Origin of the sequence: Nocardiopsis sp. NPDC006198 (genome assembly GCF_040613895.1) — a bacterium.
Classification (GTDB): Bacteria; Actinomycetota; Actinomycetes; order Streptosporangiales; family Streptosporangiaceae; genus Nocardiopsis; species Nocardiopsis tropica.
Map to the genome: position 1 here is coordinate 1 of NZ_JBEXSY010000025.1, position 55222 is coordinate 55222.

The following is a 55222-nucleotide window of genomic DNA, read 5'->3' on the forward strand; positions in this document are numbered from 1 at the left end:
GGCCGGGTGTGGAAGCCCTGTGAGGGGTGGAGCTGACCGGTACTAATAGGCCGAGGGCTTGTCCGCTGCAGATAATTGGATGTTCGCGCACACTTGTTCACACGGTTTTCCGCTGTGGGATTCTCCTTGCTGTTGTGGTGGGTTGAGGGTTTTGTGGTGGTGTTGGTTTCCGTGGTGGTTATTGCTGGAGGGTCACACCCGGTCTCTTTCCGAACCCGGTCGTTAAGTCTCCTTGCGCTGATGGTACTGCCCTGTGGTGGGGTGGGAGAGTAGGTCGCTGCCACGGTTTTTTGTGAGGGAGGGGGTTGCCTTGTGGGCGGCCCCCTCCTTTTTTGTGTGGGGGTGGGGTGGTTTTTTGGGGGCTTTTTTGGCCCTCTTTTTTGTGCCTGTGTTTGTGCGTTTGTGAAACGGGTGGTGTGCGGGGTGGTGGGGGGTGGGGTGGTCCCCCTGTTTCCAGGAAAGCGGAGTGGGGGTGTGCCGCGCCAGGGGAGGATGCCTGCCTGTGGACGAGCTGCCGCCTGTGGACGACACGGGGCCCGCAGGCACTCACGGCCTCCAGGAGGCGGGTGAGGGCTTTCCGCGCGCGTCGCCGGGGCCGCACAACCGACGACCCCGGCCGTGCCCCTCGGGGGGACGTGAGCCTTCGGGGGGCAGGGCGCGCCACCGGCCCTCCTCCGCGTCCCGCGGGCGGTCCCGGAGCGGTGCCGGGCCGACCTCGGCCGGCGGGAGTGCCGCACGGGGTGACCCGTGCCTGCCGTGCTCGGGATCTCGGCACGGGCACCACAGGAAGCGCCTCATCCCCGGACCCGGCCGCGGGCACCGGGAGGAGGCGCCCGTCGCAGCGGGACCGGATGCACCAGGGGGCGGGGTCCCGCACAGACAGCGCCTGGGTGGGGCGCTCGGAAGTACGCGGGGGAGGCGGCCGGAATTGGGGAGCCGCTTTTTCTCAGTCCTCGTCGGCTTCGGGGGAGTCGATGAGCTGCCGCAGCAGCGCAACGAAGTCTTCTTCGCTCATCGCCGACCAGTCCACGTGCTCGTTCATGCTCTGCGGTTTTCCCAGCCTGCGGACCAATAAGCCTGCGGTGGCCGAATTGCTTTGAGAAGACTGGGTTAACACCGCGTTGGCGCAGGTGGAGGAACCGTGGACAAGCGGGGCTGAGCCCCTCGCGGACCTTTTCCGGGTTCCTCCCCCGCCACGTCTCAGACGCGCTGCTGGAGGGCGCTCCGGCACTCGGGGCAGCGGCACCGCTTGTTGTACCCGGTGACGGTGCCGTGCGGCAGGGAGGGGTCCCGCTGCTCGGTGAGCGTGAAGTCGAGCTGGTCGCCGAAGGCCGTGAGGACCCGCGCGGTCGAGAAGACCTGCTTCGGGGTGATGCCCAGTTCGGTCGCCGCTTCGTCGATGTGCCTCCCCATGCGGAGTTTCGCGATGAGACGGGACCGGGTACTCGGCGGCATCTGGGCCTCCGCGTTCGCGATCAGCTGCTCGGCGTCGTCAATGGGGTAGCTCATGGGTTTCCTCTATGTGTGCGGGTACGCCTGCCGCAGCAGGCACCTCAAGCATCGTACGCGGTTTCGTCCCGCTGGTATCGGGGTGAGACATAGGTGACAGGCGATGCCGAACCCCGTCTTCGCCCGGGTCTCCCTCCAGCGGTCTCCCGTCCCTTCGTGCCGGTGTTCTCCTCGGCTGCCTCCGTCGGTCCGTGTTGTTCGACCCTGAGTGGTCCATGTTGTCACTGTGACTGAGGAGAAGGACAAAACCTGGAGTGTTCGATGGTGAACATGCGCCTCCCAGTTCCTCAACCTGGCTACTTAATGTGACAAAAGGCAGGTTTGCCGCCCATGAGGGTGGAAGGAGGGAACCTGTAATGCATCGAATCTGCTGCTCTTTTCTAGAAACGCATTGCTAGATGCTAGGCGCCGTGTTTCGCTGGTGTCCTACCATCTTCGCTCTGCGTCATTGGATGAGCCTCATGACCAGCCCCACGGTTCGTCGTCGGCGACTGTCCGCCGAACTCCGCCGCCGCCGAGTCCAGGCCGGCCTGACCCTCAGCGATGTCGCAGAGGAGCTGGAGTGGTCCCCGGCCAAGCTCGGACACATCGAGACGGGTATCCGCAAGTGGCCCTCCGTCATGGAGATCGCGGCCCTCCTCCGCCTGTACGGGGTGACCGGAGGCCAGCGCGAGGCCATCCTGACCCTGGTCCGGGAGTCCCGGCTCCGACCCTGGTGGACCGAGTACGAGGACGTCCTCTCCTCCGCCTACGTCGGCAACGAGGCCGGGGCCGTGTCCGTCCAGACGTACGCGGGCATCCTCGTCCCCGACCTCCTCCAGGTGCCCGACTACACCGCCTCGGTGGCCCGCGCCCTGGGGCACGGGGACCGGGGGGCCGACCGCATGGTCGCGGCCTACCTCAAGCGCCAGGAGGTCCTCGACCACGGCGGACTCGAGCGCTACCACGCCGTCCTCGAGGAGGACGCCCTCCACAGGATCGGTTCCGACCTGGAGCTGTTGCGGGCGCAGACCTCCCGGATCGTCGAGCTGGCGACCGGGTCCGACCGGGTGACGGTGCAGCTGCTGCCCACCTCGGCCGGGCCCCACCGCGGGGTGGCGGGCCCCTTCTCCGTCCTGGAGTTCGACGAGGACGAGTCGGCGCTCGCCTACGTCGACGCGACCCAGGGAGGGTCGATCGTGGAGTCGGACGAATCCGTCCGCGCCTGCAAACAGGTATGGTCCGAACTCACCGGCACAGCGGCGTCTCCGCAGGCCACCATCGGGATCCTGCGGAGGATGGCGCTGCTGACCTGACCCCGCCGGCGCCCCGGCAGGGGGATCGACGCCAGAAGTTGGTGCGAATCGGTCCACCGTGGCAGGGACCGCCCCCGATGGCTTGCTAGTCTGCTAGGTGACAACCTCATAAAGTTCTCCACGGAGCCCCCGTCCCCTGACGGGAGCCCGTGTGCACGCACCGGATCAACGAAAGGGTCCAGACAGTGAAGAAGATCATCGTTCTGGCGCTGGTGGCCCTCGGGGCTTTCGCCGTCTACCGCAAGATCCAGGCGGACCGCGCCGAGCTCGACCTGTGGACCGAGGCCACGGCGGCCAGCGAGAGCTGACCACCGGGCCGCCCGGCAGCCGCGAGCGGCCGGGTGGGCGCCATCGGGCGAACCGGGGGTGGGCGCGGCGCGCGCCGTCCCGGATCCCGCTCATCAGTGACACGAAGACGTGGGTGGGCCGACAATCCTGTGGCGCGACCCACGGCTTTGTGCTGTCACGGGTCCTCCCCGGCGACCGCATGATCGCAGACGCCTCCGAGGACGGTATGCTCTGCATAGCGGCCCGGGCCTGAGCCCGGGTTCCGCGGGGCCATAGCTCAGCTGGCAGAGCGCCGGTTTTGCATACCGGAGGTCAGGGGTTCGACTCCCCTTGGCTCCACAGCGAGAACGCGCAGACCAGACGTTGTGACGGGGACTCCCTACCGGGGGTCCCCGTTCTCTGTTTCCGGGGCCTGGACCGGACGGGTACGGACGGCATCGGTCATGCCGCGTGCGCGAGGGCGGCGGCACGCTCGGCCGCCATGCGGTCGGCCACCTCGTCGGAGCGGTCCGGGAACAGGTGCCCGCAGTGGTTGAGGGCCATGGTCGCCGTCGTGCGCCCCAGTATCGTCTGTACGACCTTCACGTCCGCGCCCGACGCGATCGCGAGAGACGCCGCGGTGTGCCGCAGCTTGTGCGTGGTGATGCCGAGGTCGGCAAGACCGGCGGCGACCACGGCACGGTCGAACACCCGGCGCCGGAAGTTGTCGTACCGGAGCATGCCGCCTTGGGGGCGGTGAACACCGGGTCGGCCGGGACCTTGCCGCCGACCGCCTCGCGCAGCTCCTCGACGAGGAACGGCGGTACGGGGACGGATCGCTGCTCGTGCGTCTTCGGGGTGTCCACGTACACCTCGCCGCCGTCCCTGCCGAACGCCTCGACGACGCGGATCCGGCGCCGGTCCAGGTCGGTGTTGCGCACCCGCACCGCGGCCGCCTCACCGTAGCGCAGGCCCGTGTAGGCGAGTACCAAGAGGAAGGTCCGGAACTCCCCCGCCGCCGAGGCAAGGTCCTCAACCTGCCGATGGTCGAGGTAGACGTGCTCGGAGGCGGGCAGTCGAGGGAGCTTGGCGTCCGTCGCCACGTTTACGGCGACCCTTGACGACGCCACCGCCGAGTCGAGGATCATCGACAGCACGCCGTAGATCTTCCGCACCGACGACGTGCTGAGCTTGTCACCGCGGACCCCGGAGGAATTCACGAGGCCGGCAACCCAGGACACCACGTCGTCGCGCCGGATGTCCGCCACGGCCACGTCTCCCCAGTGGGAGAGGACGTACGGGTCGAGGTGGTCTCGGTAGCCCGTCTTCGTCGACCGCTTCAAGTCGTGCTGCGCGGCGAACCACGTTTCGGCGACCTCGCGCAGCTTCTTGCGTTCCTCTCTGGGGTCCCGGTACGTGCCCGCAGCCAAGTGGCTTTCGAGCTCGGTTCGCCGGGCCTGCGTCTGGGGCTCCTTATGGAAGGTCTCGGCGAGCTCCTTGCCGCGCAGGTCGTAGTAGCGCACCTTGCACCGGCAGGGCGGGGCGCGCTTGGCCTTCCGGGCCGCTGCCACGCGGTTCGCGGTAGCTGGTACGCCTGGCCATGTCCTCGATCCACACACGGGTCACGTGTCCTCGCCGCCCTGGTCCTCGTGGCGGAGGTCCGTACTCTCCTGGTGGGCTCGGGCTCGGTCAGCCATCCGGCGCTTCTGATCCACGCCCTTCTCGAAGCCCCGTAGTCCTCGCGGAAGTCGTACTGGGGCACGCTTCCACCACGGCCGCACGGTGTCCTCGAAGTCCTCTGAGTCGCCGTCCTCGGAAGGTCCTCTGCTGGGTAGGGGCGAGTCGCCGTCCAGCCAATCCCAGGCGTCAGCAGCGGCGAGCTCCCCGTGCCCGGTGACTGCTATCGGTAGCTCTCGGTCGACTTCCACGGGAAGGAGCAGCGCGTTCGGGGTCGCGTCGAGTAGCACTGCGAAGGCGACCAGCTCATCCACCGTGACGCGCCGCTGACCCTTTTCGATGCGCGTAATGGCGCTGGCCTGCAGCGGGACGCCTCGATCGGTTAGTTCGTTCGCCAGGGCTTCTGTGGTCTTTCCTCGTTTGGTCCGCAAGACACGGATGTTCCTCGCGACGTAGGACCCGTTCGGCCCGACTCCCCCATGGGTACGTGAGTTCCTGTTTTCTGTCACGCAAGCAGTTTACATGCTCGTTGACAGGAATCAATGAGAACGCCTAGGATCACCTCTAGATTGTCTGACTGGTAAGCAACTTGCTGCTTAAAACGCAGGAGGGGGATGGGATGGAATCACGACACCTCACGCCCGAGGAGTTGGCGGAGCGTTGGCGGAGCAAGGTTCAGACCCTGGCGAACATGCGCTACCGCGGTGACGGTCCGCGCTGGATCAAGTGCGGACGTCTCGTGCGGTACCGCCTCGCTGACGTCAAGGCATACGAGGAGTCCAAGGCCCAGGGTGGCGCTGCCGCATGAGCACCGGTACCAGCACGAGCGACCCCCGGCCGGGCCTGGCCGAGGGTCGCGAACAAGCTCATGTGAACCGAGCTGGGCCCATCGTAGCTGACCTCCACTTCGACGACCTGTGCACCTTGTGCACCGTCGCCGCTCTCCGGCTGGCGAAGACCGTGGAGGTCCTGGCCGCCGGGGACGTCGCCCTCGCCATCCGGTGCGACCACGGGGCGGAGCCGCCCCGGTGACCGAATACTCCGAGACCACCCGGACGGGGGTGACGGCATGACACCCGCGTTCGACGGAACCGACCAGCTCCATGCCGCTCTGTGGGCGGTCCGGCGCGGGTGGCACGTCTTCCCCACCGACCACCCCGCTCTCCCCCGCTGCGTGGGCGTCGGCGCCCACCACGACCCCCGCGCCTGCGACCTCGGCAACGGCAAGAAGCGCGGTAAGCACCCCGCGTTGGCTTGGGGGCGCATGGCCGCCCAGTACGGCGACGACCTCGACGAGGTCACCCGGTGGTTCACCACCGACCCCCGCAATGTCGCCATCGCGTGCAAGCCGTCCGGGCTCCTGGTCGTCGACGAGGACACCCCCGGGGCGTTCGCGCGGTTCGCTGCGGCCAAGGGTGTGACCGTCCCAGAGACGTTCACCGTCTCCACCGGGCGCGGTCGGCACTACTACTTCACCAACCCCGCCAACCTCGGTAATGCACCCAAGGAGTTCAAGGGCCACGGCATCGACATCCGAGGCGGCGGAGGCCGTGACGGCGGGTACGTGATCGGGCCTGGTTCGCTTCACTCCACCGGCGTCATCTACACCCCCGACCACACGGACGCGCAGGTCGCCGAGTGCCCCGACTGGCTCATCGACGCCTTGGGCGGACACCGCGCCGAGGTGCCGGCACCCGTACCGGGCACCCCGGCCGCTCGCCTGGACTTCCCGGTGCTCGACCAGCCACGCACCCGCAACCACACGCGGCCGGTCCCGGCCGGAGAGCGCTACCAGACCCTGTTGTCCTACGCCGGGCGTCTACGGCGCAGCGGCCTCGACTACGAGGAAGCCGAAGCTCTCTTCCGCGCCCGCTGGGAGCGGTGCGAGCAGCCTCCCGGGGACGAACGCACCTGGGCGGAGTCGGTCGCCACGCTCAAGGACGTGTTCGACCGTTACGACGCCGGAACCGACCTCGCCCAGAAGCACGGCCAAGAGGTGACCGGCGAACCGGTCGCCGACCGGTTGTCCGTGCTGCGTTCCCTGCTGGTCGACTCCACCGGCCTCGACTCGATCCCCGACCCCGAACCGATCATCGACAGCGTCCTGTTCCGGGACAGCCTCGCCTGGCTCCACGGCAAGCCGGGACACGGCAAGAGCTTCGTCGCCCTGGACTGGGCGGGATCGGTCGCCACCGGCCGCACCTGGCACGGCAACGCCATCACCCGCCCCGGGGGAGTCGTCTACCTCGTCGCCGAAGGAGTCACCGGGGTCCGACAGCGGGTGCGCGCGTGGGAGGACGCCGCCGGCGCACCCATGGCGGGTGTGCGCTTCCTGCCCGTCGCCGTCCAACTGCTCTCCCCCACCGACCGGGACGCCTTCGTCGCCCTGGTCGCCGAGTTGACCCCTGCCCTGGTCGTCATCGACACCCAGGCCCGGGTCACGGTCGGCGCCGACGAGAACAGCGCCCAGGACATGGGGCGCCTCGTCGCCGCCGCCGACGCCATCCGGGACGCGACCAGCGCGTGTGTGCTCCTGGTCCACCACGAGGCGCGCTCCGGCGACACTCTCCGGGGCTCCACCGCGCTGGAGGGTGCGGCGACCACACTGATCCGGGTCACCAAGGACGGGGCCGCGGTGCGCATCGACTGCACCAAGCAGAAGGACGCGGAGCCGTTCCCACCCCTGCTGCTGCGACTGGTCCCCCGGGGCGCGGGTGCCGTTCTGGAGTCCCATTCGGGCGTGGGACCAGGGGGAGAACTCGCCCCCAGCGACGACAAGCTCCTGTCCGCCATGCGGGACTCCTTTGGGACCACCGGCGCCACCAGCGCACAGCTCAAGGACGCTGCCGCCGTGGCCAAGTCCAGCTTCTACCGCTCGTTGAACGTGCTGGTCACCAGGGGTCTTCTGATCAACACCGGTACCAACAAACGCCCGTTCTACACGCTCGCGGGAAGCACCGGACCAACCGCAGTCCCAACCGGTTCCAACCAGTCCCACGGGAGTACCGGAGACCGGTCCCAAGTCCCCCACCTCTCTAGGGGTGTGGCTGACGGGACTGGTTCCCCCCGGGGAAACGACAAGACCCCCTGCCGAGAGTGTGGCAAGCCCCAGCGCAATGCCGAGGGCTCCCCCTGCTGCTTCGACTGCCGGCCCCACCACGGCGCCGCATGACCCCCGGGCGCCCGCACCCGGCGGGCGCCCCGACCCGAGGAGGACACGATGGCCACCCGATTCAAGCGTGACAAGCCCGAGCAGTACGGGTCCGCCGACATCGCGCAGATGACTCCCCACGAGATCGTCGACGCCAAGCACGCCGGCCACCTCGCCGACATGCTGGCCGGCAGCGGCCCCGACGCCCAGGTCGACCACGCCCCCACGTGCGAGAGCCCGGCGGTCGCCCGGCTCCCCCGCAGGGGGGCCGTCCGCCAGGGAGACCCGGTCGTCTACCAGTGCCGATCCTGCGACGCCACCAAGGAGGCGTGACCATGACCCGGGACCCGATCACCTACCTGCCCGACAACGCCTACCTGCCCGACAACGTCCACCAGCTCGCCGACAAGTGGCGCGAGGCCGTGCGGCGCGTGGCTGACCTGGAACGCCGCCAGGCAGAGGGCAGGAAGGCTGTGTGGACCGCCGAGCACGCCTACGCGACCGCCCTCAGGTCCGCTGCTGTGGCGGACGGCCCCCTCCCGGGGGGCGAGTCCGTCGAGGACGCCAAGGCCGACCTGGCCGACATCACACCGCGCATCCCCCACGCGCGCGCTGAACAGACCCGGCTTGCCCGGGAACTCGTCGTGCAGCTCCGCACCGACACCTCCCGCGCCTACGTCGCCGAGCGCGTCGCCGCGTCCCTGCGCCCCGCCCTGGAGGTCTACCGGCAGGTTCTGGTCGACGCCGAGGAAACCGTCGGTCGCGCGGCGGCGGCGCTCACGCCTCACCTGTCCCTGTTCGGCATCGTCGAGGCACTGGACACCGGAAAGCCGGTGTTCCGCCACGACGTCCACCCCGTCGCGCCGTCCTTCCTGCACGCCCGCCGGGGCGTGAGCGACATCGCCCAGCGGCTGGCGGGACTCTCTGAGAGGACGCGTCCCCAGCAGCGCCGGGTCAGGCGAGTCAGCGATGGCCGCGTGATGACGGTGACTCATCAGATGGCCGCTGACATGGTGCGCGACCTGGGCACAGACGGTGTTCAGTTCATGGACGGGTGGCCTGCCGAGCGGCCGTCGCACCCGATCCCGCACCTGTGACTCGGCAATGCTCTGACCTGGGGGTGGACCCCCTGGAGGGGTAGGGCGGGGGAACGCTGGGGAGGGCCGGAAAAGTCCGTCAGGCTCAAAGGTCCGACCCGGGTCACGGATCGTGACGAAATGGTGGAGGGGGTACCGGCCTCGAACCGGTGCTCCCTCCGTTCTGGAAGTCAGCGCCCACGGTGTCCGTCCCGCGGTGAGGTGGGGAGCCCTCTCTCGGGATGGCGCCCGGGGACGTGTTCCCGGCGTGCCCCGCGTGCCCCGCGTGCGCGGTGGTAGCCGTGGACAGGCACCGCCGGAACGGGGGCCAAGCGCTTTGGGGCGGGGATTTCGTCATGCCCTCGGAGAGGACCCCGGGTCAGCTGGTGCGCCCCTCGGCGATCTGCTGGGCGCGTCCCTTGCTCACGCCGAGAGCCGCGCCGACGTCGGCGTGGCTGGCCCCTGCGGCGCGCATCTCCAGGACGGCCGCCTGGCGTGCTTCGCGGAGTGCGCGTTGCAGGGCGGGCACCCCCTTGAGCATCTCGCCCACGGCACGGGCACGGTCCTCGGGGGGGTCGATGCTGGTCAGGGCGTTGATGATCTGCTGCGTCTGGTCGTCTGCGAAACTCATGAAAAAAGTATAGCGGTTACCCTTTATGGTCATAGCGGGTAGCCGCTATGAAGAAACAACAAAATGAAGAGGAGGTGAGGGAGTGATCATTTTCTCGGTGATCACGACGATCTTCGCAGTCGCCGGTTTCACGCTCGCGGTTGTCCGCTGCATCCAGGACAACCCGAAGGTGGGCAAGGGACGACACGCGATCGGCCACCGCCGCAAGCGCCGTAACAAGCGCTGACGGGAGGGCCCGGGGTAGGAAAAGTACCCCGGGCCCGCCACCTCTCAGGATCGCACACACCACCCCCGAAGAAGGCAGACCATGAGCACGAAGACCGCCGTCCGCATCGCCTACGCAACCCTCACCCTCGCCCTGGTCACCGCCGTCATCGGCACCCTTTCCCAGGGCACCCCCTGGTGGATCTGGGCCGTCCTGGCCCTGGTCGCCGTCGGCGTCGTCACCGTCCACATCCTGGCCCGCCGCGCCGACCTCATGTAGACGCGAACGTCGGCGTCCCGCCCGGCGCAGAGGCTGCCTGTCTGCTCCCGCCGGCCGGGTTGCCCGGGGTTCTTCCGGCCGCGCGGGGGTCACGTGCGGTGCCCCTGCGAGGGCGCCTGTACCTCGGCCTCACGGAATTGGCGGTGGCCGCCCGGGGGCATGAGGCTGCCGATCCGCCCGGCGAGCGCCCACCTGGTGACCGTCTCGGGATCCACCCGGAACAGGCGGGCGGCCTCCGCCGGGGTGAGCAGGGGGCCGAGGACGGGTATCCGGTCGGTCGTCACCGGTTCCCCCTGTCCGTCCTGTCGGTGCATGTGGTCGCCCTGGTGTTCGACGGCTTCCCCTCCCTGGTCGGTGAGCGGTGCTTCGTCAGGGTCGGGGCTGGTCACGGTGCTCACCTCGTGGTGCGTGAACGGACGGCGCGGTGCGGGCGCGCTTGCGGGGAAGGCGCCCGCCGGACCGGCCGACCAGCCGCCGGTTCCGTCGACCGGTGTTCGCCCTATGAGTGCTATACGGAGAAAAACCCGAATGGGGACATGTGCCCGTATTCAATGGGACCTTGGGTTCGAAAGTAGGAATTGTGTTCGGTTACCAATGAGTAGCGTAAAGTTCGGCCGTTCGTGATGTGAAAAGGGGGGCCCTGGGGAGGCGGCCCGCGTGCGACCCCGGAGTGCCTATAGTCCGTTCGGGTGAGAAGGATGACGGAGAGTCCACTTCGGCCGTGCGCGTCCGGGTGGGGCCAGTCGCTCATGGGATGGCATGAAGTCGCAGGTCATAGGGCTTGTCGGTGAATGGTCTGCCCATGACCTTTCATTCCGGTTACGTGGACCCGCCCGTACCACATGCGGTGACTCTGCGTGTGTGTATGATGACACTCCCTCTCAGTGCAATGGTCCTACTGGGCCATATGAGAAATAGGCCTCTTGGGGTCTGTTGGTGAACTGGGACGATCCGTAGTTTCGACACCAGCGACAACGAGGAAGACACCGCGCCGAAACGATCGACCGCCGAAGACGACCCGTACGGCCCCCCGTACGTGCTCCGGCCCCGTCATCGGATCGGTCCGCTTCTCCTCACCGCCGACGGTCGCGCCGGTCGGCGGATTTCCGATCACCACACATGCTGATCTTGGGAGTGGGGCAACATGTGGAATGAGAAGATGGCAGCCCGTGCCAAATGCCGGGAGATCGATCCTGACGCCCTGTTCGTGCAGGGTGCGGCGCAGAACCGCGCCAAGCTGATCTGCCGGGGATGCCCGGTGCGTACCCAGTGCCTGGCGGAGGCGCTGGACAGCCGTATCGAGTTCGGTGTCTGGGGAGGCATGACCGAACGCGAGCGCCGTGCCCTCCTGCGTCGCCGCAAGGACGTGGTCAACTGGTACGAGCTGCTGACCAGTGCCGAACGCCGCTACGAGGCGGAGCAGGCCCGGCAGGACGACCTCCGCTCGGGGGCCGTCGCGCCGGTCGGCACCGCCGCGGAGACCCCTGCCGCGGAGGCCGAGACCGCCCCCGTGGCCGTTCCGGTCCACGTGGCGGAGGCGGCTCCGGTCCCGGTCGTGGTGCGGGCCTGATCCGCGGCGCGGGCCGCTGAGCCGGACCGGCCTCCGGGGAAGGGGCGTCCCCGGGCCCGGTCGGGCAGACGAAAGTCGTGGTCCGCCTCCACCCCAGGGGGGAGGGCAGGATCAGGGGAGGATCAGGGACGGCCCCGATGGCGGTGGCCGAACCTGTGACGCATGATGGTGGGAGTACGGCTGAACTGGGCCGTGCTCCCGTCGTCGTTGGGAGTGGGAGTGGCTGTGCAGGACCCTCAGTATCCGGCGAGACGCCCCTGGGAACCGCAGGCCCAGCCGCAGATTCGCCTCACCGACGCGCAACGCGACTCCGTCATCCAGGTGTTGCAGGAGGCCTTCAGCCAGGGCCAGCTCGACGAGGAGGAACTCGACGAGCGGACCGGCAAGGCCATGAAGGCCAAGTTCGGCGCCGACCTGGCCCCTCTGACCGAGGACCTCGGAGTGGCGCCTCAGGGCTCCACCGCCGGATCGGGGGCGTCCCCGTTCGGTTCGCCCGGCGGAGGCGGCGGGCAGAGGCCCGGACCCAGGGAGCCCCTGCCCAGTACCCCCGTCGAACGCGTGGTGGCCGCGGTCGGGCACGGCGGCAACTACCTCTTCCCCGTGGTGGCGCCCCTGGTGCTGTTCCTGGCCAGCGACAAGATCTCGCCGTACGTCCGGCGCCAGGCCATGGAGTCCCTCAACTTCCAGCTCTTCTGCCTCGTCGGAGGCATCGCGAGCCTCCTGCTCGCCTGGCTGGTCCTGCCGATCGTCGTGGTCGTCGCCATTGCCCTGGGCTGGGCCGTCCTGCCGGTCATCGCGTCCGTGGCCAGCCTCACGGGGCGGAACTGGCGCTACCCGACGCCCTACCGCTTCCTCAAGGACGACTGAGCCGGCCCACGTCCCCGGTCCCGGCACGACGGGGCCGGGGCGGGAGGACCCGCCCCGGCCGGAGGGGATGAAACCGCCGCGTCGGCGGGGGCCGGTCGCCCTCGCCGCCGGACGCGGTGGTCCGTCTGTCGTCGTGTCGTCGTCCTGCCGGGCACCCGTCGGTCGGCCTCTACCGGCCGGGGCGCCCGTTCTCCTTGGCGCGGTTGTCGCCCGAGGCGGCGCGGACGGTCTCCTTGGCCTTGCCCTTGGCGGCCTTGGCGGTCTCCGTGGCCTTGTCGGCCGCGTCGGAGGCCTTCTCCTCCAGGTTCTCGCGGGTCTCGCGGACCTGGTCGCGGGCCTGGTCCAGGTGCTCCTGCCACTCCGCGTCCTGCGACGCCTGCCGCAGGCGGATCAGCGAGTACACCACCACGCCGCCGACCACGGCGGCGCCGCCGATCAGGAGCCCGCGGGGGATCCGGCGGCCTCCGCGGCTCAGCAGCCGCAGCCCTCTGCGACCCGGGTTCGGGTCGACGCGTTGCGCCGCGGCGCTGAGGAGCCCGGCCACACGGGGCGCCACGGTGTCCTCCACGCGCAGCGCGGCGGTCTCCAGTCGGGGGGCGGTCCAGCCACGCGCCTGGAGGAGCCTCAGGGAAGCCTGGTCCCGTGCCTGGTCGGCATACGGGCCGAGCCGGTCGGCCTGCTCCTTGGCAAGGTCCTGCAGACGGGCGAGGGTCGCCTCGGCCTCCTTGCGACGCTTGGCAGTGTTAGGCACGTCGTCAGCTCCTTCGATCGTTCACCGGTTCCTACGGTCCCCACCCGGCGTGGCCGACGCGTCGAGCCACGATGGGCGGCTCCTCGTCGTCCTTCCCCGTTATCCGGGTGTTATCTCAACATACGTCCTCTCCGTCGGCGATCGGAGTTTCGACACCAACGGACGGATTCTTCTCCGTCCCCTCCTTCCCACGTATCGCCGTCCCTCACACCACACCGGCATGCTCCGCCCCACACTGCCCGGCTCCGGGACGGTCCGCCGGGTTTCGGACGAGCCCGGGAAGCGGACGGGTAACGTGAGCACGTAAACGAAGTCGACCGAAAGGCACGTAGGTGTCGGACTCCAACGGTCAGCCCACTGCGCGGCTGAACACCTCCAAGGGAACCATCGTCGTCAAGCTGTTCGAGGAGGAGGCTCCGGAGACGGTCGCCAACTTCATCGGCCTGGCTGAGGGCACCAAGCAGTGGATGGACCCCACCACGGGCAAGCCGTCCAACAGCAGCCTGTACAACGGCACGATCTTCCACCGCGTCATCGACGGCTTCATGATCCAGGGCGGGGACCCGCTCGGCACCGGCCGCGGCGGCCCCGGCTACACCTTCAAGGACGAGATCCACCCGAAGCTGCGCTTCGACCGCCCGTTCCTGCTGGCCATGGCCAACGCCGGCCCCGGCACGAACGGCTCGCAGTTCTTCGTCACCGTGGAGAAGCCGTACTGGCTCGACGGCCGCCACACCATCTTCGGTGAGGTCGTCGAGGGGGACGACGTGGTCACCGCGATCTCCAAGGTCGACACCGACTCCCAGGACCGTCCCCGCGAGGACGTGGTGATCAACAGCATCGAGATCACCCGCTAGCCGACCGACGAGCAGGCCAGGACACCGAGGAGTGAGAGACAGACCATGACCGCGCCCCCGCCTCCGTCCGGTGCGGCACCGGAACCGGGGCCGACGGCCCCGCGCACCTGTTACCGGCACCCCGACAGGGAGACCGGGGTCAGCTGCACCAGGTGCGAACGGCCCATCTGCCCGGACTGCATGGTGGAGGCGTCGGTGGGCTTCCAGTGCCCCCGGTGCGTCGCGGAGGGGAACCGGGGCGTGCGCCGGGCCCGGACGCCCTTCGGGGGCCGGACCGTCGCCAAGCCCTACGTGACCTGGACGCTCCTGGGCCTGATGGCGGCCGGGTTCATCGCCCAGCTGGGCACGTCCGACCCCATCGGTCAGGCGGGTTACTCCGGGCTGATCCGGGAGTTCGCCATGCTCGGCTTCGGCCGGTGGGAGGACGGGACGCTCCGCGGTGTGATGACGGGCGAGTGGTACCGGCTGATCACCGCGGCGTTCCTGCACGGCAGCATCTTCCACCTGCTGTTCAACGGGTACGCCCTGTACGTCCTCGGGACGCAGTTGGAACGCTGGCTGGGCCACGGGCGGTTCCTCGCCCTGTGGGTGGTCGGCGCGCTCTCCGGTTCGGTGCTGAGCCTCCTGGCGGCGCCCACGCAGCTGTCCGTCGGCGCCTCCGGCGCGATCTTCGCCCTCTTCGGCGCGGTGCTCGTGATCGGCAAGAGGCTCGGCCTGGACCTGCGGATGGTGCTCGTGCTGATGGGGGTCAACCTCGTGTTGACCTTCGTGGTCCCGAACATCTCCTGGACCGCGCACATCGGAGGGCTGGTGGCCGGGCTCGCCGTCGGCGCCGTGTTCGCCTACCTGCCGGGCCGGCAGGCCAAGGCGTCGTCCCGGACGCTGACGCACGCCCTCCTGGTCGCCGCGCTCGTCGCCCTGCTCGCGGTCCTGGTGGCCGCTGCGCCGGTGATCGTCCTCGGCTGAGGGCCGGTGCCTCGTCGGCCCCGGGGGTTCTCCTCCGGGGCCGACGTCGTTCCGCGGGCCCACCCCGGTGCGGGCATGGCGAACAGAGCTACCCACAGCCTGTGGATAACCCTGTGGAAAACATGGATATGGGCTGTTCAGGCCCTATAAGGGGCGCGGCTCGCGCGACCGTTGACGGCTGCGTTCCGCGCACGTCCGAGACACCGCTCGCCCCGGGGGGCGTCGGGTCGGTCGGGCGTTCGCTCGGCGGGGGTCAGTGCCAGCGCGTGGAGAGGACGACGGCCACGATGATCCCGCTGAAGCCGATCAGCAGGTTCCAGTTGTGCCAGTCCTGCATGTACGGGACGTGGTCGCCCGCGATGTAGTAGACCGCGATCCAGAGAATGCCGAGGGCGAAGAAGCCCAGCATCGTCGGCACGAGCCAACGCGGACTGACCTTCGGCTTCTCTTTGGAAGGAGGCGGAGTGTAGACAGCCTTCTTCTTGCGATCGTTGCGGGACTTGGGCACGGTCGCTGCTCCAGTACGGTGGGGCGGTTCGGAACGAGAACACAGTCTACGCCCAGGGGGGAGCCCCCGTCACCGGTGGGACGCCCGGGATCCGGGGCGCGGCCGCCGGCCCCGGAACGCCCCAGGCCACACGGGTCCGGAACGGCGGACGGGCCGCACCCCTCGGGGTGCGGCCCGCCGTCCCGCTCTGCGGAGCCCCTACTGCCAGGCCGGGTGCCACTCCTGCGGACGGAAGTCCTGCGGGCGGAAGACGAAGCCGTCCGGCCCCTCCTGCCCCGGCGGCGTCCCCCCCTGGCCCGGAGGGGTCTCCTCCCCCTGGCCCGGCGGGGGCTCCTCGGATTCCGTCGGCGGCTCCTCCTCCGCCGGGGCCGTCGCGATCGTGACGGTCACCGTGGTGTTCGGCGCGACCATCTGCGCCGCCTCGGGCGACTGCGAGATGACCGTGCCCTCCGGCTGGTCCGACGTCTCCTGCTCCTGGAAGGAGGCGCTCAGGCCCACCTGGCCCAGGGCGGACTCGGCTCCCCCGCGGGTCATGCCGCGGAGGTCGGGCACCGCCACCTGGTCGGGTCCGGAGGAGATGTACAGGGTGATCGCCGTGTCCGGGGAGGCGTCGTCGCCCGCGGGCGGGTCGGTGCCGATGGCGCTGCCCTCGGCGACGCTGTCGTCCGACCTCTGCTCCGGGGTGACGTTCTCGAAGCCCGCCTCGTTCAGGGTGCTGACGGCGTCGGCCTCGCTCTGGCCCTCCACGGAGGGGATTGCCACGTCGCCCGGCCCGGAGGAGACGAAGAGGACGATCTCCTCCGTCACCGCGGTCTCGCTCTCGGCGGGCGGGTCGGTCTCGATGACCGTGCCCTCCTCGACCTCGTCGTCGGCCCGGGGCTCGGAGGTGACGTCCTCGAAGCCCGCCTCGGTGAGGGTCGCCCGGGCCTCCTCCTCGGTGGATCCGGCGACCGACGGCACCGGCACCGTCTCCGGTTCGGCGGGACCCCGGTTGAACAGGACGAACACCAGGATCAGGGAGGCGATCACGCCGACGGCGAGGAGGACCCAGAGGGCGGCCTTGCCGGCGCCGCCCTTCTTCCGCTCGTCGTCGTACCGATCGTCGTCGTAGCGGTCGTCCTCGTACCGGTCGTCGTAGTCGTCGTACCGGTCGTTCGCGGGGGGCATCGCCGTCGTCGCCCCGGCGGTGGCCATCGCCATGGTGCCCGCCTGGGTGGGCATCCCCGCCAGGCCGCGCTGGATGTCCGCCCGCATCTCGGCGGCGTTCTGGTAGCGCTCCTCGCGGTCCTTGGTCATGGCCCGGAGGGTGATGTCCTCCAGCCAGTCGGGGATCTGCGGGTCCACCTCGGTCGGCGGCACCGGGTCCTCGCGCACGTGCTGGTAGGCGATCGACACGGGGGAGTCGCCGGTGAACGGCGGCCGGCTCGTGAGGAGCTCGTAGAGCACGCAGCCCGTCGAGTAGATGTCGCTGCGGGGGTCCACCCGCTCGCCGCGCGCCTGCTCGGGCGACAGGTACTGGGCGGTGCCGATGACCTGCGAGGCCTGGGTCATGGTCGCCTGGTCGTCGTTCATCGACCGGGCGATGCCGAAGTCCATCACCTTGACCTCGGCGTTGCGGGTCAGCATCACGTTCGCGGGCTTGATGTCGCGGTGGACGATCCCGTTGTCGTGGCTGTACTCCAGCGCCTTGAGGATGCCGTCGACCAGTTCGGCGGAGCGTTCCGGCAGGAGTCTGCGGTCGTCGTCCAGGAGCTCCTTGAGGGTGCGCCCGTCCACGTACTCCATGACGATGTAGGGGATGGACACCCCCTCGACCATGTCCTCGCCGGTGTCGTAGACGGCGATGATGGCCGGGTGGTTCAGCGAGGCGGCCGACTGGGCCTCACGCCGGAACCTCGCCTGGAACACGTGGTCGCGTGCCAGGTCGTGTCGGAGGGTCTTGATGGCGACGAGCCGGTCGAGCCGCAGGTCGCGCGCGCGGTAGACCTCGGCCATGCCACCGCGCCCGACGACGACGTCGAGCTCGTAGCGTCCGCCAAGGAGCCGGGGCTGGGACATGTCGTGCACTGATCCTTGTGTCTTCCGGAAGCCGCCCGTGGGCCGCCGCCTACCCTGAGCGTCTCTCGCTCATTGCCTCGGTATCGAGATGCTGTCGGGGGGAGGTCCTCCGCCGTTGTCCTCGCCACCCGGGTCCGGGGGCGGGGGTTCCTCCTCGCCCGGTGTCTCCTCCTCCGACCCGTCGTCCTCGCCGTCCTCGGGAGGACTGCTCTCCTCTTCGTCCTCCTCCGGGAGGGGTGACTCCGCCGTCGGGGACGACTCGGTCTCCGGCGACCAGTCCGGCTGGTTGTCCGGCACGACGGGGACGTCCACCGGGGCGGACTCCTCCGGCTCCTCCGAAGGTGAGGAGGACGGCGAAGGACTCGTGGCCGGCGGCTCCACCGCGTCACGCATGGGGTCCACCTCGCGGTTGCCCCCGTAGAGGAAGCCGGCCACCACCGCGGCGACGATCAGGACCGTCGCCGCGACCGCGGCGAGCACCACGGAGGCGCTGATCCGGCGTTCGGAGGACCCTGCAAGCCTAGCGGAGTCCTCTTCCCCCACCGGGGTCACAGCCGCCTGACCGGCGGTTCGCCGGGACACCGGCCCCGTCCCGGGGTCGGGGACCGCGCCCACCACCATGGTCTGGGCCATGCCGTTGAACCCCGCGGAGGGGGTCGGCGGCCCGGTGCCCGCGTTGGAGCGGATGACCGCGGCCAGGTGGGCGACCTCGCTCGCCGAGGCCGGCCGCTCCTCGGGCTCCTTGAGGAGCAGGGAGGTCACCAGGTCGTCGATGTCGGCCGGGATGTCGTCGGGTAGTTCCGGCGGTTCGTCGCGGGTGTGGGCGAGCGCCAGCGCGACCGGGCTGTCGCCGGTGAACGGCGGGGTCCCGGCCAGGCACTCGTAGGCCACCACGCCGAGCGCGTACAGGTCCGACGAGGAGGTCGCCGGGCGGCCCGACGCCTGCTCGGGCGAGATGTACTGGGCGGTTCCCATGACCATGCCGGTCTGGGTGAGGGTCACCGACATGTCGCCGCGGGCGATGCCGAAGTCGGTCAGCTTGAGCTGCCCGTCCGGGGTGACCAGCAGGTTGCCCGGCTTGATGTCGCGGTGCACCACACCGCGTGCGTGCGCCGCCGCGAGCGCCTTGGCCGCCTGGCAGACGAAGTCGAGGGTCTGGTCCGGGCTGAGGTGGCCCTGTTCGCGCAGGACCTGGGAGAGGGGGTTGCCGACCACCAGCTCCATGATCAGGAAGGCGCGGCCGTCCTCCTCGCCGTAGTCGAAGACCTGCGCGATCCCGGGGTGCGAGAGGCCGGCGGTGATCCGGCCCTCGGTGCGGAACCGCTCCCGCGCGGTGGGCTCGGCCATCTGCGAGGGGTGGAGGAGTTTCACGGCGACGGGCCGGTTGAGCAGGGTGTCGGTGGCCTTCCAGACCGTACCCATGCCTCCCGAACCCACCTGTTCCTCCAGGCGGTAACGGTCGCTCAGAACGGTCCCGGTGAGATCACCGGGACCGTTCCGGGAAGACGGCTCGTAGGCACTCACTACTGAACCACTGCCTCCATCATCTGACGGGCGATCGGAGCGGCGAGCTCGTTTCCGCTGCCGCCGCCGAACTCGACGACGACCGCGACGGCGACCTGCGGGTCGTCGGCGGGGGCGAAACCGATGAACCAGTTGTGTGTGCTCTCCGTGCCCGTCTCGGCGGTGCCGGTCTTGCCGGCCACCTGGACGTTGGGGATCGCCGCGTTGGTACCCGAACCGCCCTCGCCCGTGACCAGGACCATCATCTCGGTCAGGTCCTGGGCGGTACTGGCGCTGACGGCCTGGGAGTAGCTCTCCGGACTGGTCTGCGTGATCACGGACAGGTCCGAGTCGCGTACCGAGTCCACCACGTAGGGTCGCATGACCTCGCCGTCGTTGGCCACACCCGCGGCCACCATCGCCATCTGGAGCGGGGTCGCCTCGACGTTGGACTGGCCGATGCCGGCGCGGCCGAGGATGTTGCGGTCCTCCTCCGGGGGCGCGAAGCTCGGGGTCACGCCGAGGGGGATCTCGAGCTCCTCCCCCTCCGGCGGGTTGAACCCGAACTTGGTGGCCTGCTCCGAGAGGGCGGTGCCACCCATCTCGATCGCCCAGTTGGCCATCGAGGTGTTGCACGAGATCTGGATGGAGTGGGCCAGGGTGTCGGGCTGGCCGCCGTTGCAGGTCCCGCCGGGGGTGGCGTTGGGCAGGTCGTGCCCCAGCGACAGCCGGTCGGGCGCGTCCATGGTGCTGTCCGGGCCCGCGTCGAGGGTCTCGATGGCCGCCGCGGCGGTCACCACCTTGAACGTCGACCCCGGGGGGTAGCGCTCGTTGAGGGCCCGGTTGAGCAGCGGCTTGGCCGGGTCGTTCTCCAGCGCCACGTAGTTGTTGGTGGCGTCCTCGAGGTCGGTGATGCTGACGACCTCGTTGGCGTCGTAGGACGGGTAGGACACCGCGCCCAGGACCGCCCCGGTGTTGGGGTCGATCGCGACGGCCGCGCCGTTCTTGCCGCCCAGGCCCGCGAAGGCCTCGTAGCCGGCCTCCTGCACCTCGGGGTCGAGGGTCAGCTGGACCTGCGCCCCCTCGGGCTCGCGGCCGGTGATGATGTCGCGGAAGTTGCGCACGGCCAGGCGGTCGTCGGACCCGTCGAGCAGGGTGTTCTCGGTGTCCTCGACACCGGAGGCTCCGTACGTGCGGAAGGAGCCGACGATCGGCGTGTACAGGCCGCCGCCGGTGTACTCGCGCTGGTAGCGGGCGGGCTCGCCCTCCGGGGAGACGTTCTCCGAGAAGGCGACGTTCTCCCCCGCGACCTGGATGGGACCGCGCGGTTCGCTGAGGCGCTCGCTGTACGTGCGCCGGTTGAGCGGGTCGGCGCGGATGGAGTCCGCCTGGAAGCCCTGGATCCAGGTGATGTTGAGCATCAGGATCCCGATGAGGATCAGGGCGAAGACGCTCAGCCTGCGGATGGGTGTGTTCATCGTCGGATCACCTGGGTCGCTCCCTCGTCCTGGATCGACTGCGGTGCCGGGCGGCGCGCGTTGTCACTGATGCGGAGCAGGATGCCCATCATGATCCAGCTCGCCATCAGCGCCGAACCGCCGGCGGCCATGAACGGCGTGGTGGAACCGGTGAGCGGGATGACGCGGGAGATGCCGCCGAGCACGATGAACACCTGGTATGCGAGGACGAACGCGATGCCGCTCGTCAGAAGCTTGTTGAACGGTCCGGTCGCCGCGAGCGCGATGCGCATGCCGCGCTCCACCAGGAGGCCGAGGACCATGAGCACGGCGAGCAGGCCGGTCAGACCGAGCTCCTCCCCGATGGACGCGAGGATGAAGTCGCTGTCCGCGGCGAAGGTGTTGTGGGCCTGGCCGCCGCCGATGCCCGTGCCGAAGAGCCCGCCGTAGGCCATGCCGACCAGGCCCTCCACGAGCTGCTGGCTGCCGCCGACCGCCTCGTAGACCTCCTGGTCGAACGTGTTGATCCAGATGTTGACGCGGGCCCGGACGTGCCAGAAGAGGAAGTAGGCGAGCGTCGCGCCGCCGGCGAACATGACCAGGCCGATGGTCACCCACGAGGAGCGCTGCGTGGCCACGTACAGCATCGCCAGGAACGTGCCGAAGAGCAGCAGGGAGGTGCCCAGGTCGCGCAGGACCACCAGCATGCCGATCGCCAGCAGCCAGCCGACCAGGATCGGGGCCAGGTCGCGGGCGCGGGGCAGCTCGATGAGGGTGAAGCGGCCGACCTTGATCGGCTTGCCGACGATCTGCAGCACCTGGCGCTTGCTCATCAGGTAGGACGCCAGGAAGATCACCAGGGCGATCTTGGCGAACTCCGACGGCTGCATGGTGAACGGGCCGATCTTGATCCACAGCTGGGCGCCGTAGACGGCGTGGCCCAGGCCCGGGATGATCGGGAGCATCAGGAGCACGATCGCGACCAGGGCGCTGATGTAGGTGTAGCGCTGAAGGATCCGGGGGTCCTTCAGGAAGACGATGATCAGGAAGCAGCAGATCAGGCCGACCGCGGTCCAGACAAGCTGCATGCCGACGCCGGCGCCCTCGATGTTCTCCTCGTGGGAGGCGTTCAGGCGCCAGATCATCGCCACGCCGATCCCGTTCAGGAACAGGGCGCACGGCATGATCAGCGGGTCCGCGTAGGGGGCGAGGAAGCGCATCGCCACGTGGGCGACGGCGGAGAGGGCGCCGAAGGTCAGGCCCACGGTCCACATCGCGGAGGGGACCTGGCCGTTGAGGTTGAGTCCGGCGATCGCGATGCCCGCCATCGTGATGAGGATCGCGATGACGGTGAGGACCAGTTCGGCGTTGCGCCGTTTGACCGGGGGCAGCGCGGTCGGCGCCTCCGGTGCTGACGTGCTGCTCAAGCCGGACTCACCCGGTCCCTTCCTCGGAGCCGGTCCCCCGGTCGCCGCCGGCGGGGCCCGAGCCCTGGTTCAGCCTCTCGACGCTCTCCCGCGCGGCCTCGAGGCTCTCAGCGGGGATCGTGTTCTCCACGGCGTCGCGGTCCGCGTCCGCCAGGGAGTCGAGGGCGATCTCGGTGTCCTCCAGCTCGTCCGACAGGCTGAAGCCGGCGATGTCGGTGTTGATGCCCTGGTAGATCGCGACGTTGCCGTTGGAGGACGGGCCGACGTAGTACTGGCTGTCCACGTACTGGCGGCCGAAGTAGTAGGTGGCCCCGGCGACGACCGCGACCACGACCACGAACACCAGCACCATCGGCCACCAGCGCCTGGTGCGGTACTCGGCGTCGGGCTCGGAGCGGCCCCGCCGGTCGGCCGGCGGGGCCTCGTAGTCGTCGTAGCCGCCGTACTGCTCCTGGAAGGCGGGCTCGCCCGGGGCGTCGTCCCGCACGGGGTCCATCTCGGCGGTGTCCCCGCCTGTGCCGCGCAGTTCCTGCGCCCGTCTCGCGGGCGAGTCGTTGCCCTGCTCCGCGGCGTCGGGCTGCTGGTCGGCGGCGCCGACGACCTGGGCGGCGGGCGTGGGGCCCTCGCGGTCGGTGTCGGTCTCGATGACGTCGGCGACGACCACGGTGATGTTGTCCGGGCCGCCCCCGCGGATGGCCAGCTCGATGAGCTTCTTGGACGCCCCGCGCGGGTCGGACTCGGTCGCGAGGGTCTCGTGGATGGTCTTCTTGCTGACCACCCCGGAGAGCCCGTCGGAGCAGAGCATGTAGCGGTCGCCGACCTTGGCGTCGTTGATGGAGATGTCGGGGTCGACCGGGCTCTTGCCGTCCAGGGCGCGCAGGATGAGGGACCGCTGCGGGTGCGTGGCGACCTCCTCCTCGGTGATCTTGCCCTCGTCCACCAGGGTCTGCACCAGGGTGTGGTCGTGGGTGATCTGCTCGAAGCGGGGGCCGCGCAGCAGGTAGGCGCGCGAGTCGCCGATGTGGATGAGCGCGACGCGGGAGCCGGACCACAGCATGGCCGTCAGGGTGGTGCCCATGTTCTCCAGCTGCGGCTCCTCCATGATCCGGCGGGAGAGGGAGGCGTTCGCCTGCTCGACGGCGCGCTGGAGGACCTCGGGCATCTCGTCCGACGTGTGGGTCTCGGAGTCGAGGCGGCGGATCGAGGAGATCGCGATGGAGCTGGCCACCTCACCGCCCGCGTAACCGCCCATGCCGTCGGCCACAGCGAGGAGGTGCTGGCCGGCGTAGCCGGAGTCTTCGTTGCCTTCGCGGAGGCATCCAACATCGGAGTACGCCGCGTATCGGAGAGCGATTGTCATTTGCGCAGTTCCAGGACGGTTTTGCCGATACGGATGGGCTGACCCACCGTGATGGGCTGGGGGCGGTTCAGCTTCTGCTGGCCGAGGTAGGTGCCGTTGGTCGAGTTGAGGTCTTCGACGAACCAGCGGCCGTTCTCGGAGTAGACGCGCGCGTGCCGGCCCGAGGCGTAGTCGTCGGTGATGACGAGCGTCGAGTCGGGGGCGCGTCCGATGGTGATGGGTTGGGACCCCAGGTCGACGGTGGTGCCGGAGAGGGACCCCTGGGTCACGGCCAGCACGGTCGGCTCGTTGCGGCGCTTGCGCTGCGGCCGGGCCTGGGAGTGGGAGGGGGCGGGCGCCTCCCTGCGCTGGGCGGGGCGCGGGCCGGGCCGGGGCTTCTTCCGCGGTTTCTTCTTGGACGGGCCGAAGAGGTCCGTGCGAATGACGCCGACCGCCGTGAGGACGAACAGCCAAAGCACCGCGAGATACGCGATCTTGATCAATATGAGGGTCAAGTTGGACATCGAACTGCTCTTCAGCCCCTGTCGTGCTTCGGCCGGGGTAGCGGTCATCGGCGCCGCCACCGTGTCTTCCCCACCTTCGGGTCGGTGAGTGTCGAGGTCGCTGGTCGCGGCCTGCGGCCGCGGTCCGTGTGCCCGATCGGTCAGGTCTTCGCGGAGACTACCTTCCCGACCGGATATCCGACAGCAGGTCCGTATTCGACCCGCCCCGGGTACGACCTGTCAGACGCCGACGGAACGGTGTTGGTTGCGGTTCGCGCCGGGCCTGATCGGTCGATTGTGGCGGGGTTCTCAGTCGCGTCGGAACGTCATGGTGGTGCGGCCGAGGCTGATCCTGCTGCCGTCCACCAGACGGGCCTGCCTGACCTGCTGGCCGTTGACGAAGGTCCCGTTCGTGGACCCCTTGTCCACGAGGACGGCCTCGTCCCCGTCCAGGCGGATCTCGACGTGGTGACGGGAGACACCGTTGTCGACCAGTCGGAGGTCGCAGTCGGTGCCGCGGCCCAGAAGGGTCACCGGGGTCGTCAGCTCGAAGGACTGCTGCATGCCGTGGCTGGCGATGCTGCCCTCCGCGGTGGCGCCGCCCGGGGAGATCAGCAGGCGCGGACGCCCGCTCTGCTGCTGGCCGGCGGGCTGGCCGGGGTCGCCGACGGGCTGTCGGACCTCTCCCTCCGGACCGACCATGGTGCCGCGCACGACGCCGGAGCGGATGCGGAAGCGGCCGGTCTTGAGGCCCTCGTCGGACCTGAAGTGGACCCGGACCGGACCGACGAAGGAGTAGCCCTGCTCCGTCGCGTAGTCACGGGCGAGCTTGGACAGTTCCTGGCCGAGGCTGTCGGCGTAGACTTCGAGCCGTTCCTTGTCGCTGGCCGCGAGCTCGACGATGAAGTCGTTCGGGACCAGGGTGCGGCCCTGGGCGACGATGGCTGCCCGCTCGTCCATCTCACGCTGGACGGCGCTCGCCACCTCGACCGGCTGGAGCTCGGACTTGAAGGCCATCGCGAAGGTGCCTTCGATCATGCCCTCAAGCCTGCGCTCGAAGCGTTGGAGCACTCCCACGAGGTACCTCCCTTTTGTACTCCACTTCGTATGTGTAGACGATCGTAACCGGGCCCGGGTGTCCCTGGTTTCAGGCGCACCCCCGGGAGGGGGTCCGGGAAGGCCCTGGAGGAGGGGCCGAAATCGGTGTGCGACCCACGTTCAGACCGTGCTAGCCTTATCCATGTCGCCAGGGGAAACGGACGAAAAGCCCGGATCACCTGGCCACACAACTGAATGCGAGTCATCCGGGCGGGTGGCGGAACGGTAGACGCGCACGGTTCAGGTCCGTGTGTCCGAAAGGATGTGAGGGTTCAAATCCCTCCTCGCCCACTTTATCCGAAGCGGCCCTGGCCACCAGTAGACCTGGTGACCAGGGCCGCTTCGCCGTCGGCGTGCCTTCCGTCCCCGGCGCAGCTCCGCCGGGGCCGCGGTCCCGGGCGGGGAGATCGTGAACCGATCGTCACCGGGAGTCCGATCGGACGGTGTGGCGCCGGGGACGCCGGGGACGGCCGCCGCACGGACGGATACGCCCGGATGGGACACTTCGGGCGTGGGAATCACCGAACGACTTCACGAGATCGGGCGACCGCTGGTCGCCGAGCAGCTGGCGCACCCGACCGTCGCGGGCATCTCCCGGGGGGACCTCGACGACCGCGCCTTCCGCTACTGGCTGGAGCAGGACCACCTCTACCTGCTCGACTACGCGCGCGCCTTCTCCCGCCTGGCCTGGCAGGCGCCCGACGGCCACCTCGCCGACCTGGTCGGCATCGCGCACAGCACCCTCAACGAGGAGCTGGAGCTGCACCGCTCCCTCTCCGGGGAGTTCGGCGCGGACCTGACCGTGAAGGACAAGGGCCCGGCCTGCGCCGCGTACACGTCGTGGCTCCTCGACGCCGCCGCCGACTACCGGGACGGCCTCGCCGCCGTCTACCCCTGCATGTGGGGCTACAACCAGCTGGGGCTGGCGCTCGCCGGGAACCGCCCGGAGGAGCCGCGCTACCGGCGGTGGGTCGACACCTACGCCGATCCCGGCTTCACGCGGCTGACGGAGCGGTACGGGCGCATGCTGGAGGAGGCCCGCCCCGACCCGGAGCGCGCGGAGCGCTTCTTCCTGGAGGGCATGCGCCACGAGGTCGCCTTCTGGGCCACCCCGTGGACACCCTGACGGCGCGCGGGAGCCGGGGCCCCGCGCGCCGGCGCCCCGGTCAGGGGTTGAGGACCGTGTCCACGGACTCGAAACGGTCGACCTCGCAGCCGCCGACCTTGTTGAACTCGGTGTCGACCTCGGTGTCCTCGACGTGCCCGGTGACGCGGACGACCTCGGGGCCGCCCATGATCATCGTGCACATCATGTCGCTGGTGTCGAGGACGAACGGCTCCGCGCCGACCTCGTCGATCCGGGCGCACGCCGCCTCGGGGTCGGGGTGGTCGCCGCCGACCGGCGCACAGGTGAGGGTCCAGGTCCCCTCCTCGTAGCCGGACTCGGGCGACAGCGACTCCTCGTCGTTCAGGGAGCGCTCGATCGTCAGCTCGACCTCGGCGTCGCCGCCGGTCGCGCCGTCGTCTCCCTGTTCCTCCCCGTCGCCGGGGGAGGAGGGTTCGGTGGTCTGGTCGGACTCGGGTGCCGGAGCGTTCACCTCTGCGGGATCGTTGCCGCAGGCCGTGATAAGCAGGCCGAGGGCTGCGAGAGCGGCGAGGCGGGTCGGCAGAGCCGTCGCGAGGGTGTGCAGTGACATACCGCTTCGACGTGGCGCGCCCGTGCCGGGTTCCCCGGTTCCTCACATTTTTCGCATCATCACGACACAGGGGGTCACAATGTTCGGGAACGGTGTTCCGGAGACCGGCGCCACCGAGGTGCCCGAGGGCGCCTACCTGCTCGACGTCCGCGAGGACGACGAGTGGAACGCGGGCCGCGCGCCCGGGGCCGTCCACATCCCGCTCGGGGAGCTGGGGCAGCGGGCCTCCGAGGTCCCGCAGGACAGGAGGGTCTACGTGGTCTGCCGTGTCGGCGGCCGCTCCGCCCAGGCCGTTGCGGCGCTGAACCAGGCCGGCTGGGACTCGGTCAACGTGTCCGGCGGGATGCGGGCCTGGGAGCACGCCGGGCGCGCCATGGAGGCGGGCTCCGGCGAGGAGCCGAGGGTCCTGTGAGTCTCCTTCGGGGCGGAATTTGATCGGATTGTGCAAAGCCCTGCCACTCGGCGGCTTTCGGGTGGCACTATGACGTCGTGAGTTCCGAGCGCGCGCCCCTCAGCGCCGAAGCCGTGCTGGCCTCGTCAGCGGACGCGGTGGTCGGTCTCGACAGCGAGCTCCGGGTCACCGTGTGGAATCCGGCCGCCGAGCGCATGTTCGGCTGGAGCGCGGACGAGGTGCTCGGCGGCGAGCTGCCGATCGTCCCCGCCGAGCTGAAGGGCGAGCACGGCGCGGTGCTCGAACAGGTGCGCGCCGGGAACCCGCTGGCGGTGTACACGCGCCGGGTGCGCAGGGACGGCACGGTCCTCGACGTCCGGATCGGCGCCAACCGGGTGGCCGGGGCCGACGGCCGGTTCCTCGGCTGGGTGCTCAACCTCCACCCCTCCGACAACGACGTGCAGGCGCAGCGCTCGGCCATGGAGCGGGCCAGGCTGGTGCGCCGGCTCACCGACGTGGTCGTGGACATCAACGCGGACCTCAGCCTCAAGTCGGTGCTCGACCGGATCTCCCGGGGCATCACCGAGCTGACCGGCGCGGACGCGGGAGGGTTCGTCCTCCTCGACGAGGACCGCGTGGAGCTGGTGAGCATCTCGGCCCTGTCCGACGAGCTCCAGGGGTTCACCGCCCCGCTGGAGGACAGCCTGTTCGGGGAGCTGCTGCGCAGCGGCAAGTCCGTCCTGCTGGCCAACGAGGACACCCGCGGCCTCCAGGACCTGGTCTGGGCCGACCTCCCCGGCCTCCACACCATCGCCCTGTGCGTGACCAACGTGCACGGCCGCCCGTACGGCGCCCTCTACGCGCTCTACAGCCAGCGCAAGGTGGGACACATCGAGCTGGAACTGCTCGAACTCCTCGCCGCGCACGCCGGGGTGGCGATCGGCAACGCCCTGGCCTACGAGGAGCTCAACCTCCAGCGCGTCCACGAACAGGCCGTGGCCGACTCCAGCGCCGACGGGATCGCCGTGCTGGACTTCGGCGGCCGGGTGCGCAAGTGGAACCGCTCGGCGGTGGAGCTGACCGGCTACCCGTTGGAGGCGGTCGAGGGCCGGCACCCGCCCTTCCCCCTGCCCGCGTGCCACGGCCAGCCCGTCAAGCACAAGCTCAAGGACGGCCGCTGGCTGGAGATCCTCATGGCGAGGATCCCCCGCACCCACGAGTGGGTGGTGGACTTCCGCGACATCACCGCGCAGAAGGCCATGGAGGAGGAGCGCGAGGACTTCCTGGCCACCAGCGGCCACGAGCTGCGGACCCCCATCACGGTGATCCACGGCTACGCGACCACCCTCATGCGCAAGTGGGCGCGGCTCACCCCGGACTCCCAGTACGAGGCGGTCGGCACCATCGCGGACCGGTCCTCGGCACTGGTGACCCTCGTGGACCGGCTCCAGCTGGGATCGGACGTCTCGCGCGGGGAGATCCGGGTCAGCCGGGACAGGTTCGACCTGCTCGACGTGCTGAGGCAGGCGGTCAGCGCGTTCCGGCCGCTCTCGGACCGGCACGAGGTCTCCCTGGACGGGCCCGACGAGCTCCCCGCGACGGCGGGGGACTCCCTGGCCACGGGCATGATCATGGACCAGCTGCTGGACAACGCCCTCAAGTTCTCGCCGGAGGGCGGCCACGTGCACGTGACCGCCAGGGCGGAGGAGGAGGCCGTCGCGGTCACCGTGGACGACGAGGGCGTGGGGCTGCGCCCGGGGGACGAGGAGCGGATCTTCGACCGCTTCGTGCAGGCGGGGGCGCGCGGGGACGGGGAGACCGGTTTCGGCGGGCTGGGGCTGGGTCTGTACATCGTGCGGCAGCTGGCCCGCGACCAGGGCGGGGACGTGACCGCCCAGCGGTTGGAGCGGGGGACCAGGATGCGCTTCACGGTGCCGCTGCACCGTGGCGAGGCGCCGGATCCCGAGAAGGGAGAGGACGCCGGGGCGGAGGAGTCCCCTGTGGCGGCCGCGGTGCGCACGGGCGTCACTGGTGGGGCGCGAGTGACAGACATCTCCCACCAGCCACCTGCGTCCCAAAAAACTACAAAAACCTCTTCAACCCCCGAATCCCTGTCACGACAGCGATCCGTGCGCCGGAGCGCCAGCCCCACCCCGTGATTCATCTCGACGTGGGTTTCCTTCCGAGGTGATCGGGGCATTTCCACCCCTGGTGGAATTCGCTGCCACACTTCGGGCGGGTTCCGGTCCGCCCGAGAGAGCACGAACGCGCAGGGACAGAACGTGTCAGGTGACAGCACCCCAGGTGATTCCGGGGACCGCCCGCAGAAGGTCGAGCGGAGCGTCGTACTCCCCTACGACCCCGCGAGCGTGGCGGGAGCCCGGCAGCGGCTGTGCGGGGACCTGCACGCGATGGAACTCGGTGAGGACCGCGTCGACGACGCCGCCCTCGTTCTGAGCGAACTCGTCAGCAACGCCCTCCGCCACGCCAGCCCCCTGCCCACACCGGGCAACCCCGAGAACTCCGTCGGCGTGTCCTGGAGGGTCGAGGTGGACCGCGGTCCGCGCCCCGGGGGCTGGGTGGAGATCTCGGTGCGCGACGGCGGGTCCAGCACGATGCCCCGGGTGGCGATGCCCTCCGTGTCCGGGCTGGGCGGCCGGGGCCTGGGCATCGTCCAGACCCTGTCGGGCCGCTGGGGCACCGAGATGGACGCGACGACCACCACGGTGTGGGCGGTCCTGGAGCTCTCCGCGGACGACGTCGGCCGCGCAGAGCGGGGGACGGACACGGACCGCGGCTGCGGTGTCGTCGACCAGCTCGTGGACCGGAGGGCCGCCGACGTCGTCGAGCTGCGCCTCCACCTCCGTGACGACCAGCGGGCCCGGAGCGCGCTGCTCTGAGGCACCCCGCGAGGGGACTCCGGCGTCGGCACCCGGAGGAACGTGACCGATGTAGCGAAACACCGTCAACACACCGTCACCGAAGTGGCCCGGGGGTGGACGGGGCGCTACAGTCACGTCCGTGGAGTTGAAGATATCAAGCCGATCTCAAGAAGACGTCGCGGTGGTAACCGTGGGCGGTGAGATCGACCTGTACACGGCGCCCCAGCTGCGCAGCGAGCTCGTCGGAGCCCTGGAGGACGGGGCGCGGCGGCTGGTCATCGACATGTCGCGGACGGAGTTCTGCGACTCGACGGGCATCAGCGTGCTGCTCTCCGCCATGAAGCGCGCTCGTGACAAGGGCGGTGAACTGGAGCTCGTGGCGCCCAAACCGGCCGTCATGAAGGTCCTGGAGGTCACCGGACTGGTCGAGGTGTTCGTCATCCACGCCGATCTCGACGCGTTGCCGGTGGCCGCGGGGACCGGCAAGGCCCAGTAGACGGGGCGAGGTGCGCGAGGGGGAGGCCGGCGGCCCGGAGGAGACCGGGGTCGCCGTGGTGATCGCCGCCAAGGACGAGGCCGAACGGGTCGGCTGCACCGTGCGCGCCGCCCGCGACCTGCCCGGTGTCGACCTGGTCGTCGTGGTCGACGACGGTTCCGCGGACACGACGTCGGACGTCGCGCTCCGGGCCGGAGCGCGCGTGTTCAGGCACAGCCGCAACCGGGGCAAGGGAGCGGCGATGGAGACGGGCGCCGAGGGCGTCCGGCTCATCGAGGAGGACGAGGCGGAAGCCGGTACGCGCCGCCCGCCCCGGCACCTGCTGTTCCTCGACGCCGACCTGGAGGGCACGGCCTCGGGGGCCGCCCCGCTGATCGAACCGGTCGGCACGGGGAAGGCCGACATGACCATCGCGCTCTTCCCCGCCACCCGCATGCGCCTGGGCGGCCACGGTTTCGTGGTGCGCCTCGCCCGGGGCGGGGTCAGCCGGGCCACGGGCTGGGAGCCGGAGCAGCCGCTCAACGGCCAGCGCTGCCTGACGCGCGCGGCCTTCGAGGCGGCCAGGCCGCTGGCGCCCGGTTTCGGGGTGGAGACCGGCCTCACCATCGACGTGCTCCGGGCGGGGTTCCGCGTGGAGGAGGTGGAGGTGCCGCTGGAGCACCGGGCCACCGGCACCGACCTCAGGGCGCAGATGCACCGCGCGCACCAGTTCACGGACGTGGCGAGGGCCCTGATGGCCAGGGGGTTCCGGCCCGCGGTCCGGCGCGGATGGGACAGGGCCCTGGGGCGCACGACGTTCACGCGACGGCAAATGTCGCGAAAATTCGGGCACAGGGATCGGGGAAATAGCCAGGAGTGACACCATAGGTGCTTTGCGTAGCGATACGCTCGCGCTGTGTTCACTACGCTCATTGCCTCGCTGGGTCTGATCGCCGGCCTGGGCGGACTCGCCCTCGGCGGATACGCCCTGAACAGGGCCCGCGCGCTCGGCGACGAAACCCAGGTCCTGGCCACCCGCACGGCCGCGGTGGGCGCCTCGGGCGTCGACCCGTTCGCCGTCCGTGACGTGGCCGTACTGCACTACGACGCCCTGGAGGAGATGTCGGGCGCCCGCTCCTTCTCCCTCGCACTGCTCAACGGCCAGGGCGACGGGGTCGTCCTCACCTCCATCAACGGCCGCACCGAGGCGCGCACCTACGCCAAGGCCGTCGTGCGCGGCGAGGGCCGCGTCCTGCTCAGCCCGGAGGAGGACCGCGTGGTCCGGTCGGCCCGGCTGGGCAACGGCGTCGGCGCCCTCGTGCCCGCGCCCTCGGCCCCGGTGGACCCGGTCGGGACCGCGGCTGCCGGGGCCGCGGTGGCCGGCTCCGACGGCAGCGGCGCGGAGCCCGCGGCGGACTCCCTGGTCACGGTGCTGTCATCCGTGGAGGACATGGACGACACGGACCACATGGACGACGCGGAGGGCTGCGACGCGGACGACCGCTCCGGGGACGGGGAGGGCTCCGGACAGGAGGACGGAGCCGGGATCCGCGCCTCGGTCGGGGACGCGGAGGACGGCGTCCCGGAGGTCGCGGCGCGCGCCGGCCGCACGTCCGGGGGCGCGGGCTCCCTGAAGGAGAAGGTGGACGGGAGCACCTCCGCCCGCGGGTGACCCGCCGCCCGGCCGACGTGCGTGTCCCCAGGGGCCACGCGCCGTCCACCGGTCCGTATAGCCTGGCACCATGCCCAACCGCTACGCCTACCTCGGCCCCGAGGGCACCTTCACCGAGGCCGCGCTGCGCGCGCTGCGCCCCGAGGCGCCCGACGGGGCGCGCGTTCCGTGCGACGGCGTCGCCGCGGTCTTCGACGCCGTCCGGACCGGCACGGTGGACGGCGGCGTCGTCCCGCTGGAGAACTCGGTGGAGGGCGGCGTCACCGCCACCATCGCCGAGCTCGTCAACGGGGAGCCGCTCCTCATCACCGGTGAGACGGCGATCCCGGTCGAGTTCGCGCTGTTCGCCCGGCCCGGCACCGTCCTGGAGGACGTCAAGCGGGTGGCCACCCACCCCCACGCCCTCGCCCAGTGCCGAGGCTGGCTCGCCCGGCGGCTGCCCGACGCGGAAACGCACACGGTCTCCTCCACCGCCGCCGCCGCCCGCACGGTCTCCGAACCCGGCGCGCCCTACGACGCGGCGATCTGCGCGGTGATCGCGGGCGAGCGGTACGGGCTGCACGCGCTCGCCGTCGGGATCGGCGACCGGGGCGGGGCCGCCACCCGGTTCATCTACCTGTCCAGGCCCGGCGCGGTCTCCGCGCCCACCGGGGCCGACCGGACCTCGCTGGTCGCCTTCATCTCCGACGACCACCCCGGCGCCCTGATCGAGGTGCTCAGCCAGTTCTCCGTCCGCGGGGTCAACCTCACCCGGCTGGAGTCGCGCCCCACCGGGGACAAGCTCGGCAGCTACTGCTTCTGCATCGACGCGGAGGGCCACGTGGCCGAGGCCCGCGTCGGCGAGGCCCTCATGGGCATCCGGAGGGTCTGCCGGGACGTGCGCTTCCTCGGCAGCTACCCGCGGGGCGGCGAGGCCGTCGAGACCGACCCCCCGCTCCGGCCCCGTCCGGCCACCGACGCGGAGTTCGCGGAGGCGGAGCAGTGGCTGGCGCGCATCCGTGCCGGACACGTCGACTGACGACCGCGCCGGCCGTCCCGGCCGGCGGCCCCGCGACGGCCTCCTCCACAGCGGTCCCCCCGCACGCTGGCGGGGAGGCCGGGCGATGTTCCCCACCAGGATGCCGAAGAACGAGGTCCCCCCGCACGCGGGCGGGGAGGCCGCCGCCGTGCGTCGGCGGCGCGGTCCGGGGAAACGATGTGACCGCCGCCGAGCCCGGGCGGTAACCTGCAAGACGTGATCGACCTTCGCGCTCTTCGAGAAGACCCCGAACGACTCCGCGCCTCGCAGCGCGCCCGCGGGGAGGACCCCTCCGTCGCGGACCGGCTGCTCGAACTCGACTCCGGCCGCCGCGCCGCGCTGACCCGGTTCGAGACGCTGCGCGCCGAGCAGAAGAGTGTGGGCAAGTCCGTCTCCAAGGCCTCCGCGGAGGACCGCGAGGAGCTCCTGACCAAGGCCAAGTCGCTCGCGGCCGAGGTCAAGGAGGCCGAGGCCGAGGCAGGCCGCCTCGCCGAGGAGCTGGCCGCCGTCCTGGCCCGCGTCCCCAACATCGTGGAGGCGGACGCGCCCGAGGGCGGCGTGGACGACTTCCGGGTCCTGGAGACCGTCGGGACGCCGCGCGAGTTCGACTTCACCCCGCGCGACCACCTGGAGCTGGGCGAGATGCTCGGCGCCATCGACATGGAGCGCGGCGCCAAGGTCTCGGGATCCCGCTTCTACTTCCTCACCGGCGTGGGCGCCCAGCTGGAGCTGGCACTGCTCAACATGGCGATGAACCAGGCCGTGGCCGCGGGCTTCACCGCGATGATTCCGCCGGTCCTGGTCAAGCCCGAGACCATGGAGGGCACCGGCTTCCTCGGCGAGCACGCCGACGAGGTGTACCGGCTGGCCGCGGACGACCTGTACCTCGTGGGCACCTCCGAGGTGCCGCTGGCCGGGTACCACGCCGGGGAGATCCTGGCCTCCGACGACCTGCCCAACCGGTACGTGGGCTGGTCGACGTGCTTCCGCCGCGAGGCCGGCTCCTACGGCAAGGACACCAGGGGCATCATCCGGGTCCACCAGTTCAACAAGGTGGAGATGTTCGTGTACGCCCACCCGGACCGGGCGCACGAGGAGCACGAGCGGCTCCTCGCCTGGGAGCGGGAGATGCTCGACAAGCTGGAGCTGCCCTACCGCGTGGTGGACATCGCCGGGGGCGACCTGGGCACCAGCGCCGCCCGCAAGTTCGACTGCGAGGCGTGGGTCCCCACCCAGGAGACCTACCGCGAGCTGACCTCCACCTCGAACTGCACCGACTTCCAGACCCGGCGCCTCAACGTGCGGTTCCGGGGGGAGGACGGCAAGCCCCGCTTCGCCGCCACCCTGAACGGGACGCTGGCCACCACACGGTGGATCGTCGCCATCCTGGAGAACCACCAGCGCGCGGACGGATCCGTGGTCGTCCCCGAGGCGCTGCGCCCCTTCCTGGGCCTCGACGTCCTGGAGCCGGTGAACGCCAAGTAGCGCCCGTGCACGCGAGGAGCCCCCGCCCACAAAGGGCGGGGGCTCCTCGCGTTCGGGACCCTGGCTACAGGTAGGGGCCGGATCCGTGCGGCTCGTCGCCGGCCACGGACGGGCCGTCCTGGGCCTGGAGGCCGGAGAGGCCGGGCGGCAGCGCCTTGCGCATGTTCTCCAGCTGGGCCCTGGCCGCCATCTGCTGGGCGAACAGGGTCGTCTGGATGCCGTGGAACAGGCCCTCGAGCCAGCCCACCAGCTGCGCCTGGGCGATGCGCAGCTCCGCGTCGCTGGGCGCCGACCCGTCCGCGAACGGCAGGGTCAACCGGTCCAGCTCCTCGATGAGCTCGGGGGCGAGGCCGTCCTCGAGCTCCTTGATCGAGGAGGTGTGGATCTCCTTGAGGCGGGTGCGGCTGGCCTCGTCCAGCGGAGCGGCCTTCACCTCGTCCAGGAGCTGGCGGATCATGCTGCCGATCCGCATCACCTTGGCGGGCTGCTCCACCATGTCGGCGAGGGAGCGGGGCTCCTCCGCGCCGTCGTCGTCGGCCCCGTCGTGCTGGTCGACCCCCATGACCAGTACCTGGGGCTCGTCCTTCTGGTCGTCTGCGCTGCTCATCAGTTCCCTTACGTGGATGTACCGGCACGCCGTCAGAGGGTGAGGAGAATCTTTCCGGTGTGCGCGCTCGATTCCATGACGCGATGCGCCTCCGCCGCGTTCCGCATCGGTACAGAACGGTCCACGACGGGGCGGATGGCTCCTTGTTCTACCAACGGCCACACCTGCTCCAGTACTCCCGCGACGATGGCCGCCTTCTCGTCCAGGGGACGGGAGCGGAGCGTCGTCGCGTGTACGGAGAGCCTTTTCGCGAGCATACGCCCCAGATCGGCCTCGGCGCGTCGGCCTCCCATCAGGGCGATCATCGTGATGCGGCCGTTCGTCGCCAGCGAACGCAGGTTCGCGTCGAGGTAGGAGCCGCCCATGATGTCGAGGATGAGGTCGGCGCCGCCCTCCTCGCGCATGCGCTCGGCGAAGTCCTCGGTCCGGTAGTTGACGGTGATCTCGGCGCCCAGCTCGCGGCAGCGGGCCAGCTTCTCCTCGCTGCCCGCGGTGACCGCCACGCGGGCGCCCAGGGCCCGGGCGAACTGGATGGCGAAGGTGCCGATACCGCTGCCCCCGCCGTGCACGAGGACGGTCTCCCCCGCGCGCAGCCCGCCGACCATCACGAGGTTGGACCACACCGTGGCGGCCACCTCGGGCAGGGCGGCGGCCTCGGCCAGGCCGACGCCCTCGGGCACGGGGAGCAGCTGCCCCACGGGGACGGCCACCTTCTCCGCGTAGCCGCCCCCGGACAGGAGGGCGCACACGGGGTCGCCCACGGACCATCCGGAGTCCTCGGTGCCGGGGCCGAGCGCGGCCACGGTGCCCGAGCACTCCAGGCCCGGGTACTCGGAGGCGCCGGGTGGGGGCGGGTAGGTGCCCTGCCGTTGCGCGACGTCGGCGCGGTTGACCGCGCCGGCGGCCACGTCCACCAGGACCTCCCCCTCTCCTGCGACGGGGTCGGGAACCTCTGACCAGGCGAGGACCTCGGGTCCTCCTGGTGCGGTGATACGGATCGCGTGCATGAGCCAGACAGTACCCGGGGAGGTTCAGGGACGGTGCTACGGATTGCCCTGTCCACCGACCCCCGGGGGATGCTTCCCTGGGGTGGGGCGGGTATGAGTGACACCAGGAAGCGGATCCCGCCTCTCCCTTGTGGAGTGTCCCTTCCTCCACAGCACACCCCCTTCAAGCAGGAGAACTCCGGTGGCACACCAGGAACAGCATGGGACGGGTCGCAGCTCCGATGCGGGCACGGGTTCGGAGGCCGAGGAGAGGCCCGAGTCCCTCTGGGAGGGTACGGACGGGGGCGCCGAGGGGACCGGCGAACCGTCCGCCGAGGCCGCTCCGGAGCCGCCCGCGCCCACGCCGCGGGAGCAGTGGTTCGGCGGGTTCGAGGGGGCGGCCCCGCCCCCGCCCCCCTACGCCCGGCTGCCCGAGGGCGCTCCTCCCCCGCTGCCGGGGACCGGCTACCAGGCGCCGCCGCCGGACGAGGACGACGGTCCGGACGGGCCCGGGGCCCCGGAACGCCCCGAGGCCCCGGAGGACACCGCGGACTCCGACGAAGAGACGCGGAGCTCCACGGTCCGGCTCCTGCCGGGCGCGGTCCGGCGGCCGCAGCGCCCCCAACGGCCCCAGCGACCCCAGAGGCCCGCCCGACCGGGCGGAGGGGGGCCGGACCCCCTCGCACCGCGCAGGCTCCGGGGCGACTCCGACGTCCCCGAGCCCGAGCAGCTACCGCCGCTCGACACCGAACGCCCGGACCCCTCCGGGGCGGACGGCACGGAAACCGGTGCGGGCCCGGTCCCGGGGGCGGACGGGACCCCGGGACCGGACTCCGCACCGGACGCGCGACCGGCGCCGGGCCACGGGGCCGACGGGTTCGGAGCCGGGTCGGGGCCGACGCGGGCCCCCGAACCCGGGCCGGTGGCGGGCCCGTGGGCGGACGACGAGCGCACCGACCCCCTCCGTCCCGCGGGGGCGGGGCCCTCCGACCCCGGCCCGGTGCGGTCCGAGCCGCTGCCGCGCCGCGGCCCCGAACCCCCGCCCACCCTCACCGGCCCGCGGGCCGGACTCGCGCCCGCGCCCGCGCGCCCCTCCGGGCAGCAGGCCCAGAGGCGCCCCGACCAGGAGGGGGAGACCGCCGACGCCCTCAACGCGGCCACGCTGGTGCGCAACCGGCGCCAGGGGCCGAGCGGCGGCTGGCGCCGCGCCGTGCACTCCGCCACCCTCGGCCTCGTCAACCCGGGGGAGTCCGCCAAGGTCCTGCGCCGGCGCGAACTGGTGGCCCGCGCCTGCACCCCCGTCGCGACCGGGCACCACCGGGTGGCGGTGCTCAGCCTCAAGGGAGGGGTGGGCAAGACCACCACCACGGTCGCGCTGGGCGCGACCCTGGCCTCGCTGCGCGGCGACCGGGTCCTCGCCGTGGACGCCAACCCCGACCGCGGCACGCTGTCGGACAAGGTGCGGCTGGAGACCGCCGCGACCATCCGCGACCTGCTCAACGAGCGCCACCTCGTGTCGCGCTACGCCGACATCCGCGGGTTCACGTCCCAGTCGCCCAGCCGCCTGGAGATCCTCGCCTCCGACCGCGACCCCGCCGTCTCCGAGGCGTTCAGCGACGGCGACTACCGCGAGGTGGCCCGGATAGTCGAGCACTTCTACTCCATCTGCATCACCGACTGCGGCACCGGCCTCCTGCACTCGGCGATGCGCGGGGTACTCGGGCTCGCCGACCAGGTGGTCCTGGTCAGCTCCGCCTCCGTGGACGGGGCCCGCAGCGCCAGCGCCACCCTGGACTGGCTGGAGGCGCACGGCCACGGGCCGCTCGTGCGCGGCGCCGTCGTGGTGCTGTCGATGGTGCGGTCCAACAGCAAGAGCAGCGTCGACCTCAACCGGCTGGAGGGCCATTTCGCGAGCAGGTGCCGCGACGTGGTCCGGGTGCCCTGGGACGGCCACCTCGAGGAGGGCGCCGAGGTCGACCTCGACCAGCTCGCCCCGGGGACGCGGGACGCCTACCTCCAGTTGGCGGCGTCGGTCGGGGAGGCGTTCGCCTGGCGCGGGTGAGGACGGTCGGGACGGGACACAACGCGCGGAGGGCGCCTCTCCGGTTTACGGGACCCGCTTCCGGACAATGGTGGGGAGGGAATCCGGGCACCAGGCGCTCCGCGGTGCCGCGCCGGGCCGTCGGCCGCCGTTCCGGGCCGGTCCCGGGCATGCGCGCCGGGGCCGTAGGTCGGACGGAACGGCGACCTTCGGCCTGCGCCGTTCCGGTGGGGCGCTGGTCTACTCGACGAAGATGGTCCGCAGTGCTGTCGCAGTGCTAAGGGGGAACTATGGCAGGCAAAGAGGTGCGCCCGGCCCGGGTCGTCGTGGGGATCGACGGATCGGACGGCTCACGGGCGGCGTTGGAGTGGGCGGCGGCGGAGGCCGTCCGGCGGGACGCCCCGCTCCGCATCGTGCACGCCCTGGGGATGCCGCTGATCGTGTCGGCCCACGGGGGCGCCGCGCGGTTCGAGCCCACGCCGGAGATCCACGGCCAGGCCACCGGTGTGCTGGGCGAGGCGGAGGCACACGTCCGCGAGCTCCGGCCGACCGTGGCCACGGAGGCCGTGACCGCGATGGAGGAGGCGCCGCTGGCCGTCATCCGGCAGAGCCACCCCCACGACCTGATCGTGGTCGGCACCCGGGGGATGGGCACGTTCAAGTCGGTGTTCGTGGGCTCGGTCAGCGTCCGGGTGGCCGCCCACGCGCCGTGCCCGGTCGTGGTCGTCCCCTCGCGCAAGGGCAGGCCCGCGACCACGTCGATGGACCGGATCGTGGTCGGTGTCGACGGCTCCGAGACCGCGCGCCGCGCCCTCGGCCTCGCCTACGACCTGGCGGCCGAGAGCGGCGCCGAACTGGTCGTGGTCCACAGCTGGGAGGTTCCCTACCCCTACGACCCGGTCGCGATGACCGCCGCCGGGTACCAGCCGCAGGAGGAGCTGTTCGAGAGGCAGTCCGAGGAACTGGTGGCCGGCCTGCTCGCCGAGGTCGTCGACGAGAGGCGCGAGGACCTCGACGTCGAGGTCAGCGTGGTGCGGACCCAGAACAGCCCGGTGAGCGCGATCCTGGAGGCCGCCGAGGGCGCGGACGCCGTCGTGGTGGGCTCGCGGGGCCGGGGCACCGTGCGCGGCCTGCTCCTGGGCTCGGTCAGCCAGGGTGTGCTGCACCGTTCCAGGATCCCCGTGGTCGTCCTCCCCAGGCACGCCGACGAGGACGAGTAGGGCGGCGGGCCCCGGGGTCGGCGCCCGAGGACCGGCCCGGGGCCCGCGGCGCCGCCGCCCCCGGTGCTCCGACGGGGTCGGCCTCAGAGGGTCAGGTGGTGGGGAGAGCCGAGAGAGGAAGGGCTCCACCCCTCATCCCGGGCCCGGCGGATGGCGGTCGCGACCACGGCCGGGGTGACGGGAACAGCCTCGCCGGGTCCCACCCGGTAGTGGCCCGGATGCGGATGCGGTGTCGCGACGACGAGCACCCGTCCGGGGGAGTCCGCGAGCTCCGCCGCGAAGGTCATGGGGCTCTCACCCACACCCTGTGCGTAGGTCGGCCTGCGGCGTACGCGCCAGCGGTAGTCCGTGCCGTCCACGCTGATACGGCGTGAGCCCTTGCGTACCAATGCCATGAGTCCTCCGTGGGTCGGGGGCGGTCGGCCGGGTGCGCCGTCCGTGAAGCAGCATGATCGACCGCCCCGCGGACTGTCCACGGATTTGTCCGGAGGCGTCGTTGTCCACGCGGGGTGGGGCTTCGCCCTCGGGAGGTCGGCCCCCGTCGACCTGTCGACACGTCGACGGGGACCTTGCGGGCCCGTTCCGCCCTGCGCCGGGCGCGGTGACCGGACCCGGACACGCGGAAGGCCGGTGGCTCGGTCCATGTGCGATAAATGTGCGATGGACCCGGGCTACCGGCCTTCTCTGTCTCTCCCGCAAGCTGCTGACCTGCGATTTCTGCGGAGGGTATGGGATTTGAACCCATGAAGCCCCGTCAAGGACTTGGTGCTTTTCAAGAGCACTGCACTCGGCCGCTATGCGAACCCTCCCGGGAGAGTGACTCTCCGCCAGTCATGGTAGCCCACGGGGACGGGCGGGTTCGCGGGGATCTCCCGCTCCGGTTCCGGGGTGGTCGGCGGCGGGGGAGGGCGGGGCCCGGGGGCCGCCCGGCAGCGACTCCAGGGGCATGGCGGACACGAACGCCGAGGCGGAGGCGCCCCCGAGTGGGCCCCGCCGGGCCACCCCTTCCGCACGGTCCGACCGGGGTCTCCACAGGTCCGCCCCCGACGACGGGGCCGGTCGCTTGTCTGAGCCCCTGGGTAGGTTGACGCTGTACGACACCTACGAGGAGGCCGACCCGTGAAACTGCGAGTGGATCGCGACGCGTTCGCCGAGGCGGTCGCCTGGACCGCGAGGGCACTGCCCACCCGTCCCGCGGTGCCCGTGCTCGCGGGGATCCGGATGGAGGTCTCCGGGGACGGCTCGGCGCTGCACCTGTCCGGGTTCGACTACGAGGTCTCCACGCGCGCGTCCGTGGACGTCCTCTCCGAGGAGTCCGGAGCCGCCCTCGTCCCTGGCCGCCTCCTGGCCGAGATCGTGCGCAACCTCCCCCCGGGCTCGGTGTACATCGACACCGACGGCGCCAAACTGCGGGTCGTCGGCGGCGCCGCCCGCTTCACCCTCATCACCATGCCGCTGGAGGACTACCCCTCCCTGCCCGGTATGCCCGGCCTGATCGGCTCCGTGTCCGCGGACGCCTTCACCACGGCCGTGCGCCAGGTGGCCCCGGCCGCGAGCCGGGACGACACGCTTCCCATGCTCACGGGCGCCTACCTCGACTTCACGGGCGACTCCCTCAGCGTGGTCGCGACCGACCGCTACCGCATCGCCGTGCGCGACCTGCGGTGGAACCCCTCCGACCAGGGCGTGGACACCGCGGCCCTGGTGCCGGCGCGCACCCTGTACGACACCGTGCGCGGACTGGTCAACCGCTCCGACGTGGACATCGCCCTGTCCTCGGGGACGCCGGGCGGGGGTGCGGGCCTGTCGCCGGGGGAGGGGATGATCGGCTTCGGGAACGGTGAGCGCCGCACCACCACCCGGCTGATCGACAGCGAGTTCGTCAAGTACGCCTCGTGGTTCCCGCAGGAGTTCTCGGCCCGCGCCGAGGTGGCGGTCGGCCCTCTGGCGGAGGCGGTCAAGCGGGTGGCGCTGGTCGCGGACCGCAACACCCCGCTGAGGCTGGCGTTCACCGAGGGGGAGGTCCTCCTGGAGGCCGGCTCGGGGGACGACGCCCAGGCGGTGGAGGCGATCGAGGTCTCCTACGAGGGGGAGCCGCTGCGCATGGCCTTCCGGCCCGACTACCTGATGGACGGTCTGACGGCGGTGGAGACCGACACCGCGTACCTCAACTTCACCGAGCAGACGAAACCCGCCGTGTTCACCGACGTTCCCGCCGAGGAGGGGGAGAACCCGTCCTTCCGCTATCTGGTTCAACCGTTGCGGGTGTCCTGAACAGGGATTGAGGCCTTTTCCCACGTCGGTCGCGCCTTATCCACAGAGTTATCCACAGGAAGGCGGACTTCCTGTGGATAACCCGGGGTAATCGTCTGCAGAGAACACCCGAACCACCCCTGGTGGACTCTCGCATTTCTGCTTTGACATGCGAAAACATCACGAGGGGCGGTTCTGTGCACAGCCTGTGGACAACGTGGGGCGGTGAGCCCTATTCACCCTCTGCCAGGGTGGACGTCCCCCCGCGGCTCACCGGGGTGTCCAGCCCGAGTTCGGCCTGGCGCCCCCGTCTGTACCCCGCGCGGTAGCCCGCCGCGCTGTGCGTACGCTCCGGCCGGTGCTTGCGCAACTGGGGGAACTGCTTCTGGAACTCCTCACGCACGCGGTTCACGTCGTTGAGCAGGACCAGTTCCGCTCCGCGGGCCGCGTCGACGCTCTCACCGGACCCGTCGGAACCCCCCGGAGCGGCCATTTCCTGCAACCGCGCCCGGAACTCCCGAATGCGTTCCGCGACCGCACGCCCGTAGGCGCGCACGAACGACCGGTAGTAGCGCTTGCGTTCGGTCTCCAGCTCCGACCTGGTGTAGTTGCGCAGTTCGCGGATGTCCGCCACGTGCGACGAACTCATGAACTTGGCCGACGACTCCATCTGCATGGAGATCGACGGCATCAGCATCCGCAGCGCGTCCAGCGCGCTCACCGTCCCCACCAGGATGATGACGCGGTCGGTGTTCTCGGAGTTGTTGCCTCTGACCGCCGACTGGCAGCCGTAGGCGGCGGCGATGTCGGCCAGTGCCCGGACCCGGGCCTTTCCGTGGCCGCCCACCCCTGCGACGGTGTAGTCCATGCGGCTGATCGCGTCCGGTTCCTCGCCCCTCTCGGCGCGGGCCTCGGCCTCCGCGATCGCGTGGCGGGTCATCAGCTCGGCGGCCTTGGCGGTGAACGCCTGGCTCTCGGCGTCAGTCACCGAGGGGTCCTCCGCCATGCGGAGGAGCCCTCGGACCCGCTCGACCATTTTCTGACGAGCAGCTTCAGTCATCGGCGCCCGGTTGTCTCCCGTCGGTGAGTGTCCAGTTCCCGCCACCGGCGGGAAACACCGAGCCTAGGCGTTCTTGTTCCCGACCACCATCGCGATGAGCCCGACGGTGACCCAGATCGCCGCCGCGACGAGCAACCCGCCGAACAGGGCGCCGAACAGCCCGGCGATCGGGGCGGCCAGGATCGAGGTCGCGTAGCTGACGATCGCGTAGCCCGCACCGCCGACCGCGGCGGGCACGGCGGCGTAGCGGAAGGGGTAGGTGGCCGCGTAGCGCCTGCCCCGGCGGTCGGCCTTCTGGCGCATCACACCGCCGACGCCGCCGATCAGTGCGAAGAAGATCACCGCGGCGGTCAGCCCGGACGAGAGGGCGCCGGCGCCCAGGTTCAGCAGGAAGAAGAGGGCACCACCGGCCGCGCCCCCCAGGACCGAGGTGGTCCAGGGCCAGATCATCGTCGCCGAGGCGACGGGAGTGAATGCGTTACCGCGCTCCAGCGTCATGTCCACTGCTCCAGTCGAATCGCGTGACGACCGCTCTTCGACGGGCCGTCCGCTCCAGCATGCAGTCTCGGGGCTCCACGCGCATCAGGGCCCGTCCCTGACTTACCCCCGAGTCCGCGCCCCGGCACATCGCCGGATCCGCGGCAGCGAGGGCACCGGGTGACGGGAGCCCTCGGAGGGGCAACGATCAGCCGGTCGCGGAAGTGCCCGGACCACCGGGGTTCCCGTCGGAGGACGCCGACAGGTCCGCGGACAGACGGGGCCAGGCGGTGCGGAACGCGGGCAGCAGGGGCAGCGCCTCCAGGCGGTCCACCGGGACCCACCGGACCTCCTTGCTCTCGGTGTTGCCCGGCCGGAACGGCGTCATCTCCGCGACCCTGGCCAGGAACGTGTCGTAGCGCCACACCTGGAGGTCCTGTTCGTGGACGCCCACGAGGGTGTACTCGCCCAGGTCGCCGGCGATCTCCTCCCGGAATTCCCGGACGGCGGCCTCCAGCGGCGTCTCGTCCCTGTTCCTGGCGCCTCCGGGGATGCCCCAGGTCCCGCCCATGTGCGTCCAGCCGGCCCGGTGCTGGAGCAGCACGTGGCCGGTTCCGGCCACGTCGGTGGTGTACAGCAGCAGGCCGGCCGCGCCGTACACCCCCCACCGCCGGGAACCGTCGGGCAGACTGACCCAGCCGTTTCCGTCGCCCTCCAGCATCACGTCCTCCACATCGGCTTCCCTTCCGGACCACGGGTGACGTCCGTCCTCCCGTGCACAACGATCGGACACGGGCGATCATGCCCGTGCTCCTCCGAACCTATGGCCCGCCCGGAGGCCTCCGCAGCACTTCTCCGTTGTACGGGGCGGATACCGCGCGCCGCCGCCCGGACGGGCGGCTCGTGCGGGGGAGGGGAGCCGGGGGTCCCGGGGGCACGGCCGCGGCGGACCGCGAGGCGCGGGCGCGAAGGCCGGCGCCGGACCCGGAGGAGACGAATGGAGGCGGTGCCGTTATCGGGATACCGGGAGCATATACGGAAGCGGTATCGCCTTCCCCGCGGGGATTTTTGCTTTTTCGTGCTTTTCGGCACGGGTGCGGGGACGCGGGCGCGTCGCGGAAGCCGCGGGGTTTCCCGTGGGAAGGCGAGCCCCTTCCGGTCCCGGGTCGAGGGGCTCCCACCTGCCATGACGCCACGGTGTGGGGGTCTTCGCCCTGCGTCGGCGGTCCGCAACCGGCCAAGCGGTGGTGAGGAGCCGGTGGGACGGGGTAAGAGTGAACGGCATGCGAACAACGGCCGACGCCACACCGATTCCGGCGCTGAAAGAAGACTGAAAGCGCGGTGGAAGAAGATCTCTCTAGTGTGGAACTCGTTCGACGCGAAGGCCTCCATGAGAGGACGGCTCATGGTCGCCTACCAGCGCGACGTTCGTTGGACACATGCCACCCGTGGTGTGTTCTGAGGCGGGACTCGCCGCGGGTGGCCGGTCCGCCGGAGGGCGGTGAGTCCGTTTGATGCTTCACAGGCGACGTAGGGCCACATTGCGGCTCTACACGAGTGCGGTGAGAAGAGGAGTTCGTGTGCCGGAGATGTTGACCGTGGATGAGCGGTTCGAGGCGATCATCGCCGACGCGACTCCTGTGGCGAGGATGAATCCGCTGCGCGAGCCGGACCCCGAGCAGAGGCCCCCGGCCGAGCAGAAGCCTGTCGAGAGTGCTCCCGAGCAGGAAAAGCCCAGCCAGGACGAGTAGCGTCCGGCAGGGTGGTCCAGTGGTCACTCCGAGTACCTGGGTGGAGGGGGGTACTCGGAGCCGTTGGCATGTCCGCATCCCGTTTTTCCGCAATGTCGCTTGCTAGGGTTGCTGCTTGTGGAATTCGGCGTGCTTGGCCCCATCACCGTCTGGTCCGGAGGCCGACCGATACCGGTCGGCGGTCCGCGCCAGCGCTGTGTACTGGGCGCCCTGCTGGTCCACCTCGGGCGTGAGGTCACCGTCGACCAGCTGATCGGCTACCTGTGGAGCGACGACCCGCCGCGTACCGCGCGTTCGGTCATCCAGGTCCAGATCTCCCACCTCCGCCGCATCCTCCCCGACAGCATCGCCACCACCTCGGGCGGTTACGCCCTGGACGTGGCCCCCGACACGGTCGACCTGCACCGGTTCCGGGGCCTCCGGGACGCCGCGGCCAAGGCCGAGCCGCAGGAGAGGGCCGACCTGCTCGACCGCGCGCTCTCGTGCTGGCGCGGGGTGCCCTTCTCCGGGGTCGGTTCCGAATACCTCGACTACTCCGTGGTCGCCCCCCTGCGCGAGGAGCGGTGGTCGGCCGTCGTCGGCTGGGCCACCTGCTCCCTGGAGCTCGGCCGCCACGCGGAGGTGGCCTCCCGCCTGACCCCCCTGGTCAGCGAGGAGCCGTTCCGCGAGCGCCTGCACCACCTGCTCATCACCGCCCTGTGGCGGGACAACGAGCGGGCCAGGGCGCTCGCCGTCTACGAGGAGTTCCGCTCCCGGCTCGCCGACGAACTGGGGGTCGACCCGGGCCCCGAGCTCACCGCCCTCCACGCCCGGATCCTCCAGGAGGACGCCGACCGGGAGGAGCCGGCGGCCGGAGCGCCAACGGAATCAGGGTTTCGTTACCTGGTCCGCAACGACCTCCCCCGCGACCTCCCCGACTTCACCGGGCGGCAGGGTCCCCTGCGCCAGCTCGAGGAGATGGCCGTCACCGGCGACGGAAGGGCCAAGGTCTGCGTCATCACCGGAGCCGGCGGCGAGGGGAAGACCACCACCGCGGTCCGTTTCGGTTACGAAGCCGCGAAACGTTATACCGACGGCCAACTGTTCCTCGACCTGTACGGCTACACCTCGAACAAGGAGCCCCTGGACCCCTCCTCGGCCCTCGGGGCCCTCCTGCGCGCGGTCGGCGTCGAGCCCGAGGCGGTGCCCGAGTCGCTCGACGAGCGGTCGGCCCTCTGGCGGGCGACCCTCATGGGCCGCAAGGCGCTGCTCATCCTGGACAACGCGGCGAGCTACGCGCAGGTCAGCCCCCTGCTGCTGTCCTCGCCGGGGGCCCTCACGCTGATCACCACCCGCAACGAGCTCTCCGGTCTCAGCGGCGCCCGGTTCCTCTCCCTCGGCATGTTCGACGAGGAGTCGTCGCTGGAACTCTTCGGCCGCATCCTGGGCGAGGAGCGCGTCCGGCGCGAGCCGGAGCAGGCTCGGGAGATCGTCCGCATCTGCGGAGGCCTCCCCCTGGCGCTCAGGGTCATCGCCGGCCGGATGCTCAGCCGGCCGAAGTGGTCCTTCTTGCACGTGGCCAGGAGGCTGGGCGAGCAGAACCGCAAGTTCCGTGAGCTCCAGGTCGAGGGCCAGAGCGTCGAGGCCGCCATCGACCTCTCCTACCAGAGCCTCAACCCCGGGCAGCGCCACGCCTTCCTCACCCTGGGCCTGATGATCGGGAGCACCATCGACCTGGCCGGGGCCTCCGCGCTCCTGGACATGACGGTGGAGGACGCCGACGACATCCTCCAGGAACTCGTCGGGATGTGCCTGCTCGACGAGCCCCAGGGCGACGTCTACCGGATGCACGACCTGATCAGGGAGTTCGCCCTGGACAGGGCGACGTCGGAGTTCGACGGGGCCACGGCGGACCGGTCCAGGGCCCGCCTGGCCGAGTACTACCTGGTGACGGCGCAGCACGCGGCCTCCCTCCTGGGGCCGCGCGTGCGGGACGCGGCCGAGGACGAGCGCCCCGGATACCGCACGGACCTCGGCGGCAGGGAGGACGCGGAGGGCTGGTTCTCCCTCCACCAGGAGAACCTCGCCGACACCATCGAGTACTTCGCCTCCAAGGACAACGAGGACCGCGCCTGGAAGATGGCCGAGGCCGTGTGGCGCTTCTACGCCCTCCACGGTGAGATGGGCCTGCTGGTCAGCTCGCACGAGCGCGCTCTCCAGATCAACAGCAAGCAGGGCAACCAGCGCGGCCGTGCCGTGACCCTCATCGGCCTGGGGATCGCCCACTACATCTCCGGTCGCTTCGAGGAGGCCATGGCCTACCTCACCGAGGCGCACGGCCTGCTGGAGTCGGTGGGGGACCGGAGAGGCATCATCCGCGCCCTGGGAAACCTCGGCATGGTCTACGAGAGGATGGGCCGCTTCGCGGACTCGGCCGCGGCCATCCAGGGGGTCCTGGACTACGCCTCGGAGCTCGGCAACGACCGGATCGAGGCCCTCCAGTGGGGAAACCTGGCCGTACTGCGCCAGACGCTCGGGGACCACCGGGAGGCGATCCGCTGCGCCGAGCAGGCGATCCTCAAGTCGGTGGAGGAGGACCAGGCCGAGACGCGGGTGGTGGCCAAGCGCGTGATCGGGGAGGCCAGGACCGGCCTGGGCGAACTGGAGCTCGCCTTCCGGGACCTCAACGAGGCGCTCGAACTCTCCCTGCGGCTGCGCCTGGTCGCCCACCAGATCTTCGTCCGCAACTCCCTCGGCCGGGCGTACCGGGCGGCGGAGTGCTGGGACGAGGCGATCGCGTCCCACACGGAGGCCCTGGCCCTCGCGGAGAAGTCCGGCGACCACAGCGGCGACGCCGAGATCCTCCACGACCTCGGTGTCACCTACGCGGTCGCGGGCCGGCCGGAGGAGGCGGCCGTCGAGCTGGAGAGGTCGCGGGCCGTCGCCGTCGACAGGAACGAGACGCACACGATCGCCTGCGCCGCCCTCGCCCTGGGCGGGCTGCCCGCACCCGCGGTGGCCCCGGACCGGGCCCACACGCTCCTCCGGGAGGCCGAGGAGATCTTCACGCAGCTGGGCCTGCCCGAGGCGGAGCAGGCGCGGGAGGCCCTCGCGGCCCTCTCCGAGACCCTCAGCTGACGATCCTCCGGAGCCCCCGCGCACGGCGCGGTCCCAGCCACCCGCCGCTGCGGCGCATGGACCACAGGGACAGGGTGACGGGCAGGAAGCGCACGGGCCGGGGCACCCGGGGGTACACCGCCCGGGTCACCCGCACGACCCGGTCGAAGCGGCGCTGCCGCGCGTCCGACCACGGGATGCGGAACTGCTCGCGCAGGTCCGGTGGGAGCAGCCCGCCGGTCAGCAGCAGCTGGGCCCTCATCAGCGGGCGCAGGGGCGCGGAGGCGGGGTGGAAGAGCTCCCGGGTGATGCTCCGTGCCTCCTCTCCCACGCGGAGAGCGCGCATGCCCGCCTCCCAGTAGGCGTCGAACTCCGCCGGGGTGGCGGGCCACTCCTCCTCCGGCAGGCCCAGCGCGGTGGCGAACGCCGACGCCTCGCGGAGGAAGGCGGCGTACTCCTCCGCACCGAGTTCCCCGAACACCATCGCGTTCAGCCGGGACGAGGAGTGGAACAGGGTGGCGGCCACCCACAGCAGCAGGTCGTGGTCGAGAGCCCGGTAGCCGGGGCCGGTCACCTTCTGGTGCATGGCTCGCACGATGGCGTGCAGGCGCCGCTTCTCCTCCTCGGTGCCGTAGATCGTGCCGTACACGAAGTAGAGCGTGCCGAGCAGGCGGGCGAACGGCCGGGACGCGAAGGAGCTGTGGTCGTGGACCCCGCGGGCGACGCTGGGGTGGGCGATCTGGAGCAGCACGGCGTAGCCCGCGCCGCCGAGCGCGCACGCCTCCCCGCCGGCCCGGCGCAGGGGTGTCTCATCGGATGATCGGCCCATGCCTCGGATGGTACGACAACGGGCCGTGCCCTGCGCGGGACGCGCGTCCGTCCGCCCGGCGGTACGCCCGGTCCGCGGCCGGGGTGGCAGGGCGGGCGCACGCTGTTCAGGGGCCGAGCGAGCGGAACACCCCGGGGCTGGTCAGGGCGTCGGTGTTGTCCGTGAACTGGTCGACCGCCCCCACCGGCGGCCGCCCCGCGAGCTCCGGGTCCGCCACCCGTGCCGACAGTGCGGTGGCGAACCGGGCGGCGTCGAGCACGGGCCAGGGGCGGTCGTGGAAGGGGCGGGGACGGGTGTCCAGGCGCTCGGCGAGACCTGTCCGGTTCTGCCTCTCGCCGACCAGGGCGCAGGCGTCGGCGAGCGCCGCGGGGTCCGCGTCCAGCGCCCCTGCCAGGAGCGGGGCGAGCCCGTCCGTCCCGGGAAGCCGGGAGAAGCCGCTGCCCAGCCACTTCGGGTACGGCGGGTAGTGCCGGGCGAGCAGCAGGGCCAGCCGCATGAGGTCGCGGACCAGGCGTGCGGCCACCACCCGCGCGCCGAGCCCGTCGCCCACCTCGGCGCAGCGGCCGACGAACGCCTCCTCCTGGGCGATCCGCTGCCACTGGCAGGCCAGCACGTACCTCCACACGTCGTCCGGGTACCAGTCCAGGGCCTGCCGGGACCGTGTGAGGTCGCCCGCCGAGTCGTGGAAGACGGCGCCGCCCACCGCCTCCGCCAACCGCTGCGTGGGGGTGGCGAGCCAGTCGCGGACGGACACCCCGGACCGGGGGTCGAAGCCCAGGTGGGCGCCGAACCAGGCGCCGGGGTCGACGACCTCCACCCGGTGGCGCCCGCCGGGGTGGCCGGCGTCCGGGAGCCATGTCTGCGGAGGGCCGTCGCCGGGGGCGAACCGGACGGGCCAGCCGCGCACCCGCTCGGGGAGGCGCTCCTCGAGCAGCTCCAGCACCCGGGACCTGGCGCCGGGGTCGGAGACGAAGAGCTGGAGGCGCGGTCCCCAGCCGTGGTCGGTGGAGCGCTCGGTGTCCAGTCCGAGGACCTCCGAGCCGGGACCCACCAGCGCGGCGGCGTACGGGAGGTCCGGGTGCTCGGCCCGGAGGAGCGGGGCGACCGCCTCCGAGTACAGGGCGCGGGACAGGTCGAGGCCGGGAAGGAAGTCTGGCGGCATGCCGGTGAGCCTAGACGGGCGCTGCCGTGGGGGCCACGGGGTTCGACCGGGTCCACCGCCCGCAGGCCGACGCGGTCCCGTCCCGGTGCGGGGCGAGAGGGGCCCGTGGGGCGGGGTAAGAAAATTATGTCTTCAAGGACAGGTCTGGTGCTGAACGTCCCACCTGGGGGCATTGGTATAGCAGTGACGCGGCAGACCGCGGCCCGATTCTGTTAAGTGTCTTTCCAGTTCATGGCTCTGGTGCCGCGGAGGCGATGGCAGGACCAGCCCGCGACCGGGCCGAATGGGCGGTCCCGGCGGTACGGGTGGGACGCGGTACCCCCTCGTAACAGGAGTCTTGACGTCCGGTTACGGGATGCTTACCGTCTTCCGCAACGGTTGGAGAGGACATTCCGGGGACGCCCGGAGTCTCCAGGACAGAGCTGTCCGACGTTCGCAGGGAATATCCGAGCCCTCGTGGACGCCCTCCGCCCCCCTGGACCGGAGACGGTCCGGGTCACCCCCGCTACGAGACCCGACCGGGCCGCAGGGCCGGCAGGGGATCGTGACCCGAACAGAAGGGCCCCCATGAAGACCCGCAACAGAATCCGCTCCGCCTCGGCCGTCGCCGCCGCCACCGCGATGATCTTCACCCTCATGCCCGCCGGCACCGCCGGCGCACACGGTTACGTCTCCGCCCCCGCCAGCCGCCAGGCGCAGTGCGCCGCCGGCGTCGTCGAGTGCGGTGACATCCAGTGGGAGCCGCAGAGCGTCGAGGGCCCCAAGGGCCTCACCGACTGTGCGGGCGGCAACAGCAGGTTCGCCGAGCTCAGGGACGACAGCCTCGGCTGGAACGTCACCGAGGTCGGTACCAACCTGACCTTCACCTGGACCCTCACCGCTATGCACTCCACCGCCACGTGGGAGTACTTCGTCGGCGGCCAGCGCGTCGCCAGCTTCAACGACAACGGCGCCCGCCCGCCGTCGACCGTCCGCCACAACGTGGACCTGTCCGGCTACAACGGACGCCAGAAGGTCCTCGCCGTGTGGAACGTCGCCGACACCCCCATGGCCTTCTACTCCTGCGTCGACGTCAACATCCGCAGCTAGCCCGAGCGGCTGCACCGGGGCCCCGGGCCCGGCCCACGGCCAGACCGGGGCCCGCCCCGTGTCCGGGCCCGGGTGGTCCGGGGCGCGGGCGCGCCGACGAGCGGCCGGCTGAACCGTCCACACATGGCAACTACGGCGCGACAGTGCACAACAGTGCACGCGGGACAAAAAAAGAGTGGCCACCCAGTAGCGTCTATCTACTAGGTGACCACCTTTGACCAGGGATAACGCTCCCTGGTCACTTGTCGGGGTGGCGGGATTTGAACCCACGACCTCTTCCCGTACCGGGGCCCTCCAGTGGCCTGTGGTCGGACCCCGGAAACCGGTTCTGACCTGGGTCTTCGTCCCGGACGCTTCTCACCGCTTCCGGGCCTCTCCCGGAGCCATGTGCACTGAATGTGCATTGCTCTTGACTCCAGCCACAGGACGTCCGCCCCAGGTGAGCTGGCCTGTCCCGCACGCTTGAACCACGCTCCCTCAGCCCCAGTCTTCGGCAACCATCGTCTTCGGTCCAGGGTGCCCGATGGTGCCGGGGCCGGCACCCCAGACAGACCGTGCCGCGCCATCGGGTGCGTCGGGGCCCGAACACGTCATCAGCTTAAAAAGCCGAGAACCCTGTGCGCAGGCGACCCCGCACTTCTTCTACCTGGGAGTACACCGTTCCTCTCCCTGTGACTCCCCGTGTTTCCCCCCTGGTGACCATCCCGTGTAGCACGGAACCATGACGGCCCTCGGCTGAAGATTTTGCTGAGAGTGATGGCAGAAGAACGCAGGGGAGTGAAAAACGCTGACGCGTGAGGGGCTCTATCACATCTGGGATGAAGCAGTTGCTCTGAAAAAGTCTGTGAAGCTGTCAGGTTCTGCTCCTATGCTTCATGTCATGACTGTCACCGCTAGGCGCGAACTCGTGAGCCCTGCAACTCGCAATGCCTTCCGATCTCTCGCCACAGACCTGACCATACGGATTGTGGCTGAGCTATGGGAGGATCATGGGTTTGCTCCCATCCCTCCAGACGAGCTGAAATACCAGGACTCAGGCCAGCGGCGGACCGTATTCATGCTTTACGCTGAGGGAGTTGACTGGTCAGATCCGAACCACGTTCGGCGCGCTCTCCTGGTTTTCGAGGATTTTATTCGTGCTTATGGCAGCCCTGACGAACAAGGAATGCCGAAGTGGCTGGACGATATCAGAGTGCGTTTGGAGCGGGATGGATTTGCACTGGAAAGTGATGGGAAAATATCCTGGTCTAATCCTCCTGTGCTGGTCCGCGACCTTAGTGGCTTAAGCGAAGCCTCCGGTATCATGATTGAACTAGAACGCATTCGGAGGGATTTGATTGACGACCCCTCTGGGGCTATTGGTGCCTCCAAGCAACTTATCGAGGCAACAGCCAAAACCGCTCTTCGGGAGTTGGCCATCGAGGTTGACCGAAATGCTGCGCTCCCAACTCTGATCAGCGCGGTTCAAAAGGCATTGAAGCTCGATGCTGGATCAGCTCCTGACGGGCCTGATGGTAGTAAGGCTGTAAAGAAGATACTTTCAGGTTCGGTGAATATTGCAGTTGGAGTTGCTGAACTGCGTAACCAAGGATTCGGCAGTGGGCATGGTCAGGTTATCGCACCGCCCGGACTTGGCGTGCGCCATGCTCGCCTGACCGTCAATGCAGCCGTGACCTGGTGCGAGTTGATTCTCGACACACTCTCTGACCCTGCTGCTCCGTGGCGCGGTGCCAAAGCCTGAGTGCTCCCGAAAGGAAACTGTCTCTTTTGGCTTTATAAGAGAAATAGGGGTGTCGCCCCAGAGGGAATAAATAAAGGGCTTATTGGAGCAAGTTCCAGAAAGACATACCAGTTGGCGTGCGCTGCCCGTTCAGGTGCTTCGCCTCAGCGGGCAGAAACTACGGTTTCGGTCTCACACGAGTTCTGGCGCGAACCTACTGAACCCATTGCACGTCCTGAGCGCGCCAGCTTCCGCGTGGGTTCGGGGAGTCCATGGGGGGCGCGAGACCCTTGGTTCCACTAGGGCTCAATAAAGGCTGCCGGCCGAGCGAGGGACCGGGCGGCAGCCCGCAGCCCTTGCCGGGCGGCGAGCCACTGCGACGGCGCGAGCGCCGTCGCCTTGATCCCATACAGATCAAATCAGCAAAGTAATATTCTCTACATTTCACCCAAGGCGGGATGTTCTTCGGAAAGTCGAGAGAAGTGAACTTCAGTTTTGGCGATTCGACCGATTTGATCTCGATGCTCAGTTATTCGGATAACAAACTCAGCCTCTTGGCCAATCTGCAAGGGTGTGGACCTAAGTTCGCTTTCGGAGAACGAAATCAAAACCGCAGGGGCATTCTTCCTGAGGCTTTTCTTTATTTTCACTTTGCCAGAGGTCTCAGAAATAATTATCTCCGAGACATAGCCTCTTACTATTTCTTCACGAGAAGTGGCTCGAGTCTGCCCTATTTTGGCCATGTTTTCTCGCCCTCGCCTTGTCAGTCGACTACTCCGCACCGTTCCGTCTGTCGCTGACCAGGTGAATTGGGCCTCCAGGTCCCTCTTGTCGAGGGCTTCCACGAAGCGCTCCATGCCTTCGATTGTGGAATCCTTTTTAGCCCAGCGCGATATTCCATCACCTTCTTCCGTTGCGTCAACAAATTTGATCATTTCACGCACCGCAAAATCGACAGAATCTGTAGTTTCGAAATTCAGATATACTTCATCTCTCGTATCATCAAATGCGGGGCTAGTCTTTTTTGGCCGCAGATGAAGTACGGTGCTACCTGAAGAAACTCCAAATAGTTCGAGTTCAACGTCAGAGGAGGAAGATCCCCTTATTATTTCTCGAATTGGACGAAGGAGATTGTCACTGTCACCCACTTCCAAGGCGCCCTTCGCACTTTCTCCGGAAAGTCGAATTGTGAGCTCTTCTTCTAATGTTGCAGTGGGATCCATTGACTGCATTGAATCTAGAAGATTCAAGCGTCGCTGAGTCTCAATTTCGTCCGATGTAAGAGGGGGTTCTTCTAGCAAGCCATTGAGCCTGTCGTTAATCTTTTCCCCATGACGCCTTTTAGCGCGGCTACGCCAGCTCTCTGTCACAGCTGCACCTCCAGGTAGCCTCGCCTTTGCTTGGCGCTCTCCTCAGTTGCCGCTACCTTCTCCCCATCGGGACTGCAGCGCTGCAACCAGTCATCGAACATTCCCCGCTGCTCAAAGTATTTGCGCTCATCAATCTGGTCGTCCTGCAAGCTAAAGCTGTTCGGCACGGGGCGATAGCTGAGCATGTGAGGGTCGAGCTTGAACTCCTTCTGCATCCTCCTTCGGTTGAAGGCTCGAGTCAACCACTTTGCATCATTTTTTACTTTTCGCCCTCTTTGTCCGTTATTGAACGCCGAAGCGCGCAGCAGCTCCTCAGCCTTACCGTCCACGAAGACCACGATGTCGATGTCGTTGGGGTTGAGCTTGCTACTCACGTAGCTACCCCCCATCCATAGATGACGAACCAGAGGGGAGCCGTCCAGTAGCTCAGAGTAGCGATCCCCGAGCTCTACGAAAGTGAAGAGGTATTCTTCGAGGTTCTCCCAGAGTTCCATGCGCGTCTCAGAGGCAAGGAACTGAGGGTCCTCGACGAGCATGGTCCGAGCCTGTTCCATGGTCACCTGGTACCGACCACACGGAAGGTAACGGTAAGGGGCGACACCTTGGAAGGTCTCGGTGAACTCCGGTAGCGCTCCAGCCATGAAACCCCATCGTCATGTGCAGTTCCCTCTGGCGAGCAAGGTTCCTGCGAGAGGGGAGATGGACATTCTTGCATGTCCACCCTCGCGGAACAGAATCGAGTGTTTTGTTCTGGTGTTTTCCGTATGAGGCGTACGTGGTCATTTGCGAACTTGCCTGGCATTCTTCCAGGTCAGCTCGAAGCTCTGACTGTAGGTGGAGGACATCGCCGGTGACGCAACGCGGTCCATCTCGACTACTGGTGACTTCGCGGCGGGAAGACCGTAGATGTGCTGGTTGACAAGAAGCTTCTTCTCCGTGAGATAGAC

Annotated in this window: 56 protein-coding genes, 3 tRNA genes and 1 rRNA gene (1 of these 60 cut by a window edge); 32 read left to right on the plus strand and 28 right to left on the minus strand. The window is 69.9% G+C overall.

From position 1 onward, the window contains the following. Positions 1-170 precede the first annotated feature (170 nt). Positions 171-286: ribosomal RNA gene (rrf, locus tag ABZ234_RS18315) — 5S ribosomal RNA — on the plus strand. 914 nt (positions 287-1200) lie between these two features. Here the strand turns inward: rrf and ABZ234_RS18320 are convergent. Next, complete coding sequence (locus ABZ234_RS18320) at positions 1201-1509, minus strand: hypothetical protein (RefSeq protein WP_267947404.1); 309 nt, start codon at positions 1507-1509, stop codon at positions 1201-1203. Between the two features lie 461 nt (positions 1510-1970). On the opposite strand from ABZ234_RS18320, the gene ABZ234_RS18325 reads away from it, so the two are divergent. The 3 genes from ABZ234_RS18325 (at position 1971) to ABZ234_RS18335 (ending at position 3431) form a co-directional block, all read left to right on the plus strand. Continuing rightward, a complete protein-coding gene (locus ABZ234_RS18325) occupies positions 1971-2804 on the plus strand; it encodes a helix-turn-helix transcriptional regulator (protein ID WP_267947405.1) in 834 nt (277 codons plus the stop codon). Between the two features lie 185 nt (positions 2805-2989). Further along, complete coding sequence (locus tag ABZ234_RS18330; protein ID WP_014912962.1) at positions 2990-3112, plus strand: DLW-39 family protein; 123 nt, start codon at positions 2990-2992, stop codon at positions 3110-3112. Between the two features lie 246 nt (positions 3113-3358). Further along, positions 3359-3431 (plus strand) — tRNA-Ala (locus ABZ234_RS18335). 102 nt (positions 3432-3533) lie between these two features. On the opposite strand, the gene ABZ234_RS18340 is transcribed toward ABZ234_RS18335, so the two are convergent. The 3 genes from ABZ234_RS18340 to ABZ234_RS18350 all read right to left on the minus strand — a co-directional run bounded on the left by ABZ234_RS18340 (position 3534) and on the right by ABZ234_RS18350 (position 5257). After that, complete coding sequence (locus ABZ234_RS18340) at positions 3534-3782, minus strand: tyrosine-type recombinase/integrase (RefSeq protein ID WP_355012886.1); 249 nt, start codon at positions 3780-3782, stop codon at positions 3534-3536. Next, the gene (locus ABZ234_RS18345; RefSeq protein WP_355012887.1) at positions 3674-4594 is read right to left on the minus strand and encodes a site-specific integrase; all 921 of its coding nucleotides are present in this window, start codon (positions 4592-4594) and stop codon (positions 3674-3676) included. The genes ABZ234_RS18340 and ABZ234_RS18345 overlap by 109 nt, the downstream gene beginning before the upstream one ends. A 99-nt stretch (positions 4595-4693) precedes the next feature. After that, complete coding sequence (locus ABZ234_RS18350) at positions 4694-5257, minus strand: helix-turn-helix transcriptional regulator (RefSeq protein ID WP_355012888.1); 564 nt, start codon at positions 5255-5257, stop codon at positions 4694-4696. A gap of 110 nt (positions 5258-5367) precedes the next feature. On the opposite strand from ABZ234_RS18350, the gene ABZ234_RS18355 reads away from it, so the two are divergent. From ABZ234_RS18355 to ABZ234_RS18375, 5 genes are read left to right on the plus strand one after another with little or no spacing between them, the layout of a single operon-like run. Beyond that, positions 5368-5556 carry a helix-turn-helix domain-containing protein gene (locus tag ABZ234_RS18355; protein ID WP_344178961.1) on the plus strand — a complete coding sequence of 63 codons (189 nt, stop codon included), beginning with the start codon at positions 5368-5370 and terminating at the stop codon, positions 5554-5556. After that, positions 5553-5780 carry a hypothetical protein gene (locus ABZ234_RS18360; protein WP_355012889.1) on the plus strand — a complete coding sequence of 76 codons (228 nt, stop codon included), beginning with the start codon at positions 5553-5555 and terminating at the stop codon, positions 5778-5780. Before ABZ234_RS18355 ends, ABZ234_RS18360 begins: the two co-directional genes overlap by 4 nt. A gap of 37 nt (positions 5781-5817) precedes the next feature. Continuing rightward, a complete protein-coding gene (locus ABZ234_RS18365; protein ID WP_355012890.1) occupies positions 5818-7920 on the plus strand; it encodes an AAA family ATPase in 2103 nt (700 codons plus the stop codon). Between the two features lie 48 nt (positions 7921-7968). Further along, complete coding sequence (locus tag ABZ234_RS18370) at positions 7969-8232, plus strand: hypothetical protein (RefSeq protein WP_355012891.1); 264 nt, start codon at positions 7969-7971, stop codon at positions 8230-8232. A gap of 2 nt (positions 8233-8234) precedes the next feature. After that, a complete protein-coding gene (locus ABZ234_RS18375) occupies positions 8235-8996 on the plus strand; it encodes a hypothetical protein (protein WP_355012892.1) in 762 nt (253 codons plus the stop codon). A 358-nt stretch (positions 8997-9354) separates the two neighbouring features. On the opposite strand, the gene ABZ234_RS18380 is transcribed toward ABZ234_RS18375, so the two are convergent. Then, a complete protein-coding gene (locus tag ABZ234_RS18380) occupies positions 9355-9606 on the minus strand; it encodes a hypothetical protein (protein WP_355012893.1) in 252 nt (83 codons plus the stop codon). 97 nt (positions 9607-9703) lie between these two features. Between ABZ234_RS18380 and ABZ234_RS18385 the strand changes: the two genes are divergently transcribed. Together ABZ234_RS18385 and ABZ234_RS18390 are read left to right on the plus strand one after the other, a co-directional pair. Further along, positions 9704-9832 (plus strand): hypothetical protein, encoded by a 129-nt coding sequence (locus ABZ234_RS18385; RefSeq protein ID WP_355012894.1) that lies wholly within the window; start codon positions 9704-9706, stop codon positions 9830-9832. Between the two features lie 81 nt (positions 9833-9913). Continuing rightward, a complete protein-coding gene (locus tag ABZ234_RS18390) occupies positions 9914-10090 on the plus strand; it encodes a hypothetical protein (protein WP_355012895.1) in 177 nt (58 codons plus the stop codon). 89 nt (positions 10091-10179) lie between these two features. Here ABZ234_RS18390 and ABZ234_RS18395 read toward each other — a convergent pair whose 3' ends face one another. Further along, entirely contained in the window at positions 10180-10404 is a 225-nt protein-coding gene (locus ABZ234_RS18395; protein WP_355012938.1) for a helix-turn-helix domain-containing protein, read from the minus strand. An 830-nt stretch (positions 10405-11234) separates the two neighbouring features. On the opposite strand from ABZ234_RS18395, the gene ABZ234_RS18400 reads away from it, so the two are divergent. Then, positions 11235-11660, plus strand: a complete 426-nt coding sequence (locus tag ABZ234_RS18400) for a WhiB family transcriptional regulator (RefSeq protein ID WP_330157935.1) — start codon at positions 11235-11237, stop codon at positions 11658-11660. 225 nt (positions 11661-11885) lie between these two features. After that, complete coding sequence (locus ABZ234_RS18405) at positions 11886-12527, plus strand: DUF1707 and DUF4870 domain-containing protein (protein ID WP_267947407.1); 642 nt, start codon at positions 11886-11888, stop codon at positions 12525-12527. Positions 12528-12696: 169 nt separating this feature from the next. Here ABZ234_RS18405 and ABZ234_RS18410 read toward each other — a convergent pair whose 3' ends face one another. Next, complete coding sequence (locus ABZ234_RS18410) at positions 12697-13278, minus strand: hypothetical protein (protein ID WP_267947408.1); 582 nt, start codon at positions 13276-13278, stop codon at positions 12697-12699. Between the two features lie 332 nt (positions 13279-13610). Here ABZ234_RS18410 and ABZ234_RS18415 point away from each other — a divergent pair, with 332 nt between their 5' ends. Beyond that, positions 13611-14135 carry a peptidylprolyl isomerase gene (locus ABZ234_RS18415; RefSeq protein ID WP_267947409.1) on the plus strand — a complete coding sequence of 175 codons (525 nt, stop codon included), beginning with the start codon at positions 13611-13613 and terminating at the stop codon, positions 14133-14135. 45 nt (positions 14136-14180) lie between these two features. Next, the gene (locus tag ABZ234_RS18420) at positions 14181-15101 is read left to right on the plus strand and encodes a rhomboid family intramembrane serine protease (RefSeq protein ID WP_267947410.1); all 921 of its coding nucleotides are present in this window, start codon (positions 14181-14183) and stop codon (positions 15099-15101) included. Between the two features lie 253 nt (positions 15102-15354). On the opposite strand, the gene ABZ234_RS18425 is transcribed toward ABZ234_RS18420, so the two are convergent. From ABZ234_RS18425 to ABZ234_RS18460, 8 genes are all read right to left on the minus strand, one after another. Further along, positions 15355-15609: a cell division protein CrgA gene (locus tag ABZ234_RS18425; protein ID WP_267947411.1), complete on the minus strand. Its 255-nt coding sequence runs from the start codon at positions 15607-15609 to the stop codon at positions 15355-15357. A 198-nt stretch (positions 15610-15807) separates the two neighbouring features. Next, positions 15808-17667 carry a Stk1 family PASTA domain-containing Ser/Thr kinase gene (pknB, locus tag ABZ234_RS18430; RefSeq protein WP_355012896.1) on the minus strand — a complete coding sequence of 620 codons (1860 nt, stop codon included), beginning with the start codon at positions 17665-17667 and terminating at the stop codon, positions 15808-15810. A gap of 69 nt (positions 17668-17736) precedes the next feature. Continuing rightward, the gene (locus ABZ234_RS18435) at positions 17737-19191 is read right to left on the minus strand and encodes a serine/threonine-protein kinase (RefSeq protein ID WP_355012897.1); all 1455 of its coding nucleotides are present in this window, start codon (positions 19189-19191) and stop codon (positions 17737-17739) included. Next, complete coding sequence (locus ABZ234_RS18440) at positions 19191-20648, minus strand: penicillin-binding protein 2 (RefSeq protein ID WP_355012898.1); 1458 nt, start codon at positions 20646-20648, stop codon at positions 19191-19193. The genes ABZ234_RS18435 and ABZ234_RS18440 overlap by 1 nt, the downstream gene beginning before the upstream one ends. Continuing rightward, positions 20645-22054: an FtsW/RodA/SpoVE family cell cycle protein gene (locus ABZ234_RS18445; RefSeq protein ID WP_344178984.1), complete on the minus strand. Its 1410-nt coding sequence runs from the start codon at positions 22052-22054 to the stop codon at positions 20645-20647. Before ABZ234_RS18445 ends, ABZ234_RS18440 begins: the two co-directional genes overlap by 4 nt. Before the next feature lie 7 nt (positions 22055-22061). Next, a complete protein-coding gene (locus ABZ234_RS18450; protein ID WP_355012899.1) occupies positions 22062-23414 on the minus strand; it encodes a Stp1/IreP family PP2C-type Ser/Thr phosphatase in 1353 nt (450 codons plus the stop codon). Continuing rightward, positions 23411-23965 (minus strand): FHA domain-containing protein, encoded by a 555-nt coding sequence (locus tag ABZ234_RS18455; protein WP_276567180.1) that lies wholly within the window; start codon positions 23963-23965, stop codon positions 23411-23413. Before ABZ234_RS18455 ends, ABZ234_RS18450 begins: the two co-directional genes overlap by 4 nt. A 240-nt stretch (positions 23966-24205) precedes the next feature. Then, entirely contained in the window at positions 24206-24967 is a 762-nt protein-coding gene (locus ABZ234_RS18460) for a DUF3662 and FHA domain-containing protein (RefSeq protein WP_267950197.1), read from the minus strand. Between the two features lie 235 nt (positions 24968-25202). Here ABZ234_RS18460 and ABZ234_RS18465 point away from each other — a divergent pair. Together ABZ234_RS18465 and ABZ234_RS18470 are read left to right on the plus strand one after the other, a co-directional pair. Then, positions 25203-25285 (plus strand) — tRNA-Leu (locus ABZ234_RS18465). A gap of 220 nt (positions 25286-25505) precedes the next feature. Next, positions 25506-26120 (plus strand): TenA family protein, encoded by a 615-nt coding sequence (locus tag ABZ234_RS18470; RefSeq protein ID WP_267947418.1) that lies wholly within the window; start codon positions 25506-25508, stop codon positions 26118-26120. A 40-nt stretch (positions 26121-26160) separates the two neighbouring features. Here the strand turns inward: ABZ234_RS18470 and ABZ234_RS18475 are convergent, their stop codons facing one another. After that, positions 26161-26691, minus strand: coding sequence for an SSI family serine proteinase inhibitor (locus ABZ234_RS18475; RefSeq protein WP_355012900.1), 531 nt, complete (start codon positions 26689-26691; stop codon positions 26161-26163). Positions 26692-26770: 79 nt separating this feature from the next. Here ABZ234_RS18475 and ABZ234_RS18480 point away from each other — a divergent pair, with 79 nt between their 5' ends. The 8 genes from ABZ234_RS18480 (at position 26771) to serS (ending at position 34614) form a co-directional block, all read left to right on the plus strand. Continuing rightward, positions 26771-27103, plus strand: a complete 333-nt coding sequence (locus ABZ234_RS18480) for a rhodanese-like domain-containing protein (protein WP_267947420.1) — start codon at positions 26771-26773, stop codon at positions 27101-27103. A 77-nt stretch (positions 27104-27180) separates the two neighbouring features. Next, a complete protein-coding gene (locus ABZ234_RS18485; protein WP_355012901.1) occupies positions 27181-29241 on the plus strand; it encodes a PAS domain S-box protein in 2061 nt (686 codons plus the stop codon). A gap of 123 nt (positions 29242-29364) precedes the next feature. Beyond that, positions 29365-29982, plus strand: coding sequence for an ATP-binding protein (locus ABZ234_RS18490; protein ID WP_344178993.1), 618 nt, complete (start codon positions 29365-29367; stop codon positions 29980-29982). A 121-nt stretch (positions 29983-30103) separates the two neighbouring features. Then, positions 30104-30460 (plus strand): STAS domain-containing protein, encoded by a 357-nt coding sequence (locus tag ABZ234_RS18495; protein WP_267947423.1) that lies wholly within the window; start codon positions 30104-30106, stop codon positions 30458-30460. Positions 30461-30470: 10 nt separating this feature from the next. Beyond that, positions 30471-31319: a glycosyltransferase gene (locus ABZ234_RS18500; RefSeq protein WP_355012902.1), complete on the plus strand. Its 849-nt coding sequence runs from the start codon at positions 30471-30473 to the stop codon at positions 31317-31319. A 36-nt stretch (positions 31320-31355) separates the two neighbouring features. Then, positions 31356-32111 carry a DUF4446 family protein gene (locus tag ABZ234_RS18505; protein WP_355012903.1) on the plus strand — a complete coding sequence of 252 codons (756 nt, stop codon included), beginning with the start codon at positions 31356-31358 and terminating at the stop codon, positions 32109-32111. 70 nt (positions 32112-32181) lie between these two features. Further along, on the plus strand, positions 32182-33129 hold the full coding sequence (pheA, locus tag ABZ234_RS18510) for a prephenate dehydratase (protein ID WP_267947425.1): 948 nt from the start codon (positions 32182-32184) through the stop codon (positions 33127-33129). 216 nt (positions 33130-33345) lie between these two features. After that, on the plus strand, positions 33346-34614 hold the full coding sequence (gene serS / locus ABZ234_RS18515) for a serine--tRNA ligase (protein ID WP_355012904.1): 1269 nt from the start codon (positions 33346-33348) through the stop codon (positions 34612-34614). 64 nt (positions 34615-34678) lie between these two features. On the opposite strand, the gene ABZ234_RS18520 is transcribed toward serS, so the two are convergent. Both ABZ234_RS18520 and ABZ234_RS18525 read right to left on the minus strand, forming a co-directional pair. After that, on the minus strand, positions 34679-35221 hold the full coding sequence (locus tag ABZ234_RS18520) for a bacterial proteasome activator family protein (RefSeq protein WP_276567181.1): 543 nt from the start codon (positions 35219-35221) through the stop codon (positions 34679-34681). 32 nt (positions 35222-35253) lie between these two features. Further along, on the minus strand, positions 35254-36228 hold the full coding sequence (locus tag ABZ234_RS18525; protein WP_344178998.1) for an NAD(P)H-quinone oxidoreductase: 975 nt from the start codon (positions 36226-36228) through the stop codon (positions 35254-35256). A gap of 181 nt (positions 36229-36409) precedes the next feature. On the opposite strand from ABZ234_RS18525, the gene ABZ234_RS18530 reads away from it, so the two are divergent. After that, positions 36410-38269 (plus strand): AAA family ATPase, encoded by a 1860-nt coding sequence (locus ABZ234_RS18530; protein ID WP_355012905.1) that lies wholly within the window; start codon positions 36410-36412, stop codon positions 38267-38269. 269 nt (positions 38270-38538) lie between these two features. Beyond that, positions 38539-39468, plus strand: a complete 930-nt coding sequence (locus ABZ234_RS18535) for a universal stress protein (RefSeq protein ID WP_355012906.1) — start codon at positions 38539-38541, stop codon at positions 39466-39468. Positions 39469-39551: 83 nt separating this feature from the next. Here ABZ234_RS18535 and ABZ234_RS18540 read toward each other — a convergent pair whose 3' ends face one another. Beyond that, complete coding sequence (locus ABZ234_RS18540) at positions 39552-39863, minus strand: hypothetical protein (protein WP_355012907.1); 312 nt, start codon at positions 39861-39863, stop codon at positions 39552-39554. Between the two features lie 325 nt (positions 39864-40188). After that, positions 40189-40277, minus strand: a tRNA-Ser gene (locus tag ABZ234_RS18545). A 322-nt stretch (positions 40278-40599) separates the two neighbouring features. On the opposite strand from ABZ234_RS18545, the gene dnaN reads away from it, so the two are divergent. Then, complete coding sequence (gene dnaN / locus ABZ234_RS18550) at positions 40600-41742, plus strand: DNA polymerase III subunit beta (protein WP_355012939.1); 1143 nt, start codon at positions 40600-40602, stop codon at positions 41740-41742. A gap of 211 nt (positions 41743-41953) precedes the next feature. On the opposite strand, the gene ABZ234_RS18555 is transcribed toward dnaN, so the two are convergent. The 3 genes from ABZ234_RS18555 to ABZ234_RS18565 all read right to left on the minus strand — a co-directional run bounded on the left by ABZ234_RS18555 (position 41954) and on the right by ABZ234_RS18565 (position 43979). Beyond that, positions 41954-42757, minus strand: coding sequence for a DUF2786 domain-containing protein (locus tag ABZ234_RS18555; protein ID WP_355012940.1), 804 nt, complete (start codon positions 42755-42757; stop codon positions 41954-41956). An 87-nt stretch (positions 42758-42844) separates the two neighbouring features. Beyond that, positions 42845-43279, minus strand: coding sequence for a hypothetical protein (locus ABZ234_RS18560; protein WP_267950203.1), 435 nt, complete (start codon positions 43277-43279; stop codon positions 42845-42847). Positions 43280-43466: 187 nt separating this feature from the next. Further along, positions 43467-43979 carry an NUDIX hydrolase gene (locus ABZ234_RS18565; RefSeq protein ID WP_267950204.1) on the minus strand — a complete coding sequence of 171 codons (513 nt, stop codon included), beginning with the start codon at positions 43977-43979 and terminating at the stop codon, positions 43467-43469. A gap of 868 nt (positions 43980-44847) precedes the next feature. Here ABZ234_RS18565 and ABZ234_RS18570 point away from each other — a divergent pair. After that, positions 44848-45009: a hypothetical protein gene (locus tag ABZ234_RS18570; protein ID WP_267950590.1), complete on the plus strand. Its 162-nt coding sequence runs from the start codon at positions 44848-44850 to the stop codon at positions 45007-45009. A 129-nt stretch (positions 45010-45138) separates the two neighbouring features. Beyond that, positions 45139-48126 (plus strand): BTAD domain-containing putative transcriptional regulator, encoded by a 2988-nt coding sequence (locus ABZ234_RS18575; RefSeq protein WP_344179008.1) that lies wholly within the window; start codon positions 45139-45141, stop codon positions 48124-48126. On the opposite strand, the gene ABZ234_RS18580 is transcribed toward ABZ234_RS18575, so the two are convergent. Together ABZ234_RS18580 and ABZ234_RS18585 are read right to left on the minus strand one after the other, a co-directional pair. Further along, positions 48119-48934 (minus strand): oxygenase MpaB family protein, encoded by an 816-nt coding sequence (locus ABZ234_RS18580; RefSeq protein ID WP_355012908.1) that lies wholly within the window; start codon positions 48932-48934, stop codon positions 48119-48121. The genes ABZ234_RS18575 and ABZ234_RS18580 overlap by 8 nt on opposite strands. Before the next feature lie 106 nt (positions 48935-49040). Beyond that, positions 49041-50096, minus strand: coding sequence for a DUF4037 domain-containing protein (locus tag ABZ234_RS18585; protein WP_355012909.1), 1056 nt, complete (start codon positions 50094-50096; stop codon positions 49041-49043). A 567-nt stretch (positions 50097-50663) separates the two neighbouring features. On the opposite strand from ABZ234_RS18585, the gene ABZ234_RS18590 reads away from it, so the two are divergent. Both ABZ234_RS18590 and ABZ234_RS18595 read left to right on the plus strand, forming a co-directional pair. Further along, a complete protein-coding gene (locus ABZ234_RS18590; RefSeq protein WP_355012910.1) occupies positions 50664-51185 on the plus strand; it encodes a lytic polysaccharide monooxygenase auxiliary activity family 9 protein in 522 nt (173 codons plus the stop codon). An 880-nt stretch (positions 51186-52065) separates the two neighbouring features. Then, entirely contained in the window at positions 52066-52926 is an 861-nt protein-coding gene (locus tag ABZ234_RS18595) for an abortive infection family protein (protein ID WP_355012911.1), read from the plus strand. Between the two features lie 416 nt (positions 52927-53342). On the opposite strand, the gene ABZ234_RS18600 is transcribed toward ABZ234_RS18595, so the two are convergent. The 3 genes from ABZ234_RS18600 to ABZ234_RS18610 form a co-directional block, all read right to left on the minus strand. Further along, positions 53343-54275, minus strand: coding sequence for a hypothetical protein (locus ABZ234_RS18600; RefSeq protein WP_355012912.1), 933 nt, complete (start codon positions 54273-54275; stop codon positions 53343-53345). Then, positions 54272-54811 (minus strand): hypothetical protein, encoded by a 540-nt coding sequence (locus tag ABZ234_RS18605; protein ID WP_355012913.1) that lies wholly within the window; start codon positions 54809-54811, stop codon positions 54272-54274. Before ABZ234_RS18605 ends, ABZ234_RS18600 begins: the two co-directional genes overlap by 4 nt. Positions 54812-55054: 243 nt before the next feature. Further along, positions 55055-55222: the end of a helix-turn-helix domain-containing protein gene (locus ABZ234_RS18610; RefSeq protein ID WP_355012914.1), read on the minus strand. Its footprint extends 567 nt past the window's final position; only the last 168 of its 735 coding nucleotides appear in the window; its start codon lies off the right edge, out of view; its stop codon occupies positions 55055-55057.

Excerpts from the sequence above, each read along its gene's own strand:
- ABZ234_RS18325 (WP_267947405.1), top strand. The coding sequence starts at position 1,971 with ATGACCAGCCCCACGGTTCGTCGTCGGCGACTGTCCGCCGAACTCCGC.
- ABZ234_RS18455 (WP_276567180.1), bottom strand. The coding sequence starts at position 23,965 with ATGACCGCTACCCCGGCCGAAGCACGACAGGGGCTGAAGAGCAGTTCG.
- ABZ234_RS18565 (WP_267950204.1), bottom strand. The coding sequence starts at position 43,979 with ATGCTGGAGGGCGACGGAAACGGCTGGGTCAGTCTGCCCGACGGTTCC.
- ABZ234_RS18360 (WP_355012889.1), top strand. The coding sequence starts at position 5,553 with ATGAGCACCGGTACCAGCACGAGCGACCCCCGGCCGGGCCTGGCCGAG.
- ABZ234_RS18555 (WP_355012940.1), bottom strand. The coding sequence starts at position 42,757 with ATGGTCGAGCGGGTCCGAGGGCTCCTCCGCATGGCGGAGGACCCCTCG.
- ABZ234_RS18450 (WP_355012899.1), bottom strand. The coding sequence starts at position 23,414 with ATGACAATCGCTCTCCGATACGCGGCGTACTCCGATGTTGGATGCCTC.
- ABZ234_RS18525 (WP_344178998.1), bottom strand. The coding sequence starts at position 36,228 with ATGCACGCGATCCGTATCACCGCACCAGGAGGACCCGAGGTCCTCGCC.
- ABZ234_RS18605 (WP_355012913.1), bottom strand. The coding sequence starts at position 54,811 with ATGCTCGTCGAGGACCCTCAGTTCCTTGCCTCTGAGACGCGCATGGAA.
- ABZ234_RS18420 (WP_267947410.1), top strand. The coding sequence starts at position 14,181 with ATGACCGCGCCCCCGCCTCCGTCCGGTGCGGCACCGGAACCGGGGCCG.
- ABZ234_RS18355 (WP_344178961.1), top strand. The coding sequence starts at position 5,368 with ATGGAATCACGACACCTCACGCCCGAGGAGTTGGCGGAGCGTTGGCGG.
- ABZ234_RS18570 (WP_267950590.1), top strand. The coding sequence starts at position 44,848 with ATGTTGACCGTGGATGAGCGGTTCGAGGCGATCATCGCCGACGCGACT.
- ABZ234_RS18440 (WP_355012898.1), bottom strand. The coding sequence starts at position 20,648 with ATGAACACACCCATCCGCAGGCTGAGCGTCTTCGCCCTGATCCTCATC.
- ABZ234_RS18370 (WP_355012891.1), top strand. The coding sequence starts at position 7,969 with ATGGCCACCCGATTCAAGCGTGACAAGCCCGAGCAGTACGGGTCCGCC.
- ABZ234_RS18590 (WP_355012910.1), top strand. The coding sequence starts at position 50,664 with ATGAAGACCCGCAACAGAATCCGCTCCGCCTCGGCCGTCGCCGCCGCC.
- ABZ234_RS18375 (WP_355012892.1), top strand. The coding sequence starts at position 8,235 with ATGACCCGGGACCCGATCACCTACCTGCCCGACAACGCCTACCTGCCC.
- ABZ234_RS18380 (WP_355012893.1), bottom strand. The coding sequence starts at position 9,606 with ATGAGTTTCGCAGACGACCAGACGCAGCAGATCATCAACGCCCTGACC.
- pknB (WP_355012896.1), bottom strand. The coding sequence starts at position 17,667 with ATGTCCCAGCCCCGGCTCCTTGGCGGACGCTACGAGCTCGACGTCGTC.
- ABZ234_RS18320 (WP_267947404.1), bottom strand. The coding sequence starts at position 1,509 with ATGAGCTACCCCATTGACGACGCCGAGCAGCTGATCGCGAACGCGGAG.
- ABZ234_RS18585 (WP_355012909.1), bottom strand. The coding sequence starts at position 50,096 with ATGCCGCCAGACTTCCTTCCCGGCCTCGACCTGTCCCGCGCCCTGTAC.
- ABZ234_RS18535 (WP_355012906.1), top strand. The coding sequence starts at position 38,539 with ATGGCAGGCAAAGAGGTGCGCCCGGCCCGGGTCGTCGTGGGGATCGAC.
- ABZ234_RS18480 (WP_267947420.1), top strand. The coding sequence starts at position 26,771 with ATGTTCGGGAACGGTGTTCCGGAGACCGGCGCCACCGAGGTGCCCGAG.
- ABZ234_RS18400 (WP_330157935.1), top strand. The coding sequence starts at position 11,235 with ATGTGGAATGAGAAGATGGCAGCCCGTGCCAAATGCCGGGAGATCGAT.
- ABZ234_RS18595 (WP_355012911.1), top strand. The coding sequence starts at position 52,066 with ATGACTGTCACCGCTAGGCGCGAACTCGTGAGCCCTGCAACTCGCAAT.
- ABZ234_RS18520 (WP_276567181.1), bottom strand. The coding sequence starts at position 35,221 with ATGAGCAGCGCAGACGACCAGAAGGACGAGCCCCAGGTACTGGTCATG.
- ABZ234_RS18395 (WP_355012938.1), bottom strand. The coding sequence starts at position 10,404 with ATGCACCGACAGGACGGACAGGGGGAACCGGTGACGACCGACCGGATA.
- ABZ234_RS18540 (WP_355012907.1), bottom strand. The coding sequence starts at position 39,863 with ATGGCATTGGTACGCAAGGGCTCACGCCGTATCAGCGTGGACGGCACG.
- ABZ234_RS18390 (WP_355012895.1), top strand. The coding sequence starts at position 9,914 with ATGAGCACGAAGACCGCCGTCCGCATCGCCTACGCAACCCTCACCCTC.
- ABZ234_RS18475 (WP_355012900.1), bottom strand. The coding sequence starts at position 26,691 with ATGTCACTGCACACCCTCGCGACGGCTCTGCCGACCCGCCTCGCCGCT.
- ABZ234_RS18560 (WP_267950203.1), bottom strand. The coding sequence starts at position 43,279 with ATGACGCTGGAGCGCGGTAACGCATTCACTCCCGTCGCCTCGGCGACG.
- ABZ234_RS18365 (WP_355012890.1), top strand. The coding sequence starts at position 5,818 with ATGACACCCGCGTTCGACGGAACCGACCAGCTCCATGCCGCTCTGTGG.
- ABZ234_RS18580 (WP_355012908.1), bottom strand. The coding sequence starts at position 48,934 with ATGGGCCGATCATCCGATGAGACACCCCTGCGCCGGGCCGGCGGGGAG.
- pheA (WP_267947425.1), top strand. The coding sequence starts at position 32,182 with ATGCCCAACCGCTACGCCTACCTCGGCCCCGAGGGCACCTTCACCGAG.